The organism is Meiothermus rufus DSM 22234 (assembly GCF_000423425.1).
Classification (GTDB): Bacteria; Deinococcota; Deinococci; order Deinococcales; family Thermaceae; genus Meiothermus; species Meiothermus rufus.
In genome coordinates this window covers 1-44,057 of the sequence record NZ_AUHY01000021.1, presented here as the reverse complement: position 1 = coordinate 44,057, position 44,057 = coordinate 1, and the positions used below count along the sequence as shown (strand labels likewise).

Sequence of the window (44,057 nt, the reverse complement as noted above, 5' to 3'; positions counted from 1 at the left end):
TGCTCTGGGGATTGCCTTGTTTGTGCTGCCGCCGAGGAGTCCTAAACTCAATGGTCACGTGGAGCGGGTGCAACGGACCTTTAGGGAGGAGCTCTATACCCGGCCTCTGCCCCCCCGGCTCAGCGAGCTACAGGCAGAGCTGGATGCCTACCTGGACCACTACAACCGCCGAAGGCCTCACATGGCCCTGGGGGGTCTTGCTCCCTTGGAGTATTTAGCTAAGATGCAGGAGGAGTCGGTTCCCCAGTCTCACATGTGTTGACCGATTACAACCACTGGCGTTTAGCCCTCAGCCTGTTGTACACTAGCGCTGTCTGAGGCAGGGCGCACCCGCCCAGAGCAGGAAACCAGCCCCACAATCCGAGTGGTTCACCCGTTCTTGTAAACTGTTAAGAACGGACACCAACCCAGCGAGGCCCCGCCGGGTGGGGGCTGGCCTTACAGCGTAGAAGGAGGAATTATGGCCTACAGAGACGATTTCAAAACCCGCAAAAGCCTGTCGACCCAGATGGGCGAGGTGTTCTACTACGACATCCTGGAACTCGAGCGCCAGGGCATTGCCCCAGTCTCCCGCTTGCCCTTCAGCATCCGGGTTATGCTGGAGAGCCTACTGCGCAACCACGATGAGTACAAAGTGACCCGCGATGACGTAGTGGCGCTGGCCAACTGGCAGCCCGACCCTGGCGAGGTGAACGTACCGCTGATGCTGGCCCGGGTCATTTTGCAAGATTTTACCGGGGTACCAGCGGTGGTGGATCTGGCGGCCATGCGCGACGCCGTGGCCAAGCTAGGGGGCGACCCCGAGATGATCAACCCCACGGTGCCGGTGGATCTGGTCATCGACCACTCCGTGCAGGTGGATTTCTTCGGCACCAGCTACGCCTTTGCCCAAAACGTGGAGCTGGAGTACAAGCGCAACGAGGAACGTTACCGCCTCATCAAGTGGGGGCAGAACGCCCTCAAGAACTTCCGGGCCGTGCCCCCCGGTACAGGCATTGTGCACCAGGTCAACCTGGAGTACCTAGCCCAGGTGGTCATGACCCAAAAAGGGGAAGATGGGCGAGTGTATGCCTTCCCCGACTCCCTGGTAGGCACCGACAGCCACACCACCATGATCAACGGCCTGGGCGTGCTGGGCTGGGGGGTGGGCGGCATCGAGGCCGAGGCGGTGATGCTGGGCCAACCCTACTACATGCTGGCCCCCAAGGTCATCGGCTTCAAGCTCTATGGCGAGCTGCCTGAGGGAGCTACCGCCACCGACTTGGTGCTGCGGGTAACCGAGATGATCCGCAAGCATGGGGCGGTGGGCAAGTTCGTAGAGTTCTACGGCCCCGGCGTCTCCAAGCTGCCCCTGGCCGACCGGGCCACCATCGCCAACATGAGCCCGGAGTATGGGGCAACCATGGGCTTCTTCCCCATCGACGAGGAGACCCTGGCCTACTTGCGCCTCACCGGGCGGCCCGATGAACTCCTAGACCTGGTAGAGCGCTACGCCAAGGCTACCGGACTGTGGCGCACCGACGAGGATGCCCCCCTCTATTCGGAGTACCTCGAGCTCGACCTCTCCACCGTGGAGCCCAGCCTGGCCGGCCCTAAGCGGCCACAAGACCGCGTGGCCCTGGCCCAGGTCAAGACCAGCTTCCTAGAACACCTCACTAAAGACCCCAAGGAACGGGGCTTTGGCCTCAAGCCCGAGCAGCTGGATAAAAAGGTCACGGTCAAGCGGGGCCTGGAAGAGTTCGACCTGCGCCACGGTTCGGTGGTCATTGCCGCCATCACCTCCTGCACCAACACCTCCAACCCCTCGGTGATGCTGGGGGCGGGCCTGTTGGCCAAAAAAGCGGTAGAGGCTGGCCTAGACACCCAGCCCTGGGTCAAGTCGAGCCTGGCCCCCGGCTCCAAGGTGGTCACCGAGTATCTCGATGCCGCCGGACTCACACCCTTCCTCGAGGCTTTGCGCTTCCACACCGTGGGCTATGGCTGTACCACCTGTATCGGTAACTCCGGCCCGCTACCCGAGGACATTGCCAAAGCGGTGCGGGAGGGCGACCTGGTGGTGGCCGCAGTGCTCTCGGGTAACCGCAACTTCGAAGGGCGTATTAACCCTGATGTGAAGGCCAACTACCTGGCCTCTCCCATGCTGGTGGTGGCCTATGCCATTGCCGGGCGCATCGACATCGACTTCACCACCGAGCCCATCGGCTACGACCCCAACGGTAAGGCCATCTTCCTCAGAGACATCTGGCCTAGCCAGGAAGAAATCCGCCAGATCGTGCACCAGACCCTCGACGCCGAGATGTTCCGCCGCCAGTACGCCACCGTCTTCGAGGGCGACGAGCGCTGGAAAGCCCTACCCGCCCCCACCGGCCAGCTCTACCAATTCGATCCCGCAAGCACCTACATCCAGAACCCTCCCTTCTTCGAGAACCTGGGCCAATCCCGCGAAATCTCCGACATCAAGAGCGCTCGCGTGCTGCTGCTGCTAGGCGACTCCATCACCACCGACCACATCTCGCCCGCCGGCAACATCGCCAAGAACTCCCCCGCCGCGCGCTACCTCATGGGCCACGGCGTCGAGCCCGCCGACTTCAACTCCTATGGCAGCCGGCGCGGCAACCACGAGGTGATGATGCGTGGCACCTTTGCCAACATCCGCATCCGCAACCTGATGCTCGAGGGGGTGGAGGGCGGCTACACCAAGAAGCTGCCCAAGAGCGAGTTGGGCAGCGAGCCCGGCAGCGGCGAGCAGATGTTCGTCTACGACGCGGCCATGCAGTACAAGGCCGAGGGCGTGCCCCTGATCGTGATCGGCGGGATCGAGTATGGCAACGGCTCGAGCCGCGACTGGGCGGCCAAGGGCACCTACCTCCTGGGGGTGAAGGCGGTCATCGCCCAGTCCTTCGAGCGTATCCACCGCAGCAACCTGGTGGGTATGGGCGTACTGCCACTGGTCTTCCTCGAGGGCCAGAGCGCCCAGAGCCTGGGCCTTACCGGCTTTGAGACCTACGATATCCTGGGCCTCAAAGACCTTACCCCGGGCAAAATCCTCACAGTGGTGGCCACCCGCCCCGATGGCTCCAAGCTGGAGTTCCAGGTCAAGGCCCGTATCGATACCCCGGTCGAGCTGGACTACTACAAAAATGGCGGGATTTTGCAAACGGTGCTGAAGAACATGCTAGCGGAGAAGACCCAAGCCTAAGTGAAGGCAAGTCTGCCGTGGTCCGTATAGGGCCACGGTTTTCCTTAAGCAACAACTTTGTAACACCCGCCGGGTAACATGAGATGTTCGTTGAAAGGAGCATGGCTATGGCCTCCATACCCCCTTTACCCGGCCTCGAGTCCAAGTTGGTCCAGACCCCCCGCCTCAACCAGCACATCCTGCTCCGGGGCCCTTCCGACGGCGTGCCGGTGCTTTTGATTCATGGCAACGCCAGCAGCAACACCTTCTGGGAAGAGACCCTGCTGGCTCTACCAGAGGGGTACTGCGGCATTGCTCCCGACCTGCGCGGCTACGGTGACACCGAGGACAAGCTGATAGACGCCACCCGGGGCTGCATGGACTGGGTGGACGACCTGCTTTGCCTGATGGACACCTTGGGCCATCCCCGGTTTCACGTGGCCGGCCACTCCCTGGGGGGCAGCGTGGTCTGGGCCCTGCTGGCCACTGCCCCTGAGCGGGTATTGAGCGCAACGGTTATCTGCCCCGGCTCGCCCTTTGGCTTTGGCGGGACCAAGGACCTCGAGGGCACCCCCTGCACCCCGGATTTCGCCGGCTCGGGGGCCGGCATTGTCAACCCCGAGTTCGCCCGGCTCATCGGCGAGGGCTACCGGGCAAGCGAGCATCCCGCCGCCCCCCGCACAGTGATGAACCACTTTTACTGGAAGCCCCCCTTCCACCATCCCCGCGAGGAAGCCTTGCTTTCCGGAGTGCTATCGCAGAAGATAGGGCCACAAAAATACCCCGGCGATTTCATCCCTTCCCCTCACTGGCCGGGGGTGGCCCCAGGGCGGTGGGGCCCTGCCAACGCCCTTTCGCCCAAGTACGTGGGCCAAAGCGTGCAGCAGATGATTTCCGCCCTGGTCAAACCCCCCATCCTCTGGGTGCGCGGGGCCGAGGACCAGATTGTGAGCGATGCCAGTCTGTTCGATATGGGCACCCTGGGCCGGCTGGGGCTGGTACCGGGCTGGCCGGGTGAGGCGGCGTTTCCTTCCCAGCCCATGGTGGGGCAGACCCGCCAGGTGCTCCGGCGCTACGCTACCGCGGGGGGCTTCTTCCGCGAAGAGGTGCTCACCGACTGCGGACACTCCCCCCATCTGGAAAAGCCGGAGGTTTTCCACCCTCTGTTCCACGCACACCTCAGCTCGGCGAGGCCAGCCTGATGAGGGTTCGCCTCTCCAAGTAGCGCTCCAGCAGGAAAAGCCCTATGGCCAGCGCAAGCAGAACCCAGCGCAGGCCAAGCGGTTTGCGGGCCTCGAGGCTTTGTAACTCGGCAACGTCGGCCAGAAGCCGACCCCCACTGGCCTCGGCCAATCGGCGTAGGTTTTCCTCTCCGTCCTCAAGGCGCCACTCCGGCAAGGAAGGAAGCCCCAAGCGCAACAGGGGTTGCCCGTTTTCTAAAATCACCGCCTGGCCCACCGTATCCTTGGGCAGGCGGGCCTCGTAGCGCAACGGCCCGATGGGGGCTAAAGGCCATTGCTGCCCCCCCGTCTGCAGGCTAGGCCGCTCGAACTGCCCCTCCAGCAGCACCCGCACAACCCCAGCTTCCCGCACTGCCTGGACCCGAGGACGGGCCGGGGTCTGGGCCAGCCAGCGCACCAGTTCAGCCAAAAAGGCCGGGGCCTGAGGCCAGTCCTGCCAGGAGCGGGAAAGATCGGTGGCCAAGGCCGCCACCCGACCTCGAGCGCTCTCCCCTACCGCCAACACCACCTGCTCCCCCGAGCTGAGCAAGCTCTGGGCCCAAGGCTTGCTCCGGGCCGGCAGCAACACCGCCAGGGGAGGGGGGCGGGTGTCGCGGGTGATGGGGTGGGCCCCTACTGAGAGGGGAAAACGACCCTCCAAGGCCTCGCGCTGGAAAGCTCGCTGGGCCTCTTCTAAGAAAAAGCGGGGCAGGTCTTGCGGGCGAGGAACATCCCAGAAACTCCCCCCACCGGCTTGCGCCAGCTCGCGCAAAAACTGCCGGTCGGCATCGCTACCCAGGGCCACGGTGCTGGTTTTGATGGCGGGTGCAGCATCGCGGGCCTGGTCAAAGAGGCTGGGGGTCACATCGGCGGCCAGTCCGTCGGAGAGCACGATGACCTGCTTGCTTGTGACCGGCAGGCCCTCTAAAGCCTCCAGGGCCTCGAGGTAGGCCCGCTGTATCCGGGTCCCCCCACCCGCCGTAGTGGAAAGCAGCAGGCTTTCCGCCTCACGCCGGCCCTGCTCGGTCATGGGACGGGGTCGGAACAGCCAGCGCGGGCGGTCGGAGAAGACCACCACCCCGATGTAGTCCTGTGGCCGGGCCGAGCGGATGAGCTCGAGCGAACCCACCACCGCCAGACCCAGCTTGTCGGCCTCGAGCATGCTGCCCGAGACATCCAGCACCAACACTATGCCCACCCCCCCTGGCTCCTCTATCGGCTCCAAGGGCAGGTGGTCGGCCAGGCTGCTCCGCTCCCAGCCACCGAAGAATAGCCCCTGCGGGGTAGCGGTCCAGAGTAGGCTTCCTCCCTGGTTCAGAAAGCTCTGCAAGGCGTCTAGGTCGGGGGCCGACAAGTCCCGCACCCCCACCCCCAGAACCACCACCTCAGCCCGGATGGGCTGGCCCAGGGTCTGCCGCTCCTCCACCCAGAAGCCCTGGGTCTGCAGGTAGCGGGCTAAAGCGGCATCACCCAGCACCCAGACCCGAATCGCATCCGCAGGGGCCAGCTCGAGGCGGGCCTGCTCGCGACCCAAAGCGCTTTCCACCTGGGCGACCACCACACTGGGCCCCTCCAGGCGGAAACGGTAGCCTAGGCTGCTGCGGCCTGGTTGAAGGGATAGCTCGCGCTCGAGCACCCCCGCTGGGCCGGAAAAGCGCAGCCGCGCCACAACCGGCGCCGTGGCCTCCAGCACCGCCCGTACCTCCACGGTCTCGTCCTTAGGTGGGAGAGCCGGGCCAACCAGCGATAGGGAGAGATTCGGGCTAGGCGGCTGGTAGAGGGCATATATGGAAATCCCGATGGGCTCCGGCTGATCCTGAAACAAGCCGTCCGAAAGCAACACAATCCGGTCTGGACGCAGTTCCAGCGCTTTTTGTAGGGCCTCGCGCAAACGGGTACCCTCGCCCAGGTCGAGGCGACGGGCTGTAGGGGCAGCCACCTCCACAGCCGCGCTGGCAAAGGCCACATAACGGGCTCCCTGTAGCTGGAGCTGGGGAGCTACCTGCCAGACGGCCTCCCGAACTGAAGGACTCTGGTCCAGCAATACCACCGTGCGCAGAGGGGCCAACGGCACCGCCGGCCCCCAGTAGGCCAGCAGAAGCAAGCCGATGACCAGAACCCGCAGCCAAACCAGCACAGGTGTATTATCGCTGCTGCGCCGGGTAGCAAGTGCAAGGAACACCGCAGAGAAAACCCCCTGGAGGCTTCCAGGGGGTTCTTGTTGGTGGAGGCGGCGGGAGTCGAACCCGCGTCCAAAGACCCATCCAGCAGACTTCTACGTGTGTAGTTGGTGCTTGTTCGTCGTCCAGGCTTACGCCACCAACAGCGGGCCTGAACCGAGCTCCGTGAGGTTTCGCCCCTGGCTACGGAGCCTGGCCAGAAACTAGCCGACTTTGGGGTCGTTCATTCAGTACGCCATCGGCTGGGCTTCTGAAGAACGTCGCTGGCTTAAGCAGCGAGGGCGTAGCTGTTGCTACGAACGTTGCCAGTTATGGCTTTGCCCATTTTTACGAGGCCATGGGCTACCTCGACACGCCGTACTGCCTTCAGGAGTCCCTGTCGAAACCAAAACGCCCCCAGGCAAACCAAGATTATAGCAGATACCGCGCCGTCTTGAAAGGCCCAAGGCGGCCTCTTAGGCTATGGGCATGGGCAAGATTAACCCGCTTCTCCCCGAGCGCGAAACCCTGGTTCAGACCCTGGGCATTAAGCTGTTGGAGGCTAGCCCGCAAAAGGTGGTGGCCGAGATGGAGGTCACCCCCCGGGTGCACCAGCCTTTCGGCTTTTTGCATGGGGGGGCCTCGGTGGCCCTGGCCGAGACTGTGGCCAGCATCGGGGCCTACCTGGCCGCCCCCGAGGGCTATACCAGCTTTGGCATGGAAATCAATGCCAACCACCTGCGTTCGATGCAGTCCGGCAAGGTCATTGCTACGGCCACCCCACTGCACAACGGGCGAACCAGCGCGGTCTGGAGCATCGAAATTCGCGATGAACAGGGGCGGTTGGTCTGCATCTCCCGCTGCACCTTGGCCATCACGCCCATACGCCAAGGTTAGGCCGGTTGACAAGCCCACCGGCGGGCCGATAGACTCACAGCATATGCCGACCTCGAGGGAAACCCTCCGCCAAGAAGCCCTCTTTTTGGGGTACTTTTATTGGCCCGGGGTCCCCGTGAGGTCGGCGTAGTCGTGTAAAGGCGTAGCAAGGCTTCCGGGGAAATCCAAATCCCCGGAAGTTTTCTTTACGCCGGAAGGAGCAGCCATGCTGATCATTCTCAAACGCGGTTCGGGCAACAAAGAGATCGAGCAGGTGGTGCAGGAAGTGCAGGCTGTAGGCTACCGCGCCCACGTTTCCGAAGGGGAGCACACCACCTTAGTGGGGGCCATCGGCAAGGGGCCTACCCCGGAGTTGATCGAGCATTTCCGCGCTTTGGAGTCAGTACAGGACGTGATTCCCATATCCAAGCCCTACAAGCTGGCCTCCCTCGAGGTCTGCCCCAAGCCCACCGTGCTGCGTTTCCCCACCGGGGCCACCGGCGGAGGCGAGGTGATGGTTGCTGCGGGGCCCTGCGGGGTGGAAAGTCTGGAGCAAACCCTCAGCGCCGCCCACTATGTGCGCCGACACGGAGCCCAGATGCTACGGGGCGGAGCCTTCAAACCCCGCACCTCGCCTTACAGCTTCCAGGGGCTGGGCCAGGCTGGGCTGGAAATTCTAGCGCAGGCCCGCCAGGAAACCGGCCTGCCCATCGTGACCGAGGTGGTCGCTCCCGAGCAGGTAGACCTAGTGGCAGCCTACGCCGATGTGCTACAGATTGGAGCGCGCAACGCACAAAACTTCGCTTTGTTGCAGGCTGCGGGGCAGTCCGGACGAGCGGTGATGCTCAAGCGGGGAATGAGCATGACCTTGGAGGAATTCCTGATGTCCGCCGAGTACGTGCTGGCCCAGGGCAATATGAAGGTCATCCTGGTAGAGCGCGGCATCCGCACCTTTGAGAAATCCACCCGCTTCACCTTAGACGTCTCAGCAGTGCCGGTGCTCAAAAGCCTGACCCACCTGCCGGTCTGGATCGACCCTTCCCACGCCGCAGGCCGGCGTGACTGGGTCAGCGCCCTGGCTTTGGCCGGGCTGGCCGCCGGGGCCGATGGCCTCATCGTGGAAACCCACCCCGAGCCGGAAAAAGCCCTTTCTGACGCAGCCCAGCAGCTCACCGAGGCGCAGTTCGCCGAGCTGATGCAGCGCATCCGGGCCCTGCTGCCTGCCTTGGGCCGCCAGCTCACCCGCGAGCTAGAACCCGTCTAGCCCCACCGCACTTCCAGGTGATACGAGCGCTTATGAAGCCACTTTTTAGCAAGGTGGGTATCTTTGGCATCGGGCTTCTGGGAGGAAGCTTAGCCCTGGGGCTGCGCGAGCGCTTTCTGGCCGAGGAAGTGCATGCCTATGACCCCGACCCCAAGGCCCTCGAGGACGCCTTGGCCCTGCAGGTGGTGGATCGGGTGCACGCCAGCCTGGGGCCCTGGGTGGGGGAGCTCGAGCTGGGGGTGTTGGCTGCCCCGGTGGGGGTGCTGGTCGAAGAGGGCCGCCGGCTGGCCCCCCTATCCAGCCCGCAAGCGATCTGGATGGATGTGGGCAGTGTCAAGGGAGCGGTGGTGCAGGGCCTCACCGAGGTTCTGCCCAACTTCGTGGGCTCACACCCTATGGCCGGCAGTGAGAAAGCTGGGGTAGAGGCCGCCCACGCCGGGCTTTTGCAAAACGCGGTCTGGGTTCTAACCCCTAGCCCAAAAACCAACCCCACCGCTCTGAGCACGGTACGGACTTTGGTGGAAAACCTAGGGGCCTACCCTTTGGAGATGCCCCCCGAGCTACATGACCGGCTGGTGGCCCGCATCTCCCATCTGCCCTACCTACTGGCCGTGGGGCTCAACCGGTTGGTAGCCCAGGACCCTCACCAGGAGCTTTTGATGTTCCTGGCTGCGGGCGGCTTCCGCGACCTGACCCGGGTAGCCTCGGGCTCACCGCGCATGAGCCGCGATATGGTGGTGGCCAACAAAGAGGCCCTGCGGGGAGCTGTAGAGGACCTACGAGCAGTGCTCCTGGAGCTGGAAAATCTGCTCGAGCGCCCCGAAGAACTGCTGCAAGCCGCCCAGGAAGCCAAGCGTACCCGCGATGCGTTGCCCATCGTGAAGCGCAGCTTGCTGCCCAGCATGCACGAGCTGGTGGTACAGGTGCCGGATAAGCCGGGGCAGATCGCCACGGTCTCCACTGCCTTGGGCAACGCCGGGATCAACATCAAAAACTTCGAGGTGCTGGCCATCCGCGACGAAGGAGGGGCCATCCGCATGGGCTTTGCCACCCTCGAGGAGCGCGAGCAGGCCAGGGGCATCCTCGAGGGCATCGGCTACCGCGTGCGCTAGGCTCCCTGGGGCCAAAACTCGTGGATGACCAGCTCTGCCGGGCAGGCCACCCGCAGCGGCAGGGTAGAGACCCCCAGGCCACGGGAGATATAAGCTGGGGCAGGGTCGTCCACCCAGCCCCCGGCAAACTTCTGGCCGTAGCGGGAGGAGGTAAAGGTCGGGCCGTACCAGGGCAGCACCACCTGCCCGCCGTGGGTATGGCCACACAGGGTCAGGTCAACCGTAGGGGGCACCTGGTAGAGAAAATCGGGGTTGTGGCAAAGCAGCAAACAGGCCGGCCCCTCCAGACGGCCCTGCAGGGCCTGAGCAATATCAGGCTGGCCATGCCACAGATCCTCCACCCCGGCCAGGTAGAGATCGGGCCGGAGCTGCTGCCCTGCGTTGTGCAAAAAGCGAAGGCCCAGCTTTTCCAGGCGCTGCTCTAGCTCTAGTGGGGGGCGCATGGGCACCCTAGGGGGGTTAAAAGGGGAAGCCGCAGGGCCGGGCTGTAGGGGCTGGTAACCGGAATAACGGTAGTCGTGGTTGCCCCAAACCACCCAAACCCCTAAGGGCGCTTGAAGCCGCCCCAACCCGCTCAAAAAAGGCTGCACCCATTCGGGCCCACCATCGGTCAGGTCGCCGGTAATGACCACCAGGTCGGGGCGCTCGGCCAGGGTAGCCTCCACCCAGCGCCTAAGCGAGCCCCCCCGGATGAAAAACCCAATGTGTAGGTCGGAGAGGTGGGCCACCCGCAAAGGAAGCTGCAAACCCCGCAGAAAGCGCTGGAAGCGCCGTACAACGAAGGTATAGCCAAAAATCACCCCGTTATCCTACCCTGGTTGGAAGTCGAAGACCACCAACTCAGCGGGAGCGTTGAGGCGCAAAGGTAGGCCCGTTGGGCCTAAGCCTCGCGAGACGAACCCAGCCACCGGCGAGGCGGGCGGCGTGAACCACCCCCCCAGGTACTTTTGGCCATAGTACGAGGGTGTCCAGGGCGCCCCCAGACCCGGCAGGTACACCTGGCCCCCGTGGGTATGGCCGCTCAGCACCAGGGAAACCGGCAAGCCCCGGTAAAAGTCCCAAAAATCAGGGTTGTGGGCTAAGGCCAGGCTAGCCCTATCGGGGCGGAAGCCCCGCAAGGAAGCCTGGGGGTTGGCCTCTCCCTCCCAGTAGTCGTCTACCCCGCTCAGAAATAGGTCGTCCCGTACCCAAAGCCCCTGGTTGGTCAGCACCTCGATGCCCCGGGCCGCTAGGCGGTGTCTTAGGTAGCGTTTGGCCTGAGGCAGACCATTGTCGTGGTTACCCCAGATGGCGTAGACCCCCAGAGGAGCCCGTAGCCGCCCCAGTTCGCTAACCAGGGTCTCCAGGTCGGGGCTGGCCATCCGGTAAGCCTCCTTCAGCCAGCGCAGACGCAGGCCCGACTCGATCAGGTCGCCGGTAATGACCACCAGGTCGGGCCGCTCTTGATTGGCCGCTTGAACCCAGGCCCTGACCGAGGCCCCGTGCACCCAAGGGCCATAATGCAGGTCACTTAGCTGCACCACCCGCAAAGGCTGCCTTAGCCCAGGCAAAACCCGCCGATAGCGGCTGAGGCCAAAGCGGTAAGCCTCCCCCGCGGCCCACCCCCCTAGGCCTACAACGCCCAGGCCGAGCAGGAATAGAAAGCGGCGCCGGGTAAGCATGTTGAAGCGCCCCCTGGGCCGCCGGCATTTACCCCTTGTTTTTCTTGCGCTCCTCGCGCTCCAGCCTGCGGCGCTCGGCCCGACTTAGACCCCCATAGGCTGAGGCCGCCTTCTGCTGGCGCCGTACCGTGAAGGGATCGCGGCTGGGAGAAGGGGGAGCCGCACTGGTTGGGCTTTCCTGGGCCTGCGGCGCAGGCTGGGGGCTCACCTCCACTTGCAGGCGGAAAAGGAACTTGGTTACCTCGCTTTTGATGCTGGCGATCATCTCGTTGAAAAAGCGGGTGCCCTCGAGCTTGTACTCCTGGAAGGGGTCGCGCTGACCGTAGCCCCTAAGGAAGATACCCTGCTTGAGCACATCCATGTTGTGCAGGTGCTCCTTCCAGGCGTTGTCCACCACCTGCAAGGTCACAAAACGCTCCACTGCCCGCATCAAGCCCGGCCCCTGGGCATCGAGTTGGGCCTCGCGGGCCTGGTAGGCCGCGCGGGCCGCCTCTATAAGCCGCTCCACCCCCTCCTCGGCTTTGAGGCGGCGCAGACCTTCAAAGTCGAAGTCTTTGAGCGAGGGAATGTAGTCCACCAGGCTGCTTTTGAGGGCCTCGAGGTCCCAGTCATCGGGGTGCTGCTGGGGGTTGAGGTAGTTAGAGGCCACCCCATCCACGGTGTCCTCCATCATGGCCAAAGCCCCTTCACGCACCGCCTCATCGCTACCCAAGAGCACCGTGCGCCGCTGGGCATAGACCACTTCGCGCTGCCGGGCCATCACCTCGTCCAGGCGCAAAAGCTGCTTGCGAATATCGAAGTTACGATCCTCCACCCGCTTCTGGGCCCGTTCGATGGAGCGGGTAACCATCTGGTTTTCGATGGGCTCGGAATCATCGAAGCCCATCCGATCCAGCATGGCGATGACCCGTTCGGAGGCGAACAGGCGCATCAGGTCGTCGTCGAAGGAGACGTAAAAGCGCGAGGAACCGGGGTCACCCTGGCGGCCCGAGCGACCCCTAAGCTGGTTATCGATGCGGCGCGACTCATGCCGCTCGGTACCGATGATGTGCAAACCGCCCAGCTCTTTGACCCGCACCTCATCGGCAGCGCAGGTGTCCCGCAGGCGGCGAATCTCGTCGATGATGGCCGGGCGCACCCCAATTTCGGCGGCCAGCTTGAGGGCCTCTTCCTCGGCCCCCTGCACCAGCTTTTTAATGAAGAGCTCGATTTTCCATTCTGAGCGGGGCTCCAGACCCTCCTTACGCAAAAGATCGGCAGCTAGGTACTCGGCGTTACCCCCCAGCTTGATGTCGGTGCCGCGCCCGGCCATGTTGGTCGAGATAGTCACGGTCTTGCTGCGGCCCGCCTGGGCCACAATCTCTGACTCTTTCTCGTGGTACTTGGCATTCAAAACCTGGTGGGGAATGCCCTTTCGGATGAGCTCGAGGGTGTGCACCGCCCGCTTGAGATACTCCCAGGCTGTGCGGATACTACCCTTGGCAGGAATGGTGGCTTCGTACGGCTCCAGGTCGCTGTCGCGCAAGGCCCCTGGCCGCTCCAAGGCCTTGCGCAGCCGATCCCACTCGGGGCCGCTCTGCTTCTCGATAGCCTTGGCCAGAAGCTGGGCCCGGGCTTCGAGGCGGGGCAGGAAGTGGCGCGGGTCTTTGAGCATGGCAGAAAGCCGCTCAGACTTCTCCACCGAGATGGTACCCACCAGCACTGGCTGACCTTTCTCGTACTTTTCGGCAATCTCTTCCACCACGGCAAAGAACTTGCCTTTCTCCGTACGGTAGACCACGTCGGGAGCATCCTGGCGGATCACCGGGCGGTGGGTGGGAATACTCACCACATCCATGCCGTAGATTTCCTGAAACTCCTTCTCCTCGGTCTTGGCTGTGCCGGTCATGCCCGCGGTCTTCTCGAAGAGGCGGAAGAAGTTCTGGTAGGTTACGGTGGCCAGGGTCTGGTTTTCCCGCTCAATCTTGACGCCCTCTTTCGCCTCGATGGCCTGGTGCAGCCCCTCGCCGAAGCGACGGCCTGGCTGCAAGCGCCCAGTGAACTCATCTACAATGATGACCTGCCCATCCTGCACGATGTACTCTCGGTCGCGGAAGTAGAGTTCCTTGGCCCGGATGGCCTGGGTCAGCATGTGGGCCAGCTCCATATTCTCGGTATTGAAGAGGCCCTCCACACCCAGCAGCTTCTCCGCCTTGGCAATGCCCCGCAGGGTCAGGTGCACCGCCTTCTGCTTCTCCTCGATGGTATAGTCGCCCGTAGGCTCTTCCTTGCTGCCCACCGGAGGCTTCTCGCCGCGCTCGAGCTTCTTGGCGATCTCGGCCATGCGGTAGTACATATCGGTAGCCCGCTCCGCCGGCCCACTGATGATCAGGGGGGTGCGGGCCTCATCGATCAGGATGGAGTCCACCTCGTCGATGATGGCGTAGTGCAGCGGGGTATCGTGGCGCAGTACCAGCTGCTCGGGAGCCACCGCCATGTTGTCGCGCAGGTAGTCGAAGCCCAGCTCGCTATTGGTCACATAGGTCACATCGCACAGGTAAGCCTGCCGACGCTCCTCGGGGGTGGAGTGGTTCTGCACCACCCCCACCGTGAGGCCCAGGCCCCGGTAGATAGGCCCCATCCACTCGGCGTCGCGCCGGGCCAGGTAGTCGTTGACCGTAACCAGGTGCACCCCCTTACCGGAAAGGGCGTTGAGGGTCACCGCTAAGGTAGCCACCAGGGTCTTACCCTCACCGGTCTTCATCTCGGCGATCTTGCCCTCGTGCAAGACCGCCCCCCCGATGAGCTGCACATCGTAATGGCGCAGACCCAAAAAGCGCTTGGAGGCTTCGCGGGTCAGGGCAAAGGCTCTGGGCAGCAAAGAATCCAGGTCGGCCCCATCTTGGTGGGCTTGGCGCAGCTTGGCATACTCCGCGGCCAGGTCTTCGATACGGGCAACTTCATCCTCGAGGGCATTAACCGGGGCCACCACCTCTTTCCAGTAGCGGGCCACCTTGCGCTCGTTGTTATCCAAAAGCTTATTAATCCATGCCAGCATAACCAAACGCGATTGTACCCCTTCTGCATGAGAATGGGGGTTAGAAGGCTAGATGTGTAACGCCTCTTTACCTTTCCACCTGGAGTCCGGCATACACTTGGGTTATGCCCCTTGCCTTTCTGGCCCTGTTTCTTTTGGGCAGCCCCGCCCTAGCCCAGTTTTGCGACCAGCCCTTCGCTCCGGCCCGTCCGGGCTGGGAGTGGCAGTACCGCACCAGCGGCGAACGCAGCGGGGCCTATACCATCCGCAAAACCCAGATCACCGAGACCAGCTTTGTGCAGATTCGCCAGAGCAATAGCGGCCAGGAAACCTCCCGCTACCGTTGCTCGGCAGAAGGCCTCGCACCGGTGGACTTTGGCCCGGGCAACAACCGGGCCGAGCTGGGCGGGCAGCCGGTGAGCTACAGCCTGGAGGTGGTGCGGGTAAGCGGGGTGGCTATCCCCGACTACGACCGCTGGGCGGTGGGGAATAGCTGGAAGCTGGTGATGAGGTGCGGGGCAGCGGACAGCAGGGGCCGTTGCGCCTCCAGATTAGCGGTAGCCTCGAGAATCTCTACCAGGTGGTGGCCCAGGAAACCGTGGTCACCCCGGCAGGGCGCCTTACCGCCTATCGGCTCGAGACCAGCCTCGCTACCCGGCTAAAAGCCAGCGCCGGCCCCATCCAAATTCCCTTCAACTTCGAAAGCCGCGGCACCTCCTGGTATGCCGAAGGGGTGGGCCTGGTCAAGAGCATCCAGAAAACCCGCAACGGCGAGAGCATCACCGAGCTGGTCGCCCTGCGGAAGTAGAGGGGTCTTCCAAAGGCAAATAGGCTGCCGCCGGAACCAGCAGGGCCTCCGGCGGCGCCTTTTGGATATGCCAGGCAGCTAAAGCGATCATGGCCCCGTTGTCGGTGGCCAAGCCCTTTGGAGGAAACAACAGGCGCAACCCGGCCTCCTGCAAACGGGCCCGCAGCGCGGCGTTCTGGGCCACGCCCCCGGTGACCAAAAGGGTGCTAAGGCCGGTGTACCGGGCCGCCCGAACCACCACCTGGGCCAGGTGTTCGACCACCACCTGCTGGAAGCGCGCGGCGATATCGGCGGGGGCATAGCCCTGTTCCAGAGCCCGGGCCACCGCCGTTTTTAGGCCAGAAAAGCTGAAGTTAAAACCCTCCTGCCCCTGCAACGGCAGGGCCAGGGGAACCCTAGGGGCCTCCCCCTGGCGGGCCAGTTCTTCGATCGCAGGCCCTCCAGGATACCCCAGGCCCAGCAGGCGGGCTACCTTGTCGAAAGCTTCTCCTGCCGCGTCATCTAGGGTGGCGCCCAGCTGCCGGTACTGGCCCCAGCAGGGCACCTCGAACAGGTGGGTGTGGCCCCCCGAGGCCACCAGGGCCAGGAAGGGCGGGGTTACCTCGGGGTGTTCGGCCAGGGCCGCGTAGATGTGGCCCTCGAGGTGGTGCACCGGCACAAAGGGTTTCTCCAGGGCAAAGGCCAACCCCTTGGCATAGGTGAAGCCCACCAGTAAAGCCCCAATCAACCCCGGGCCCCGTGTAGCTGCCACCCTATCCAGCTTGGCTGGCACCAAACCCGCCTCGGCTAGGACAGCCTCCACTAGCCCGTCGATCACCTGGACATGCTCCCTCGAGGCTAACTCCGGCACCACCCCCCCGTAGACCTGGTGCAGCAGGGTCTGGGAGGCCACCCGGTTGACCACCACCCGGCCATCCTGCACCAGACCCACCCCGGTATCGTCGCAGGAGGTGTCGATGCCCAAAATCCACACAACCCGATTGTACCGCCCCACGCTGGGGGCAAGGGCAATTGCTCACCAACCCCACTTGGCCTAGGTGAAAAGCCGGTTAGTATGGGTTCGTGAACGATCCTCGAGCGGCGCTTTCCGCTTTGCAAAAAGAGCTTTCCCAGGTGCTCTTCGGGCAGGAACAGGTCATTCGCGAGCTGCTGGCCACCGCTGTAGCCGGCGGTCACGCCCTGCTGGAGGGGCTACCCGGGCTGGGCAAAACCCTCCTGGCCAAAGCCTTTGCCCAAGCCAGCGGGCTTTCCTACCGCCGCATCCAGTTTACCCCCGACCTCTTGCCTGCCGACATCACCGGAACCGAGATTTTGGAGGATGGGCAGTTCGTCTTCCGGCCAGGCCCCCTGTTCGCTCAGGTGGTGCTGGCCGATGAGATCAACCGGGCCACCCCCAAGACCCAGTCGGCGCTGCTCGAGGCCATGCAGGAGCAAAGCGTCACCGTAAGCGGCCTGCGCCACCCCCTGCCCGAGCCCTTTTTGGTGCTGGCCACCCAGAACCCCTTAGAGCTGGAGGGCACCTACCCCCTACCCGAGGCCCAGCTCGACCGCTTCATGGCTAAGATCAGCGTGCAGGCCCCACCCCGCGCGACCTGGGTGCGCATCCTTTCCGAGGAGCCTACCCCACCTTCGGCGGTGGAAGGGTTGGACTTGCTGGCGGCTCGAGCGGAAAGCCGCCAGGTGGTGGCGAGCCAGCCAGCGCTGGAGGCCATCGCCGACACCGCTCAGCTTTCCAGCGAGGAAAAGCACCTACGCATGCCCCTCTCCCCCCGAGGGGCTAAGGCCTGGCTGGCCTTGGCCAAAGCCCTGGCCTACCTCTCGGGCCGGGCCCACCTGGAGTGGGACGACTTGCGCAACGCTGCCCTGCCCGCCTTGGCCCACCGCCTGCTCCTGACCGAGGAGGCCCAGTTCGAGGGCCTCCAAGTAGCCCAGGTTATCCAAGACCTGCTGCGCCGCACCATGCCCAAGTAGCCCCTTGGGGTAACATGGCCCTATGTCGCAGCGCTACGTTGGCCAACCCATGAAACGCCTCGAGGACGGCAAGCTGATCCGGGGCCAGGGGGTCTATCTGGACGACCTCCGGCTGGACAACACCCTCTACCTGGCCCTACTGCGTAGCCCCTATGCCCATGCCCGGCTGAGCACCATCCAGACCGAGGAGGCCCGGGCCATCCCTGGGGTGGTCGGGGTGTACACCGCTCAAGATCTGCCCGAACTCCACGCCCCAGCCTCGGCCCCGCGCGATGCCAAAGCGGTGCCCCACCCGCTTTTAGCTCAGGGCCAGGTGCACTACCAGGGCCAGGCTGTAGCCGCGGTGCTGGCCACTTCACCGGAAGCCGCTATAGAAGCGGTACAGAACATTTTCGTGGACTACCAGCCTCAGCCCGCCTACCCCGAACCGCTGGCCGCCCTAACGGCCCCCCCCATCCACCCCAGACTGGAAAGCAATCTGGCGCTACAGCGCAAGGTCGGCGCAGGGGACGTAGCCACAGCTTTTGCCCAGGCCCACCAGGTGGTGAGTGGGCGCTTCGTGCAGCAGCGGGTAGCCCCCACCCCACTGGAGCCCAGGGGGGTTCTGGCCAGTTGGGACGGTATCCGCCAGGCCCTTACCGTCTGGTCGAGCACCCAGATGCCCCATAGCCTGCGCAGCGCCTTGGCCCAAGGCCTGGGCCTGGCCGAAAATCAAGTACGGGTGATTGTGCCCGATGTGGGCGGGGCTTTCGGGGCCAAGATTAACGTCTACCCCGAGGAGATGCTGGCCGCCTATTTGGCTAAGCACCTAGGCCGTAACATCAAGTGGGTGGAGGGACGCAGCGAAGCCTTCAACGCCACCATCCACGGGCGGGCCCAGGTCGCCGAGCTGGAGATGGCCTTCGACGCGGAGGGCCGGATTCTGGGCCTGCGGGGCCGGGTGGTGGCCGACCTGGGAGCCTACGCCCTCGAGACCACCCTGGGCAACGCTCCCGGCACTCTCCTGATGCTGCAGGGCCCCTACGAGATTCCTGCCCTCGAGCTAGAGCTGCTGGCGGTCTACACCAATGCCACCCCCACCGGGGCCTACCGCGGGGCCGGACGGCCCGAGGCCACCTACTACCTAGAGCGGCTCATGGACATGGGGGCCCGGGCGCTGGGCCTCGACCCGGCGGAGATCCGCCGCAGGAATTTCATTCGAGGGCCCTTCCCCTACAAAACCCACACCGGGGCCCGCTACGACTCCGGGGCCTACGCCCAGGCCCTGGAAAGGCTGCTCGAGGCCAGCGACTACCCAAAGCTCCGCGCGGAACAGGCCCAGGCCCAGCGCCAGGGCCGGCGGATCGGCATTGGGCTATGCAGCTACGTGGAGATCACCGGCTACGGCTGGGACACCGGCGGGGTGCGGGTCAACCCCGACGGCAGCGTGACCCTCTTCACCGGTACCTCGCCCCACGGGCAGGGCACCCAGAACGCCTTTGTACAGATTGTGGCCGACCAGCTCGGCATCCCCCCCGAGCGCTTCCAGGTGGTGCAGGGCGACACCCTGGTCATCCCCTACGGCATGGGCACCGCCGGCAGCCGCACCCTCTCGGTGGGGGGCTCGGCCATCCAGAAAGCCGGGGCCATGGTGCGCGACAAGATGGCCCGCATCGCCGCGTACCTGCTCGAGGCCGCCCCCGAGGACATCGAGCTGGGCCCCCAAGGCTGGGGGGTGCGCGGCACCGATAAGGCGGTCAGCCTGGAGCAGATACTGGCCGTGGCCTTCAACCCCCGCAAACTGCCCCCAGGGATGGAGCCGGGGCTGGAGGGGCAGGCTAGCTTCGTCTTGAAGGAGGCCAACTACCCCTTTGGCGCCCACCTGGCGGTGGTTGAGGTGGATCCCGAGACCGGAGCGGTAAAAATTCTGCGCTACGTGGCGGTGGACGACTGCGGCACGGTGGTCAACCCCCTGCTTTTTGAGGGCCAGCAGCACGGGGGCATTGCCCAGGGCATCGGGCAGGCCCTTTACGAGGGCATCCTCTACGACCCCGAGGGCCAGAACCGAACCGCCAGCCTGCTGGAGTACGCCCTGCCCAAGGCCGACCAGATGCCCCCCATGGAGCCTCATCACCTGCAAACCCCCTCCCCCACCAACCCCCTGGGGGCCAAAGGGGTGGGCGAGGCCGGGGCCATCGCCGCTACCCCGGCAGTGGTGAATGCGGTGCTGGATGCCCTGGGTGTAGCCCACCTGGACATGCCCCTCACCCCGGAAAAGGTCTGGCGCCACATTCCGCGCTAAAAACCCCACTTGCGACAGGCCTTTATTTGTGAAGCTGACCCAAGGTTTCTTCCCCTTCGACCCGCTAAATTAAGGGCCATGACCCCAGAGTTCATGACCACCTTCTCCCCCGAGGCCAGGGCCGAAGCCGAGCGGGTATTCCGTAGTTTTACCGCACGGCGCGGTAGCTACGTGTGCTACCCCGAAGACGAGGCTAAGACCCTGTATTTTGTGGTCGACGGCTGGGTACGTCTTTTTCAGCTTGGCCCGCAGGAGGAGGAAATCACCCTAACGGTGGTGGGGGCTGGGGAGATATTCGGCGAAGGCGCGCTATTGCCAAACGAGCGCTATGGGGTGTTCGCCGAGCCCCTCACCGACTGCGAGCTGCTAGCTGCCTCGAGGGAAGACCTTCTACGGCTCACCACCCGCTTCCCCGAGGCCCAGGCCGCTTTTGTGCTGTTGCTCTCACGGCGGCTGCGTAAGGCCGAAGAACGTTTGCGCGACCTGCGCTTTAAGGAGGTGCTGCCCCGGCTAGCCAAAGCCCTACTGACCGCCATGCGCCAGGGTGAGGAGGGCCTCGAGGTCACCCTCTCCCACCAGGATCTGGCCCACCTGGCCGGCTCAACCCGGGAGACCATTACCAAGGTGCTGGGCGAACTAGCCATGCAGGATGCCATCGAGCTGGGCTACCGGAGAATTCTGATTCTCAAGCCAGGGGTTTTGCAGCAAATCTCGCTCTAAACCCACCGGGGGTTTATGCCACACCTTACGCTGTGGTCTAGCCGCACCCAGTAAAATCCCCTAGCCATGTCTGATGCCCTGCGCCCCTTTCTGCCCTATGGTCTGGCCGACCTGCCCGCTTTGCTGGAAAAGCCCAGGGCTGCCCCCCGGGAAACCCTTAGCGCCAGGCTGGTGGCCTATTTACAGCGCTTGGGCGCCCCTCCCGCCAGCCTCGAGGCGGCCCGCCGGCTGGCCCATCCCCAAAGCCGGGCCTTGGTTACCGGTCAACAGGCTGGCCTGCTCTCTGGCCCAGCCTACACTTTCTACAAAGCCCACGCTGCCCTTCGGCTGGCTCAAAGCCACGACCAGCCGGAGCAGCCCGTGGTACCGGTGTTTTGGGTGGCCTCACAGGATCACGACACCGCGGAGATCAGCGGGGTCGAACTTCTCGACTTCGAGGAACGGGTACACCCTCTGCGGCTGGCCCTGCCCCCAGCCCGCCCCGCCGGGCGTATCCGTTTTGAACCCTATTTTCCCCAGGTCTGCGCTTTACTCCAGCGGTTTGGCGGGCAGCCAGAGGTGAGCGAGCGCATCTGCCGGGCCCTGCGGGGCCCTTGGAGCTACAGCGAGGCCTTTGCCCGCTTGATGCTGGAGTGGCTAGGCCCCCAGGGGTTGGTGCTGTTCGACCCCATGGCCCCCGAGCTGGCCCCGCTGTTTGTGCCGGCTCTGGAACGGGAGCTGGACGACCCGTTGGCCTCTGCCGAGGCCATCAACCGCGCCGCCTCGGCCATGAAGAAGGCTGGCCTCGAGCCTGCCCTGGGCCGGGGAAAAGCCGCTACCAACCTGTTTCTAGAAGGGCCCGATGGGGTGCGGCGGCTGCTGCGCTTCCGCCAGGGCCACTTCGAAGACGGCCAGCGAAGCTACACCCCTGCCGACCTGCGCGCCCTTCTGGCCCAGGACCCCGCCCGCCTCACCCCGGCGGCAGGCCTGCGCCCTGTACTGCAGGACACCGTACTGCCCACCGTGGGCCTGGTGGTGGGGCCTGGGGAGCTGAAATACGTGGCCGAGCTGGGCGGGGTGTATGCCCTGCACGGCCTAAAGCCCCCTGCGGTGATCCGGCGTTTGAGCGTTGTGGTGCTCGAGCCCCCCATCCAGCGCATCCTGCAGAAGTACGGCCTCGAGGCCTGGGTTTTCCAGGCCGACCCAGAAGGCGCCTTCAAAACCGCTCTGGCCCGGCAGGAAGCTCGCGTACAAGCCCTGCAAACCCACCTGGAGCGCATTAACGCCGAGCTCGAGGCTCTCGCAGCCCTCCTCCCCGACCCCACCTTAGCCCGCCCCCGCCAGCGAGCCCAGGTGCGCATCCAACACGAGCTAAGACGGCTGCAAAACAAAATCCTGAGCCAAGCTTTGCGCCAGGAAAACACCATCGGTGCTCAGTTCGCCCGGTTACAGCGCCACCTGGCCCCTCCCGACCCTCAGGGTCACCCCATCCCCCAGGAACGGGCCTATCCTTTCCCCATGTACCTGCTCAAGCATGGTGGGCATGTACTGCAAGCCCTTCAGAAGCTACCTGCCACCGGACAGCATACCCTGCCCTTGGAATAGGCAAATGCACAAGAGAGTTCCCCAGGCCTGGGTATACTTGGCAAAGGTTTTGGGCATGGCTCGCCTCTGGGTGCTGCTCTTCTTTTGGCTGGGAGCCGCTTGGGCCCAGCCCGACCTACTCCTGCGGGTACTGCTTAGCGAGGCTCCTGCTCAGGGGGTGCAGGTTGGCCCCCATCTGCGCAACAACGCCCTGGGCAGCCGGGACTTCCCCGCAGGCAGCCTGCGGGTGTGGGCTGGGGCGGGCGAGGTGGTGCTGGAAGGACAAGGCCAGGGGCCTTGGGTGGAGCTGGCCTCACCCGAAGGCTTTACCCTGGAAGGGCGGCCCTACCGGGGCAACCTGCTGGCGGTCTGGCAGGGGGGGCGCCTTCTCTTCATCAACCGGGTCTGGCTCGAGGACTACCTGCTGGGGGTGATGCCGGGTGAGGTTCCGGCCTCCTTCCCGGAAGCGGTCTTGCAGGCCCAGGCCATTCTGGCCCGCACCTTTGCCCTCTATCGCCTGAACCCCCAGGGCCTTTACGACCTCTGCGCCACCGAGCGCTGCCAGGTCTACCGGGGCCGCCAAGTCGAAACCCCCCGCCACACCGCAGCAGTCCAGGCCACCCGAGGCTTAATTGTGAGCTACCGGCAAAAACCCATCACCGCGGTCTACCACGCCGACTCCGGCGGTCACACCGCCGCTTCAGCCGAGGTCTGGGGCAACAGCCTGCCCTATCTGGTGGCCCGCCCCGATCCCTTTGCCCAAAGCCCTCACAGCGCCTGGAGCCGCAGCCTCTCCCCCGAGGCGGTGGCCCAGGGTCTGGCCGCTTTGGGCCTTCAAGTGGGCAGCGTGCAAACCGTGCAGCCGGTTCTACTGAGCGAGAGTGGGCGGCCCCTTCGCCTGCGCATCAGCGGCAGCGGGGGAAGCTTAGAACTCGAGGCCCCCCTGGCCACCCGCCTTCTGCGCAGCCTGGGCCTGCCCTCTACCCGGGTGCGCTTTGAGGGCTGGCAGGTCTATGGCCAGGGCCTGGGCCATGGTGTGGGCATGAGCCAGTGGGGCGCCCGGGGGCTGGCCCTGCAAGGCTGGGACTTTCGCCAAATCCTGGGCTACTACTACCCCGGCACCTTCCTGAGCAGCTTCGAGGTGGTACAGGGGCTGCCCAGCCCCTCTTGGGCCCAGGCCTGGGGCTGGTCTAGGCCCTAGGCCCCCTCGGTCGGGGAACGGGGGAGCGTGCGCCCCTTCGGTAGCCTGCCCGGCTTGACAGGGCCTCGAGGCTACGCTAATATTTAGGAATCCTAAATATAGGAGGTGCGCCATGCGTAAGTCCCTCTGGTTAGGCTTGTTTCTGGTCTTCCTAGCCCTGGGCCAAGGCAGCTCTTCTTATCCGGAAGGATATCGCTTCTGGACGCACATCAAGAGCATGGAAATCGGGCCAGGCCACCCTCTTTATGAGGCTTTTGGCGGTCTGCACCACATTTACGCCAATCCCCAAGCCCTTGCCGGCTATCTCTCGGATCGCCGTAGCTTCCCCGATGGCTCGGTGATCGCCTTCGACCTGCTCGAGGTGCGCAAGGAGCAAGGGGCCACCCTGGAAGGTCCGCGCAAGCTGGTAGGGGTGATGGTCAAGAACAGCAGCCGCTATGCCCGCACGGGCGGCTGGGGCTTCCTGGCCTTTGGGCCGAATAAGGCACCGCTCAGCATCGACGCCCAAGCCTGCTTCACCTGCCATCAAGGTGCTGCCAGCAGCGATTATGTGTTCAGCACCTACCGCCCCTAGCGAAGGCTCTACAATGAACGCGTGAACCTCGAGGACAAACTCAGCGCGGCCCTGGAACGTCTGGCCCAGGGTCAACGTGCCTTGTTGTGGGCCCAGGCCTATCCTCTAGGCCTTACGCCTACCCAGGCCCTACTCCTGCTCCATCTGGCCCGCAAACCCCAAGGGGTTGCCGCCCTGGCCGAAGGCCTGGCCCTGAGCCCACCCACCGTGAGCGAGGCTTTGCAAAGCCTCGAGGCCAAAGGCTGCCTACTGCGGGAAAAAGACCCTACCGATCAAAGGCGCCGGGTCTTGCGGATTAGCCCTCAAGGTCAAGCGCTAGCCCAGCACCTCAGCCATTGGGATGCCCCGCTGCGCAAAGCCTGGCAAACCCTGGAGGCCCCCGAACGCCTGTTGCAAGACCTGCTTTTTATCCTGGCCCACCTGGTGCAAGAGGGCCTGATGGGCGAAAGTGGTATGTGCCTGACCTGTTGTCACTATAGCTACACCCACGGCCAGGCCTACTGCCGCCTGCTGGAGCAACCTCTCCCCCCTGCCGAGCTACGCCTCTTCTGCCCCGACCACGCCCCACAAAGTGCCCCTTTACCACCTGTTTAATCCGCCAGGGGGTATATTTGAGCTATGACCCTACGAAAAACCCTGCTGAGCTGCTTGATATGGGGGCTCACCAGCCCAGTTTTGGCCTCCCCCGCCCAGGATTTGTTCGACCAGGCCACCTTCCTCATCGGTTTTTACTACAACGGCCCGGCCAAGGTGGCTCCCTTCCGCGAGCTCAGGCGGCAATACCAGCCCCAGCTCGACCAGCTCTGCGCTGCTGAAGGGGAAAAGTGTGGCTTCGACAAGGCCCGGCAGGTCATCGCCCGTATCGTGCAGGAGATCGCCGACCCCTTCACCATGCTGATGACCCGCGAGCAGCTCATCGACGAGCAACGCTATGGGGCCGGGCTGGGGCCAGCCACCGCCCGAATTGGGGTATGGGTGCGCGAAACCCCCCGGGGCTTGGTGGTGAGCGAGGCCTTTCCCGGCGAGCCCGCCTTTGAGGCAGGCTTGCGGCGGGGCGACCTGATCACCCAGATCAACGGCCAGCCCGCCCGCCTGGCTAACCTGCAAGCCGCCGAAGCCGCCGGCAACCCTATCCGCCTCAGCTACAGCCGGCAGAACAGCCCCCGCACGGCCCAGCTCACCCCCCGGGTAGCCGAGGCCACCATGCAGCCCCGGCTCGAGATCAACAACAACATCGCCTACCTGCGCATCTATCATCTCTTTAGCTCGGAGCGCTTCTCCCCTGCCGAGCGCATCCACGCCGCAGCCCGCCGTGCCGAAGAGGCCGGGGCTAGGGGCTTGGTGATTGACCTGCGCGACGCGCTCACCGGCTACGATTCTGAGGCCCTGCTGGCGGCCAGCGCCTTTATCGGAAGGGGGGGCTTCATCTACGACCGCCGCTTCCAAGGGCTAGACGAGACCTACACCGTAGAGAATGGACGGCTATTCGTGCAGCCGGAAGGGGAAGAAAAAGAGGAGCAAAGCGCCCTCGAGCAACCCTACCTGGCCCGGCTACCGGTGGTGGTGCTGGTCAACCGCCACACCTTCAACGCCAGCGAGATGCTCGCCTACTTCCTCCAGGCCGCCGGGCGGGCCAAGGTGGTGGGCGAGCCCACTGCCGGGGCCTTGGGCATGTCTGGTAGCGCAGAGGGCCCCCTGATCAACGGCGAGTTCATCGCGGTCTCCTCTTTGCGCATGCGACACCTCGACGGCACGCCTTTCCCCTTCAAACTCACCCCCGATGTACTGGTGGAAGACGATCTAGAAGCCCTGGTGGCCGGGCGCGATGTGATCCTCGAGCGCGCCTTGCAAATGCTGCGGTAGGTGGTGCTATGGAACGACTGGGTACTTTTTCCACTAAAGCCCGGCAGGCCGTACTGACCCTGGCCTTGCTGCTGGGCTCGTTTTCGCTGGCCTCACCGGCTCAGGATCTCTTTGACCAAGCCAGCTTCTACGTGGAGTTTTACTACTACGGCCCGGCCAACCAGAACCTCAAGGAGCTGACCCGGCGCTACCAGGTGGAGCTCGAGCGCACCTGCGCGCCCCAACCCGAGACCTGCCCCTACGACCAAGCCGTGCCCATCATCCAGCGCATGGTGGGCGAGCTGCAGGACAACCACACCTACTACCTCAGCCCCGAGGCCTTGCGGGGAACCCGGGAAAGCCGCCAGGGCAACGCACCCTCTCGCACTCTGCGCATCGGCATTACCCATGTGCCGGTACCCGGCTCGCGCGACCGGCTGATCGTGGACGTGGTGGAAGGCGGCCCTGCCGACGAGGCCGGGCTGGCCTACGGCGACCGCATCATCGCCATCAACGGGCGCGCTTTGGAAACTTTCACCAGCGATCAGGAAACCACCCAGTTTTTGCTGGAGTCGGTGCAGTCAGGCCGGCCGGTGACCCTCACCATCCTGCGGGGGCCCGAACGCCAGCGCTTGGAGATCACCTTAGTCGGACGTGAGATCAACCTAGCCCGCTTCCCCTCCCTCAGGGTGCGGCCCGACGGGGTGGGCATTTTGCGCATCCCCGACTTCGACGCCCAAGGCCAGGTAGGCCGCCGGGTGCACGAGCTGGTGCGGGAAGCCCAGCAGAAAAACCTGCGGGCTTTGGTGCTGGAACTCAGGGGCAACAGCGGGGGCTTGCTCAACGAGATGATCTACGCCGCGGCGGCCTTCCTCGAGGAACCCTACGTGGCCCTGGTTGACCGCTACCAGACTGAGCGCACCGAGTTCCGCATCCGCGAGGGGCGCCTCTCCATCACCCGCAACGACCAGAGCGATTCGGCCAACCTGCCGGTCTACGCCCGCTGGCAAGGCCCCTTGGTGGTGCTGGTAGACGAAAACACCGCCTCGGGCGGGGAGTACTTGGCCTCGGCCATTCAACGGGCCCGCCGGGCTCCCGTGGTAGGAACGCCCACCCTAGGCATTGGCAACACCACCACCCGCCCCCTCAACCTGATCAATGGCGGGGCCCTCAGCATCTCCTACAACCGGGCCTTCTTCGCCGATGGCACCCCCTACCCTGCCCGAACCACTCCGGACTTCACCGCGGAAAACTCCCTAGAGCAACTCGCCAACACTGGGCGCGACCTGCCGCTGGAAAAGGCCCTCGAGGCCCTGGGCATCAAGCCGCCCAGCCGCTAAAGTAAAAGGAGCGCCTTTTGGCGCTCCCCTCGTACCCCCTTCCCTGACCTTGGTTAGGATAGGGTGGTCTTAGCGCACCAACTCCACCAACGCCAGCTGGGTTCCATCCCCTCGGCGGCGCTCAGCCAGCTTCAGCACACGGGTATAACCACCGGGCCGGTCGGCGTAGCGGGGAGCGATTTCCTCAAACAGCTTTCTCACCAGCTTGGGGTCGTGCAGGTCACGCAGCACCAAGCGGCGCAGATGGTTACGTCGGGCGTAGGCGGCCAGCTCTTCTGGGGTAGCCAGGCGCTCGCCTTCCTGCAAGGGCAATTCCTTGCCGTCCTTGTCGCGGCGCTTAGTGAAACGAACGTTATCGGGCACCGTTAGGGTAGGGGCTTTTTTAGCGGTATTGATGAGGTGATCCACATACCCCGCCAACTCCTTGGCCTTGGGGATGGTGGTGGTAATCCGGCCCTCCTCCGAAAGCAGCAGGCTCTTGGCCAGGTTGCGGAACAGGGCCACCCGATGCGAGGAGCTCCGGTTGAGTTTTCGTCCAGCTTTGCGATGACGCATGGTCGCTTCTCCTATTCCTTCATCGCCAGCCCGTGTTGGGCGAGGCAGTCCTTAATCTCCTGCAGGCTGCGGTCGCCGATTCCCGGTACCTTCTTCAGTTCCTTTTCGGAAAGGGCCAGCAGGCTTTCCACCGTCTCGATGCCCTCCTCCTTGAGGTTATGCAGCACGCGGGTGGTGAGGCCAAGGTCGTCCAGGGTCAGCCCCACCGCCCTGGGCGCCGGGGCCTCTGGAGCCACCGATGGAGCGGGCGGGCTAGCCGGCGGTTGGGCGGGTTTTTGCTCGAGGCGCACTACGGGCGACTGGTCAAAGTAGCCCAGCTGCTCCCGCAAAATAGCCACCGACTTCTGCAACGCCTCCATCGGAGAGACAGCCCCGTTGGTCCAGATGCGCAAGGTCAGCTTGTCCAGGTCGGTGCGCTGGCCTAAGCGGGTATCCTCGACCTGGTAGGCCACTCGGCGCACCGGGGAGTAGAGGGCATCTACCGGAATGGAGGAGATGCGGTCTTTGATGCCGTGTTTCTCCGCCGGCACATACCCCACCCCCTCGTCCACCCGAATTTCCATCACCAGCTTACCCTTTTCCTCCAGGGTGGCGATGTACAGGTCGGGATTGACAATCTCGGCGTCGGGTGGGCACTCGAGGTCGCGGGCATACACCACCTTAGGCCCAGTGGCCCGCAAGGTCAAGGTCTTGGGTCCACTGCCCGGTTCGGAAAAGCGCACGACTAGCTCTTTAAGGTTGAGGATGAGCTGAATGGCGTCTTCCTTCACCCCAGGAATGGTGGAAAACTCGTGCAACACATCCTCGATGTAAACGCTGGTAACCGCCGTACCAGGAATCGAGGAAAGCAGAATACGGCGCAGGGGGTTCCCCAGGGTTACGCCGAAACCCCGCTCGAGGGGCTCGAGCACAAACTCGCCGTAGTTCCCATCGATGCGGGCATTGAAAACAGGGGCTTTGGTCTTGGTGGTTTCCAAACTAGAACCTCCTCGGAGGTACCAATAACAGTTGGGCCAATGGCTCTTGGCGGCCTAGCGGGAGTAGAACTCGATTACCAGCTGCTCATTCACCGGCAGTGAGAGCATCTCCCGCTCGGGCAGGCGCAGGAAGCGCCCCGTCATGGTGTCGGCGTTGAACTCGAGCCAAGGGAAGGCTTTACGGTTCTTGAAACGCTCGACGTTTTGCACAATGAAATCCATCTTCTTGGCCCTCTCCGAGACCCTGACCTCATCGCCCGGACGCAACCGGTAGCCAGGCACGGTAATCCGGCGACCATTGACCAGAATGTGGCCATGCCGCACAAACTGGCGTGCCTGGCGGCGGGTCGAGGCAATGCCCATGCGGAAGACCACGTTGTCCAAGCGGCTCTCCAAGAGCTGCAAAAACACCGTACCGGTCACGCCCTTCTTGCGGCTGGCTTCCTCAAAGAGGTTGCGGAACTGGGTCTCGGAAACGTCGTAGATGAAGCGTAGCTTCTGTTTTTCCCGCAGACGCACCGCATAGTCCGACGGACGCCCCTTGCGCTTCTGCCCATGCTGGCCCGGCGCATACGGGCGGCGATCGAGATACTTCTGTACTTTCTCGGTCTCGGCGATGTTCACCCCAAGGTGACGCGCCACTTTTACAATCGGTCCTCTATAACGACCCATATCGTTTCTCCTATCGGGGGAAGGGACTGCTCCTCCGGGTTCCCAAGGTTAGGGGGTGAAGCAGGGAACCAAAGTTTCACCCCAGCAAAAAGGGCTTAGGCGGTTTTACGGAACTTCTTGCGCGGGCGGCAGCCGTTGTGGGGCACTGGCGTGTCATCCACAATCGAACGTACCTGGAGGCCGCTAGCCTGCAGGGCCCGGATGGCTTGCTCGCGACCCGCACCGGTACCACGAACCACCACGTCCACGCTATTCATGCCAAAGGCCTGCGCCTTTTTAGCCGCATCCATGGCAGCTAGCTGGGCGGCGTAGGGGGTGCCTTTGCGGCTGCCCTTGTAACCGATCACCCCACCCGACGACCAGGTCACGGGGTGTCCATCGGGGTCGGTAATGGTCACGATGGTGTTGTTGTAGGAAGCATGGATAAACGCCCGCCCGGTTGGGACCTGGCGCTTAACCTTCTTTTTGCGACTGCTCGTAGCTTTCTTCTCAGCCATACTCTCCTCGCGATATGCCCAGGCAAAAATGGGGGGTGGGCGCTTCCAGGAGTCTCAACTGGCGTGCATCCGATGCGCTATAGCCGCATCCACATTCCAGCTTTGCACTTGGGGTTTACTTCCGGGGGGCCTTCTTCTTACCAGCCACGGTCTTGCGGGGGCCTTTGCGGGTACGGGCGTTGGTACGGGTACGCTGACCGCGCACCGGCAGGCCACGGCGGTGGCGCAGACCACGGTAGCATCCGATATCCATCAAGCGCTTGATGTTGGCCGCTACTTCAGCCCGCAACTCGCCCTCGAGCTTATAGGTGTTCTCGATGAACTCGCGCAGACGGGCTACTTCAGCCTCGGTCAGGTCCTTAACGCGGGTAGCTGGGTTTACGTTGGTGGCCGCCAAAGCTTCCTTGGCCCTGGCCAGGCCCACCCCGTAAATGTAGGTCAGCGCAACATCCACCCGCTTGTTACGGGGAATTTCCACACCAGAGATTCGAGCCATTGTTCACCTCCTTTCAGCCCTGACGCTGTTTGTGGGTCGGGTCCTCGCAGATCACGTACACGCGCCCGTGGCGCCGGATAACCTTGCACTTATCGCACATTTTCTTGACTGAGGTACGTACTTTCATGGGTCGCTCCTCCAACTCTAGAGGCTTCTCTGCCAAACCCGCCCTACCTGCGGTAGACAATCCTCCCCCGGCTGGGGTCATACGGGGTTATCTCCACCACCACTCGGTCTCCGGGCAGAATGCGGATATAGTTCATGCGCATCTTGCCAGAGATATAGCACAGAATCTCGGGCCCATTATCGAGCTGAACCCGAAAAGTGGTGTTGGGCAGGGCCTCGGTGATCACCCCTTCGGCGCGAATTGTATCCTTCTCTTTCGCCAAGCCGCTCCTCCTAGCCGCTCGAATCCTGGTGCTAAGGCCTCGCCGGCACAGATTTCTGGCTCCCCGTCAGGAGGCGAGGGCCAGATTCGGTAATCAGCACCGTGTTTTCGTAGTGGGCTGCCAGGTTGCCTTTACCAACCGTGGCGGTCCAACCATCCGCCAATATTACCATCTTAGCCGGGTATAAAGCAACCATGGGCTCGAAAGCCAGGGTCATTCCCGGGCGCAGCTTGGGGCCTTTGCCAGGCTCGCCATAGTTGGGCACCTGCGGGTCTTCGTGCAGCTCGCGCCCCACCCCATGGCCCACCATCTCGCGAATGCACCACAGCCCGTGCTGCCGCTCCACAAAGTCCTGCACCATAGCGGCCACATCGCCGATGCGCTTACCCGGTTGCAAGAGCTCCAGGCCCACCCAAAAGGCCTCTTCCGTTACCCGCATCAACCTCTCGGCCTCGGGAGAGACCTTACCGATGGCGTAGGTACGGGCCATATCGGTGGTGTAGCCATCGTAGGTAAAAAGGAAATCGATCTTCAAAAGCTGGCCTTCCCGCAGGGGACGCTTGGAGGGGAAACCATGCACCACCACATCATCCACCGACATGCATGTCGCACTGGGGTAGGGCACCTGTCCCCCAGCCCGGTAGCCGATCTGCGGCGCCTTGCCCCCCACCTGGTGGATGGCCTCGAGGATCATCTGGTCAAGCTCATAGGTACTCACCCCAGGGCGAATGTGGGGCTCTATCTGGGCAAAAATCTGGCTGTGAAGTTGGCCGGTTTTGGCCATCTTCTCGATTTCCCAGGGCGACTTGATGTAAATGGCCATGGGTTATGCGCGAACCCCCAGGGCTTCCTGGATGGCTTGGTAGACCTGGTCCACCGAGCCCAGCCCGTTGATCGCCCTCAGGCTGCCGGTGCGGGCGTAGTAGTCCACTAGCGGCTGGGTTTTCTGCTGGTATTCCACCATGCGGGCCCGGATGGTTTCCTCGTTGTCGTCCGAGCGGCCTTCCTGCTGGGCCCGTCCCAACAAGCGGCGCACCAGTTCCTCTTGTGGGGCGGTCACCAGCAGCACGCCCAGCAGGCGGATGCCCCGCTCCTGCAAAAGCCTATCCAGGGCCTCGGCCTGGGCCAAGGTGCGGGGAAAACCATCAAAAATCACCTTGGGGTCGGGCATGGCAACCAGCTCCTCTCCAATTAATCCCAAAATGATTTCGTCGGGAACCAGTTTACCCGCATCCATAAGGGGCTTAGCCAGCCGGCCCAGCTCGGTGCCCCGGGCTACATGACTACGCAGAATATCGCCGGTAGAAAGCTGCTTAAAGCCCAGCTCGGAAGCCAGGCGCTTGGCCTGGGTACCCTTACCCGCCCCCGGTGGGCCCAGGAAGATTACCGCCTCTGCCATATGACGCCTCCTTCTTTCTAGCGGGTACGACCCCGCAAGCGGCCCTTGGTCAGGAAGCCCTCGTAATTGCGCATCTGTAGCTGGGCCTCAATCTGCCGCAGGGTATCCAGGGAGACCCCCACCACGATCAAGAGGCTGATGCCGGAGAAGTGGAAGGCCAGGGTGGTCACCCCGGTTAGGTTTTGCATGATGGTGGGCAGCGCGGCCACAATCCCCAGGAAGATAGCCCCCCACAGGGTCAGGCGGGAGACGATGTGCTCGAGGAACTTAACCGTGGGATCACCTGGGCGGATACCCGGAATAAATCCACCATACTCACGCAGATTCTCCGAGATGCGCCGCGGGTCGAACTGCACTGCAGTGTAGACGTAGGTAAAGCCAATGATCAGCAATACCTCGATAAGCAGACCAGGAAAGCGGTTGGGCGTAAAGAAGTTGGCGACCCCCTGAGCCACCGGCGAGTCGGGGAAAACCCCGGTAATAAAGAGCGGAAGCTGCAACAGTGCCGCGGCAAAGATGATGGGAATAACCCCCGCGGCGTTTAGCTTGATGGGAATATAGGTGGCCTGTCCCCCGAACATCTTGCGCCCTACCTGCTTACGGGCGTACTGCACCGGAATGCGCCGCTCTGCTTGCTGTACCGCGGCCATAAAGGCAAAGGAGAGCACGATAAAGACCAGGAAGAGAATCAAGGCGATCAGGTTGACCTCGCCGGTACGCACCAGGCCAAAGGTGCGGCCCAACTGGGGCAACCAAGAGGCCACTATGCCAGCAAAAATCACCATACTGGTACCGTTGCCGATACCGTATTCAGTGATGCGCTCAGCCATCCACAACAACAAGGCGATGCCAGCGACCTGGGTCACCACCACCACGAAGTAAAAAAAGAAGCCCGGCTCCCATCCCGGCAGCAGGAAGGCCCCATTGTTGGAACCCAGAAAAGCGGTGGCTAGGAACAACCCCTGCACCGCCCCCAAGGCGATACCGGCAATACGGGTGTACTGGGTGATGATGCGGCGGCCTTCTTCCCCTTCTTTTTGCAGCTTCTCCAGAGCCGGAATAACCGTTACCAGAAGCTGCATGATGATGGCAGCGGTGATGTAGGGCATGATGCCCAGAGCAAAAATCGAAAACTGCTCGAAATTGCCCCCGGAAAACAGGTTGACCAAGCCCAGGGCACTGCCCGCCTGGGTACCCAAAAACTCACGAATCTTGCTGATGTCCACCCCAGGGGTGGGAATGAAGGTACCCAGGCGGTACAACGCCAGCACCAAGAGCGTAAACAGGATGCGCTTACGCAGCTCGGGGATGGTGATGGCGGAACGGAAGGCCGCGAGCACCTTAGGCCTCCTCGAGCACAACCGCTTCGCCGCCCGCCGCCTTGAGTTTCTCGATGGCTGCCTGGGAGAACTTATGGGCGTGGATTTTCAAACCCGCAGCCTGCCCCATGGCCAGCACCTTAACCGGATACCCCGGGCGCACCAAACCGGCTTGAGCCAGGGCCTCAGGCCCCACCTCACCCGAGGTGAAGTGCTTGGCGATGGCCCCCAGATTCACCACCTGGTACTCCACCCGCTTAAGCTCGCCGTGGGACTGGCCTTTCATACCCCGCTTGGGCAGGCGCATCAACAGGGTAGAGCGCCCCCCTTCAAAGCGGGCCGGGTTCTTCACTCCACCCGAGCGGGATTTCTGCCCTTTGTGCCCCCGCCCGGCGGTTTTACCATGGCCCGAACCAGGGCCACGGCCCACCCGCTTATGGCGCTTATTAGCCCCTAGATTAGGACGAATATCACTCAGTTTCATTCCAGCACCTCCACCAGGTGGGCCACCTTGCGAATCTGGCCCCGCATGGCCGGGTTGTCCTGCACCTCGCGCACACGGTGCATCTTGGTCAGCCCCAGAACCTTGAGCGCGGCTTTTTGGTCTTTAGGGTAGCCGATGGGGCTTTTGACCAGCCGAACCTTGATGGTCGCCATTAGGCCACCTCCTCACCTTTGCGTAAGCGCTTGACATCGTCCCAGGTCTGGAGTTGGCGCAAGGCTTCCATGGTGGCATAGGCGATATTGACCGGGTTGCGCGAGCCCAACTCCTTGGTCAGGATGTCGGTGATGCCGGCCAGCTCGAGGATAGCCCGGGGCACCTTCCCCGCGATTACCCCGGTTCCCGGGGCCGCAGGCCGCAACAGAATGGTGGAGGAACCCCAGGTCACGCTGATCTCGTGAGGAATGGTGCCATTGTGCAAGGGCACCTCGATCATGTCGCGCCGAGCGTAGTTGTTGGCTTTCTGCACCGCCATGGGAACCTCTTTGGCCTTTCCCAGGCCCAGGCCCACCCGGCCCTGCCGGTCACCCACAGCCACTAAGGCCCCAAAGCGGAAGCGGCGGCCTCCTTGGTAGGTTTTGGAGGTGCGGCGCACGAAGATCATCTTCTCTTCAAAATCGGTCTCAGGCATGTTGGCTCCTTAGGCTAGAACTCCAGTCCCCCTTCACGGGCTCCCTCGGCCAGGGCCTTCACCCGCCCGTGGTACTTAAAGGGGCCCCGGTCGAAAACCACCTGGGTAATCCCCTTGGCTTTGGCCACCTCGGCAATGGCCAGCCCCACCTTTTTGGCTATCTCGGTTTTGTTCCCCGAGAGCTTGAGGGATTTGCTCGAGACAGCCGCCAGGGTATGGCCTTTGCTATCGTCGATGATTTGCGCGTAGATATGCTGCAAGCTGCGGTGAACGCTAAGACGCAGGCGCCCCGAGGCCTTGACGGCATTGCGTACCCGGAACTTGCGGCGGTCTTTGGTGGACAAACGTGCCACAACTTCTCCTTCCTAAACAAACCCCATACCGACGGGGCTACACTTACTTACCGGCAGCCTTGCCTGGCTTGGTCTTGACCACCTCGTTGGCGTAGCGGATGCCCTTAGCGTGGTAGGCATCGGGCGGACGCACAGCCCGCACATTGGCGGCTACCTGCCCTACCAACTGCTTATCAATCCCAATCACCCGTATCTTGGTAGGCTCAGGCACCTCAAAGGTGATACCGGGAGGAGGGGTGACGATATCCTTGTGGCTATGGCCCACGGTGAGCTCGAGGTTCTTACCCTGCAAGGCTGCACGGTAACCGGTGCCGCTGATGATCATTTCTTTTACATACCCCGCCGAGACGCCCTGAATCGCATTGGCAATCAGGGTACGGGTAAGGCCGTGCAGGCTCTTGTGGGTGCGGCTGTCAGAAGGGCGGCTCACCACGATGCTGCCGTTCTCGTTCTTCACGGTAAAGTCAGCAGGCAGCGGTACGGTCAGCTCGCCCTTGGCGCCCTTGACCTTGACGTATCCCGCAGCTACATCCACGGTCACGCCTTTGGGCAAAGGAATGGGTTGTCTTCCAATTCGGGACATGGCTTTCTCCTTACCTAGGCACGAGGGGCTACCACACCTCGCAGATTACCTCACCGCCTACGCCCAGTTTGCGGGCCTCGCGGTCGGGCATGAGCCCCTTAGAGGTCGAGATGATGGCTAGGCCCAAACCCCGGCGCACATTGGGGAGGTTCTCGGCCGTCACATAGACCCGACGGCCGGGGCGGCTCACCCGTTGGATATGCTGAATGACCTGCTCGCGGCGAGGGCCATACTTGAGGAACAGGCGCAAAAAGGGCTTGCCATCCACTTCTACCTGCTCCACTCCCTTCAGAAAACCTTCCTTGACAAGGATGGCGGCAATTTGCTGCTTGAACTTGGAAGCAGGCACATCCACGCTCTCCTTGTAGACCTGGACCCCGTTACGAATCCGGGTCAGCATGTCAGCAATTGGATCACTAAGCATTGCGGAATCTCCTTCTTTTCAAGCGGCTCTGTTTTGCCTTGGAGGTTTGCGGAGCCCGGTCTTGGTCAAACCGACCAACCTGCCAGCCCAGAACATCCACCAGAGCGCGCTCGAGAACTGGCGCCGCGGTATCGGTAAAAACTTACCGACCTACAGCACCCCTCACCAGCTGGCCTTCTTAACCCCAGGCAGTTGCCCCTTGTGAGCCATCTCGCGGAACTGCAAACGCGACAGACCAAAGTAGCGAATGTACGCCCGGGCTCGTCCCGTCACCGCACAACGGTTTTTGTGGCGGGTAGGGCTGGCATCGCGAGGCAGCTCTGCCAAAGCCGCGTAATCGCCAGCGGCCTTAAGCGCCGCCCGCTTAGCCGCGTACTTGGCCATGGTCTTGAGTTTGCGCTTCATTTTCTCCACCTGTGACTTCTTAGCCATGCGTTCACCTCCTTTCTAGCTCTACTTGCGGAAGGGAAAACCCAATAGCTCCAAAAGCGCCTTGGCTTCTTCGTCGGTCTTAGCCGTGGTAACTACCGCGATATCCATCCCTCGCACCGCGTCCACCATGTCGTAGGTGATCTCGGGAAAGATGGCTTGCTCGCGTAGACCCAGGTTGTAGTTGCCGCGGCCATCGAAGGAATTGGGGTTAAGCCCGCGGAAATCGCGGATGCGCGGGAGAGCGATGTGAATGAGTTTCTCAGCAAAAATCCACATGCGATCTCCCCGCAAGGTCACCCGTAGCCCAATGGGCATTCCCTGGCGCAACTTGAAGTTAGAGATAGACTTTTTGGCCCGGGTGATGGCCGGCTGCTGACCGGTGATCACCGCGAGCTCCTTGCCGGCTTTCTCCAGAATCCGGCTGTCGTCTTTGGCCTCACCCAACCCCTGGTTGACTACAATCTTGACCAGGCGGGGCACCGCCATAACGTTGTCGTAGCCAAAACGCTTCATCAACTCGGGGCGGATTTCCTCGAGGTAGCGTCTTTTGAGGGCAACTTCCAGTGGCATCTTCAACCCCCTTACTTGGTATCCAGAACGCCGCCGCACTTGGCACAGGCACGCACCTTAGTGCCATCGGGCAGCAACTTCTTGCGAATACGGGTCGGCTTTTCGCAGCTTGGGCAGATGGGCATAACCTTCGAGGCGTGAATCGGTGCCTCGCTCTCGATGAAGCCCCCCTGGGGGTTGCGGGGGTTGGGCCGCACCGCTCGCTTGATCATGTTCAGCCCTTCGACCACCACCAGGCCCTCCTTGGGCATCACTGCTTTAATCTTTCCGGTCGCGCCACGCAAGCCTTCCTTCCCGGAAAGAACCACTACCGTATCCCCTTTTTTGACGTGTACTTTAGGCATCACTCCTCCGATTTTGCCTTTTGGGGCCGAAATAGCCCATCCCAAGACACCAAATGAAAAGTGTAGCAGAATCCGCCCCAAAAAGCATCCGCTTGTTTGAGTCTTGCCGGCCATAGCCGCCAAGCTGGGTGCGGGACAAAAGACCCCAGGAGGCCTTTTGTGCATCGGAGCACTTGCCTACGGCAAGAACCCGCACCCTGTTTTCCCACCCTGCCCTGCTGGAACTTGGTCTGCCGGGCAAGGGCCATCTCGATCCCTCCAAGGCTGCTTTAGGGCCGTCAGAGCACCTCAGGCGCCAGCGAGACGATCTTCATAAAACCGCGCTCGCGCAGCTCACGGGCTACCGGGCCGAAAACACGGGTGCCCCTGGGCTCGTTCTGGGGGTTGATGATCACTGCGGCGTTGCTGTCGAAGCGGATAGAGGAGCCATCTGGCCGGCGAATTTCCTTGGCTGTACGCACCACCACTGCCTTGACCACATCCCCTTCCTTAACCATTCCCCGGGGAATGGCTTCCTTCACCGAGGCCACAATCACATCGCCCACGCTGGCATACTTGCGGTAGTGCCCCCCCAGTACGCGGATGCAGGCTATCTTACGCGCCCCGGTGTTGTCGGCGACATCCAGCACGGTTTCTTGCTGAATCACGCTTTACCACGCTCCTTGCGCAGCAGGTAGCGCTCGACCAGGTCCATGCGACCTTCCTCGAGCCGCCCCACTACCACAAACTTTTTTCTCTTGGATACTGGCCTTGCCTCGCGAATCTCCACCACATCCCCCAGCTTGTACTGGTCGTTCTCGTCGTGGGCAAGGTACTTCTTAGACCGCTTGATGACCTTTCCGTACAGGGGATGGCGCATCTGGCGCTCGACCAGCACCGTTACGGTTTTCTGGGCCTTGTCGCTTACCACCACCCCGGTCAAAACCTTTTTAGGCATGGCCACTCCTTTCCCGGGTTTTCTCGCCCAGAATGGTCAGCATACGGGCAATCTCGCGCCGAAGTTCGGTCAGCCGATGGTTTTTGTCCAACTTGCCGATGCTGGCCTGAAAGCGCAGTTCCATGAGCTGCTTTTTGCTTTCCTGAACGCGCTTTTGCAGCTCCTGCACCGTTAGCTTGCGCAGCTCACTGGGCTTCGTCGTAGGCATCGCGTCTCACCACCTTGGTCTGAATAGGCAGCTTGTGTCCAGCCAGGCGCAACGCCTCGCGGGCTTGCTCCTCGGTTACCCCCGAGACCTCAAACATAACCCGGCCCGGCTTCACCACCGCCACGTAGCCTTCTACATTTCCCTTACCCTTACCCATCCGCACCTCGAGGGGCTTCTTGGTGTAGGGCTTGTCGGGGAAGATGCGGATGAAAATCTTGCCCCCACGGCGGAAGTGGCGCACCATGGCCACACGGGCCGCCTCGATCTGCTGGCTGGTAATCCAGCTTGGTTCCATGGCCACCAGGCCCCATTCGCCGAAGGCCAGGTAATCGCCCCCTTTGGTGGTGCCCCGCATCCGACCCCGATGGGCCTTGCGGTATTTCATACGCTTGGGCATCAACATGGCTTACTCGCCCCCCTCCTTGGCCGCAGCCCCAGCCTTGCGCACCGCCGAGCGACGGCGGGGCTTGCCCTCTTCACGCTCGCGCTTAGGTGCTGCCGGGCGGGCTGCAGGTGCCGCACCGGGCACCACCTTCTTCCCTCCGATGACCTCGCCCATAAAGATGTAGGCCTTGACCCCCAACGAGCCATAGGTGGTCTCGGCTCGAGCGGTACCGTAGTCGATGTTGGCCCGCAGGGTATGCAGGGGCACCCGGCCCTCCGCCGCCCATTCCACCCGGGCCTGCTCCGCCCCACCGATGCGACCGGAGACCACAATCTTGGCCCCCTGGGCCCCAGACTCGCGCACCCGCTGTACAGCCTGCTTGATGCTGCGGCGCACCGCAAAGCGACGCTCGATCTGCTCGGCCACGCGCTGGGCCACCAGAGGCGCGGAAAGATTGGGATTGCCCACCTCCTGCACGTTCAAGGCCACGGTCTTTCCGGGAAACTTACTTTGCAAGGTCTCGCGCAGACGTTTGATGGTCTCGCCCCCACGCCCAATCACCACCCCGGGCTTGGCTGCATAGACCGTGATGGCGATGTTGTCAGCAGCCCGTTCAATATCGATGCGGGCTAGGCCAGCCGGCCGCAGCTCCTGCTCGATGAGCTCGCGAATTTGCAGGTCCTCCTGCAAGGCCTTGGCGTAGGTCTTCTTGCCCGCGTACCAGCGCGACTCAAACTCGCGGGTGATACCCAGGCGCAATCCGATGGGATGGATCTTGTTACCCATTCTTCTCCCCCACGATGATGGTGATGTGGCTGGTACGCTTCTTGATCAGGTTGGCACTTCCCCGGGCTCGAGGCAGCATCCGCTTGAGGGCTGGCCCTTCGTCTACATAAGCCGCCTTGACGTAAATTTGATCCTCGATCATGTTCTTGCGGTCGTCGTTGATACCGTTGGCCGCCGCCGATTCCAGCACCTTGGCCACCACCTCGGCAGCGCGGTGCGAGGTGTACTTGAGGATGGCCCGGGCCTCCTCGAGCTTCTTGCCCCGGATCAAGTCAACCACCCGACGCACCTTGCGCGGCGACATACGAACGTAGCGCGCAGTGGCACGGGCATAGGTATGGGGCACCTCATCCTTAACCGCTTTTTCCCTCTGGCGCAACGAGAGCCTGGCGTAGCGAATCAGCCCCGCCGAGCCAGGGTAGTGCACATCCCGCACATCCCGGCGAATATCGCTGCGCTCTCCTTTTTTCAAACGCTTCTTAGCTTCCACCGTTCACCCCTTACTTCTTGGCGGTCTTGGCCTCGCGGCTGTGACCCTTGTAGGTGCGGGTGGGCGAGAATTCACCCAGCTTGTGGCCCACCATCTGCTCGGTAATGTAGACCGGCACATGCTGTTTGCCGTTGTAAACCGCCAGGGTGTGGCCAATCATCTCCGGCACGATGGTGGAGCGGCGGCTCCAGGTCTTGATCACCCGCTTTTCGCCTTTGGCGTTCATCGCCTCGACTTTTTCCAGCAGGTGGCTTTCCACAAAAACTCCTTTTTTCAAACTACGTGGCATAGTTCACCTCTATTTGCGACGAGACACGATGAGCGCACTCGAGGGCTTCTTCTTCTTGCGGGTCTTGAGACCCTTGGCCTGCTGCCCCCAGGGCGAGACCGGCGGACGACCACGCGGCGCGCGCCCCTCACCCCCACCGTGCGGGTGGTCGACCGGGTTCATGGCCGTACCGCGCACATGGCCCTTGCGGCCCAACCAACGGGTACGCCCCGCCTTACCCAGAACGATGTTCTTGTGGTCGGCGTTGGAAACCACGCCCACGGTGGCGTAGCATTCCCCATGCACTTTGCGCAGCTCGCCCGAGGGCAGCCGCAACACCACGTAATCGCCCTCGCGCCCTTGCACCTGGGTGCTGGTGCCCGCACTACGGGCCATCTTGGCCCCCTTGCCGGGCTCGAGTTCCACGGCATGGATCACCGTACCCACTGGGATAAAGCGCAGGGGCAAAGCGTTGCCCACCGCAATGGGCGCCTCGGGCCCACTCACCACGGTGCTGCCCACACTCAAGCCATCCGGGGCCAGGATGTAGCGCTTCTCCCCGTCGCGGTAGAACAACAGGGCGATGCGGGCGGTACGGTTGGGGTCGTACTCAATGGCGGCGACCCGGGCAGGGATGCCCACCTTATCGCGGCGGCGGAAATCGATGATGCGGTACAGCCGCTTATGCCCACCGGAAATGAAGCGGCTGGTGGTGCGGCCTTGATTGTTGCGCCCCCCCGTCTTCTTCAAGGGTACGGTAAGGCTCTTCTCCGGACGCTTCTTGGTTAGGTCGGAGAAGTCCGCTACCGTCATAAAACGGCGCGATGGGGTGTAGGGTTTGAACTTTTTGACTGCCATTTTTCTTTCCTCTCACCTGATACGGGCCGACCGAGCTGCCCTGGTTCCAAGTGAATGTTGCCCTTTGCCTCGGTCTTTTAGGAGGGCGCAGGAGAACCTCTAGATCAGACCCTCCAGGGCTTCGATCTTCTGGCCGGGAGCCACTTTCACGATGGCCTTCTTGCGGTCGGGGCGCTTACCGGCAAAGCGGCCCAGGCGCTTGTCCTTACCTCGTACGTTCTGGGTATTGACCTGCACCACCTTAACCTTAAAGGCGGCCTCTACCGCACCGGCAATCTCGGTTTTGCTGGCCTCGGGGTGCACCCAAAAGGTATAGACACCTTCGGCGAAACGACCATAGGCCTTCTCCGACAAAACCGGTTGAATGATGATGTCATGGGGCGTTTTCATCTCTCCTCACCCCCCGTCATAGCGACCCGGGCCTGCACACCCTCCCAGGCACTGGCCTCCATCACCAGCGCTTCCTGGCGCAAAATGTCGTAGACATTGAGCCCTTCGGGAGGCAACACCCGCACCTTAGGCAGGTTGCGGGCCGCACGGGCCACCTTCTCGTCGCGGGTGACCAGCAAAATGGAAGAACCCTCGAGGTTGTGGGCTTTGAGCCAGGCCACAAACTCCTTGGTTTTGCCGTTTACCCCCTGAAACTCTTCCACCAGAAAGAGCTTGCCCTCCCGGGCCCGATCGGCCAGGGCCATACCCAGGCCCAGCTTGCGTACCTTTTTGGGCAGGGTGTAGCTGTAGTCACGGGGCTGGGGACCAAAGACCGTACCCCCCCCCACAAAAATCGGGGCCCCGTAATCGCCGTGGCGGGCCCGACCGGTATGTTTCTGGGCATACATCTTCTTGGTGGTAAAGCTCACCATACCCCGGGTCTTGGTAGCGGCAGCACCCCGGCGACGCGAGGCCAGTTGCCAGCGCACCACCTCATAAAGCACGTGACCATTCACCTTTTCGGGGAGATGAGCTTCCACAGTCTTATTGCTTCCAATGACCGGAAGGCTATACATCACTTACCTCCCTTTGCCGCCTTGATGGCCGGCACTTTGCGGGTCTGCCGCACCACCACCAGGCTGCCGTTGGCCCCGGGCACCGAACCTTTGACCAGAATCAGGTTCTCGCCCTCGAGCACATCCACCACCTCGAGGCCCTGGATGGTCACGCGCTCATTGCCCCAGCGGCCCGCCATCTTCTTTCCTTTGAACACCCGGCCCGGCGTCTTGCGGTTACCGATGGAGCCAGGATGACGGTGAACCTTGTGCGCGCCGTGAGAGTCGTAACCCCCGGCGAAATTCCACTTCTTCATCACCCCGGTAAAGCCGTGCCCTTTAGAGGTTCCGGTTACATCCACCATCTCTCCAGGGCTAAAGATACCCACCGTCACGGTATCGCCCTCCGGGTTGAAATCGCGCAATTCCCGCAGATAGCGCATGGGCTCTACCCCAGCCTTTGCGAAGTGCCCTTTGGTAGGCTTGTTAACCCGCTGGGGTTTCTGGGGTAGGAAGCCCAGCTGAACCGCTTGGTAGCCGTCTTTCTCCACGGTCTTGCGCTGCACCACCGGGCAAGGACCCGCCAGGATTACCGTAACCGGTACGGCCTTGTCCCCCTTCCATATCTGGGTCATGCCCACCTTGGTTCCCAGAATGCCCTTCATCAGCGGCCTCCTACCATCTTCAGCTCGATCTCAACCCCGGTGGGCAGGTCGAGGTTGCGCAACCCATCAATGGTCTTGGGCGTGGGATCAGAGATGTCCACCAGACGGTTATGGGTACGCAGCTCGAAGTGTTCCCGGCTGTCCTTGTGCTTGAAAGGGCCCCGCAGCACGGTGAAGCGACGGATGCGGGTCGGCAGTGGCACCGGGCCGGCCACCTGGGCCCCGCTTTTACGGGCGGTTTCCACAATCTTGGCCGCCGAGGCGTCCAAGGTCTTGTGGTCGAAACCCCGAAGTTTGATGCGAATCTTTGGCATTCAGGGCCTCCTCTTACTCGATGATCTTGGACACCACGCCAGCCCCTACGGTGCGGCCTCCTTCGCGAATGGCGAAGCGCAGACCTTCCTCCATGGCGATGGGCTTGATGAGCTCCACCGTAAAGGTCACGTTATCCCCCGGCATCACCATCTCCACGCCCTCCGGGAGCTGCACCACCCCGGTCACGTCGGTGGTGCGGAAGTAGAACTGCGGCCGGTAGTTGGTGAAAAACCCGGTGTGCCGACCCCCCTCTTCCTTCTTCAGCACGTACACCGAGGCCTCGAACTTGGTGTGCGGCGTCACGCTACCGGGCTTGGCCAGCACCTGGCCCCGCTCCACATCCTCCCGGCCAATCCCCCGCAGCAACAGCCCTACGTTGTCCCCAGCAATCCCCTCGGTCAGGGTCTTGCGGTGCATCTCCACCCCGGTCACCACCGTCTTCTGGGTCTCGCGCAGGCCTACGATCTCCACCTCGTCCCCGGTCTTGATCTTGCCCCGCTCGATCCGCCCGGTGGCCACCGTACCCCGTCCGGTGATGGTAAATACGTCCTCCACCGGCATCAAAAAGGGCTTATCCACATCCCGTTGGGGCGTGGGAATGTACGAGTCAATGGCGTCCAAAAGCTCCCAGATCCGATCCACCCACTCGTTCTCCCCACGCTGGGTCTTGGGGTTGGCCATCATGTGTTCCAGCGCCTTCAGCCCAGAGCCCCGGATGATGGGGGTCTCATCCCCGGGAAACTCGTACTGGTTCAGAAGGTCGCGAATCTCCATCTCCACCAGGTCCAACAGCTCCGGGTCATCCACCATGTCCACCTTGTTCAGGAAGACCACAATGTAGGGCACCCCCACCTGCCGCGACAGCAGAATGTGCTCCCGGGTCTGGGGCATGGGACCGTCGGTCCCCGAAACCACCAGAATGGCCCCGTCCATCTGGGCCGCCCCAGTGATCATGTTCTTCACGTAGTCCGCGTGCCCCGGGCAGTCCACGTGGGAGTAGTGCCGTTTCTCCGTCTCGTACTCCACGTGGGCCGTGTTGATGGTGATCCCCCGGGCCTTCTCCTCCGGCGCCTTATCGATCTGGTCGTAGGCCTGTACCTCCACGTTAGGGTTGGCCGCCGCCGCTACGTAGGTAATCGCCGCCGTCAGGGTGGTCTTCCCGTGGTCTACGTGTCCGATGGTCCCCACGTTCACGTGGGGTTTGGTGCGCTCAAATACGCCTTTCGCCAT

53 protein-coding genes, 1 other RNA gene and 1 pseudogene are annotated in these 44,057 nt (G+C 62.9%); 17 read left to right on the top strand and 38 right to left on the bottom strand.

Annotated elements, in window-relative coordinates; translation table 11 throughout:
- The 3 genes and pseudogenes from G552_RS15985 to G552_RS0105415 form a co-directional block, all read left to right on the top strand.
- A pseudogene (locus G552_RS15985) lies at positions 1-318 on the top strand (integrase core domain-containing protein); the annotation flags it as partial.
- 142 nt (positions 319-460) lie between these two features.
- Entirely contained in the window at positions 461-3,199 is a 2,739-nt protein-coding gene (gene acnA / locus G552_RS0105420; protein ID WP_027882114.1) for an aconitate hydratase AcnA, read from the top strand.
- A 107-nt stretch (positions 3,200-3,306) separates the two neighbouring features.
- Positions 3,307-4,380 (top strand): alpha/beta fold hydrolase, encoded by a 1,074-nt coding sequence (locus G552_RS0105415; protein WP_027882113.1) that lies wholly within the window; start codon positions 3,307-3,309, stop codon positions 4,378-4,380.
- On the opposite strand, the gene G552_RS0105410 is transcribed toward G552_RS0105415, so the two are convergent.
- Together G552_RS0105410 and ssrA are read right to left on the bottom strand one after the other, a co-directional pair.
- Entirely contained in the window at positions 4,358-6,535 is a 2,178-nt protein-coding gene (locus G552_RS0105410) for a VWA domain-containing protein (RefSeq protein ID WP_156890676.1), read from the bottom strand. The two genes, G552_RS0105415 and G552_RS0105410, sit on opposite strands and share 23 nt — an antisense overlap.
- 85 nt (positions 6,536-6,620) lie before the next feature.
- Positions 6,621-6,976, bottom strand: a transfer-messenger RNA (tmRNA) gene (gene ssrA, locus G552_RS15980).
- Positions 6,977-7,046: 70 nt separating this feature from the next.
- Between ssrA and G552_RS0105405 the strand changes: the two genes are divergently transcribed.
- From G552_RS0105405 to G552_RS0105395, 3 genes are all read left to right on the top strand, one after another.
- The gene (locus G552_RS0105405) at positions 7,047-7,454 is read left to right on the top strand and encodes a hotdog fold thioesterase (protein WP_027882111.1); all 408 of its coding nucleotides are present in this window, start codon (positions 7,047-7,049) and stop codon (positions 7,452-7,454) included.
- A 205-nt stretch (positions 7,455-7,659) separates the two neighbouring features.
- Positions 7,660-8,697 (top strand): 3-deoxy-7-phosphoheptulonate synthase, encoded by a 1,038-nt coding sequence (gene aroF, locus G552_RS0105400; RefSeq protein WP_027882110.1) that lies wholly within the window; start codon positions 7,660-7,662, stop codon positions 8,695-8,697.
- A 32-nt stretch (positions 8,698-8,729) separates the two neighbouring features.
- Complete coding sequence (locus tag G552_RS0105395) at positions 8,730-9,809, top strand: prephenate dehydrogenase/arogenate dehydrogenase family protein (RefSeq protein ID WP_027882109.1); 1,080 nt, start codon at positions 8,730-8,732, stop codon at positions 9,807-9,809.
- Here the strand turns inward: G552_RS0105395 and G552_RS0105390 are convergent.
- From G552_RS0105390 to secA, 3 genes are read right to left on the bottom strand one after another with little or no spacing between them, the layout of a single operon-like run.
- Positions 9,806-10,609, bottom strand: coding sequence for a metallophosphoesterase (locus tag G552_RS0105390; protein WP_027882108.1), 804 nt, complete (start codon positions 10,607-10,609; stop codon positions 9,806-9,808). The genes G552_RS0105395 and G552_RS0105390 overlap by 4 nt on opposite strands.
- A 9-nt stretch (positions 10,610-10,618) precedes the next feature.
- Positions 10,619-11,470, bottom strand: coding sequence for a metallophosphoesterase (locus tag G552_RS0105385; RefSeq protein ID WP_027882107.1), 852 nt, complete (start codon positions 11,468-11,470; stop codon positions 10,619-10,621).
- 28 nt (positions 11,471-11,498) lie between these two features.
- On the bottom strand, positions 11,499-14,507 hold the full coding sequence (gene secA, locus G552_RS0105380) for a preprotein translocase subunit SecA (RefSeq protein WP_027882106.1): 3,009 nt from the start codon (positions 14,505-14,507) through the stop codon (positions 11,499-11,501).
- 104 nt (positions 14,508-14,611) lie between these two features.
- On the opposite strand from secA, the gene G552_RS14795 reads away from it, so the two are divergent.
- Together G552_RS14795 and G552_RS16725 are read left to right on the top strand one after the other, a co-directional pair.
- Positions 14,612-15,148 carry a hypothetical protein gene (locus G552_RS14795; RefSeq protein WP_245575122.1) on the top strand — a complete coding sequence of 179 codons (537 nt, stop codon included), beginning with the start codon at positions 14,612-14,614 and terminating at the stop codon, positions 15,146-15,148.
- Entirely contained in the window at positions 15,085-15,294 is a 210-nt protein-coding gene (locus G552_RS16725) for a hypothetical protein (RefSeq protein ID WP_245575121.1), read from the top strand. Before G552_RS14795 ends, G552_RS16725 begins: the two co-directional genes overlap by 64 nt.
- Here G552_RS16725 and tsaD read toward each other — a convergent pair.
- Complete coding sequence (gene tsaD, locus G552_RS0105370; RefSeq protein WP_027882105.1) at positions 15,266-16,267, bottom strand: tRNA (adenosine(37)-N6)-threonylcarbamoyltransferase complex transferase subunit TsaD; 1,002 nt, start codon at positions 16,265-16,267, stop codon at positions 15,266-15,268. The genes G552_RS16725 and tsaD overlap by 29 nt on opposite strands.
- 89 nt (positions 16,268-16,356) lie before the next feature.
- Between tsaD and G552_RS0105365 the strand changes: the two genes are divergently transcribed.
- The 9 genes from G552_RS0105365 (at position 16,357) to G552_RS0105325 (ending at position 26,786) form a co-directional block, all read left to right on the top strand.
- Positions 16,357-17,265: an AAA family ATPase gene (locus tag G552_RS0105365; protein WP_245575120.1), complete on the top strand. Its 909-nt coding sequence runs from the start codon at positions 16,357-16,359 to the stop codon at positions 17,263-17,265.
- A 22-nt stretch (positions 17,266-17,287) separates the two neighbouring features.
- Entirely contained in the window at positions 17,288-19,546 is a 2,259-nt protein-coding gene (locus G552_RS0105360; RefSeq protein WP_027882103.1) for a xanthine dehydrogenase family protein molybdopterin-binding subunit, read from the top strand.
- A gap of 78 nt (positions 19,547-19,624) precedes the next feature.
- On the top strand, positions 19,625-20,266 hold the full coding sequence (locus G552_RS0105355) for a Crp/Fnr family transcriptional regulator (RefSeq protein WP_027882102.1): 642 nt from the start codon (positions 19,625-19,627) through the stop codon (positions 20,264-20,266).
- Positions 20,267-20,332: 66 nt separating this feature from the next.
- A complete protein-coding gene (gene bshC, locus G552_RS0105350) occupies positions 20,333-21,850 on the top strand; it encodes a bacillithiol biosynthesis cysteine-adding enzyme BshC (RefSeq protein ID WP_027882101.1) in 1,518 nt (505 codons plus the stop codon).
- A gap of 55 nt (positions 21,851-21,905) precedes the next feature.
- Entirely contained in the window at positions 21,906-23,030 is a 1,125-nt protein-coding gene (locus tag G552_RS0105345) for a SpoIID/LytB domain-containing protein (protein ID WP_027882100.1), read from the top strand.
- Positions 23,031-23,142: 112 nt separating this feature from the next.
- Positions 23,143-23,604 (top strand): cytochrome P460 family protein, encoded by a 462-nt coding sequence (locus G552_RS0105340; RefSeq protein WP_027882099.1) that lies wholly within the window; start codon positions 23,143-23,145, stop codon positions 23,602-23,604.
- 21 nt (positions 23,605-23,625) lie between these two features.
- Complete coding sequence (locus tag G552_RS0105335; RefSeq protein WP_027882098.1) at positions 23,626-24,198, top strand: MarR family winged helix-turn-helix transcriptional regulator; 573 nt, start codon at positions 23,626-23,628, stop codon at positions 24,196-24,198.
- A gap of 24 nt (positions 24,199-24,222) precedes the next feature.
- Entirely contained in the window at positions 24,223-25,467 is a 1,245-nt protein-coding gene (locus G552_RS0105330) for a S41 family peptidase (protein ID WP_051195686.1), read from the top strand.
- Between the two features lie 8 nt (positions 25,468-25,475).
- On the top strand, positions 25,476-26,786 hold the full coding sequence (locus G552_RS0105325) for a S41 family peptidase (RefSeq protein ID WP_027882096.1): 1,311 nt from the start codon (positions 25,476-25,478) through the stop codon (positions 26,784-26,786).
- Between the two features lie 69 nt (positions 26,787-26,855).
- Here the strand turns inward: G552_RS0105325 and G552_RS0105320 are convergent, their stop codons facing one another.
- The 32 genes from G552_RS0105320 to tuf form a co-directional block, all read right to left on the bottom strand.
- The gene (locus G552_RS0105320) at positions 26,856-27,341 is read right to left on the bottom strand and encodes a bL17 family ribosomal protein (protein ID WP_027882095.1); all 486 of its coding nucleotides are present in this window, start codon (positions 27,339-27,341) and stop codon (positions 26,856-26,858) included.
- A gap of 11 nt (positions 27,342-27,352) precedes the next feature.
- Positions 27,353-28,318 carry a DNA-directed RNA polymerase subunit alpha gene (locus G552_RS0105315; RefSeq protein WP_027882094.1) on the bottom strand — a complete coding sequence of 322 codons (966 nt, stop codon included), beginning with the start codon at positions 28,316-28,318 and terminating at the stop codon, positions 27,353-27,355.
- Positions 28,319-28,372: 54 nt separating this feature from the next.
- Complete coding sequence (gene rpsD / locus G552_RS0105310) at positions 28,373-28,990, bottom strand: 30S ribosomal protein S4 (protein WP_027882093.1); 618 nt, start codon at positions 28,988-28,990, stop codon at positions 28,373-28,375.
- A gap of 95 nt (positions 28,991-29,085) precedes the next feature.
- Entirely contained in the window at positions 29,086-29,487 is a 402-nt protein-coding gene (gene rpsK / locus G552_RS0105305; RefSeq protein WP_027882092.1) for a 30S ribosomal protein S11, read from the bottom strand.
- A gap of 115 nt (positions 29,488-29,602) precedes the next feature.
- Positions 29,603-29,983, bottom strand: coding sequence for a 30S ribosomal protein S13 (rpsM, locus tag G552_RS0105300; RefSeq protein WP_027882091.1), 381 nt, complete (start codon positions 29,981-29,983; stop codon positions 29,603-29,605).
- Positions 29,984-29,996: 13 nt separating this feature from the next.
- The gene (rpmJ, locus tag G552_RS15975) at positions 29,997-30,110 is read right to left on the bottom strand and encodes a 50S ribosomal protein L36 (protein ID WP_082827245.1); all 114 of its coding nucleotides are present in this window, start codon (positions 30,108-30,110) and stop codon (positions 29,997-29,999) included.
- 43 nt (positions 30,111-30,153) lie between these two features.
- A complete protein-coding gene (infA, locus tag G552_RS0105295) occupies positions 30,154-30,372 on the bottom strand; it encodes a translation initiation factor IF-1 (protein WP_027882090.1) in 219 nt (72 codons plus the stop codon).
- Between the two features lie 31 nt (positions 30,373-30,403).
- Positions 30,404-31,195: a type I methionyl aminopeptidase gene (gene map / locus G552_RS0105290; RefSeq protein ID WP_027882089.1), complete on the bottom strand. Its 792-nt coding sequence runs from the start codon at positions 31,193-31,195 to the stop codon at positions 30,404-30,406.
- Between the two features lie 3 nt (positions 31,196-31,198).
- Complete coding sequence (locus G552_RS0105285; RefSeq protein WP_027882088.1) at positions 31,199-31,771, bottom strand: adenylate kinase; 573 nt, start codon at positions 31,769-31,771, stop codon at positions 31,199-31,201.
- 17 nt (positions 31,772-31,788) lie between these two features.
- The gene (gene secY / locus G552_RS0105280; protein WP_027882087.1) at positions 31,789-33,111 is read right to left on the bottom strand and encodes a preprotein translocase subunit SecY; all 1,323 of its coding nucleotides are present in this window, start codon (positions 33,109-33,111) and stop codon (positions 31,789-31,791) included.
- A gap of 1 nt (position 33,112) precedes the next feature.
- Positions 33,113-33,574 (bottom strand): 50S ribosomal protein L15, encoded by a 462-nt coding sequence (gene rplO / locus G552_RS0105275; protein WP_027882086.1) that lies wholly within the window; start codon positions 33,572-33,574, stop codon positions 33,113-33,115.
- Positions 33,571-33,747, bottom strand: coding sequence for a 50S ribosomal protein L30 (gene rpmD / locus G552_RS0105270; RefSeq protein ID WP_027882085.1), 177 nt, complete (start codon positions 33,745-33,747; stop codon positions 33,571-33,573). Before rpmD ends, rplO begins: the two co-directional genes overlap by 4 nt.
- Positions 33,747-34,223 carry a 30S ribosomal protein S5 gene (gene rpsE, locus G552_RS0105265; RefSeq protein WP_027882084.1) on the bottom strand — a complete coding sequence of 159 codons (477 nt, stop codon included), beginning with the start codon at positions 34,221-34,223 and terminating at the stop codon, positions 33,747-33,749. Before rpsE ends, rpmD begins: the two co-directional genes overlap by 1 nt.
- Before the next feature lie 14 nt (positions 34,224-34,237).
- A complete protein-coding gene (gene rplR / locus G552_RS0105260) occupies positions 34,238-34,576 on the bottom strand; it encodes a 50S ribosomal protein L18 (protein ID WP_027882083.1) in 339 nt (112 codons plus the stop codon).
- A 43-nt stretch (positions 34,577-34,619) separates the two neighbouring features.
- Positions 34,620-35,159 (bottom strand): 50S ribosomal protein L6, encoded by a 540-nt coding sequence (gene rplF / locus G552_RS0105255; protein WP_027882082.1) that lies wholly within the window; start codon positions 35,157-35,159, stop codon positions 34,620-34,622.
- A 28-nt stretch (positions 35,160-35,187) separates the two neighbouring features.
- Complete coding sequence (gene rpsH, locus G552_RS0105250; RefSeq protein ID WP_027882081.1) at positions 35,188-35,583, bottom strand: 30S ribosomal protein S8; 396 nt, start codon at positions 35,581-35,583, stop codon at positions 35,188-35,190.
- A gap of 162 nt (positions 35,584-35,745) precedes the next feature.
- A complete protein-coding gene (gene rpsN / locus G552_RS0105245) occupies positions 35,746-36,015 on the bottom strand; it encodes a 30S ribosomal protein S14 (RefSeq protein ID WP_027882080.1) in 270 nt (89 codons plus the stop codon).
- 21 nt (positions 36,016-36,036) lie between these two features.
- Positions 36,037-36,585 carry a 50S ribosomal protein L5 gene (gene rplE, locus G552_RS0105240; protein ID WP_027882079.1) on the bottom strand — a complete coding sequence of 183 codons (549 nt, stop codon included), beginning with the start codon at positions 36,583-36,585 and terminating at the stop codon, positions 36,037-36,039.
- 11 nt (positions 36,586-36,596) lie between these two features.
- Positions 36,597-36,932, bottom strand: coding sequence for a 50S ribosomal protein L24 (gene rplX / locus G552_RS0105235; RefSeq protein ID WP_027882078.1), 336 nt, complete (start codon positions 36,930-36,932; stop codon positions 36,597-36,599).
- A 275-nt stretch (positions 36,933-37,207) separates the two neighbouring features.
- The gene (gene rplN, locus G552_RS0105230; RefSeq protein WP_027882077.1) at positions 37,208-37,576 is read right to left on the bottom strand and encodes a 50S ribosomal protein L14; all 369 of its coding nucleotides are present in this window, start codon (positions 37,574-37,576) and stop codon (positions 37,208-37,210) included.
- Complete coding sequence (gene rpsQ, locus G552_RS0105225; RefSeq protein ID WP_027882076.1) at positions 37,573-37,866, bottom strand: 30S ribosomal protein S17; 294 nt, start codon at positions 37,864-37,866, stop codon at positions 37,573-37,575. Before rpsQ ends, rplN begins: the two co-directional genes overlap by 4 nt.
- Positions 37,859-38,074, bottom strand: coding sequence for a 50S ribosomal protein L29 (rpmC, locus tag G552_RS0105220; protein ID WP_027882075.1), 216 nt, complete (start codon positions 38,072-38,074; stop codon positions 37,859-37,861). The genes rpsQ and rpmC overlap by 8 nt, the downstream gene beginning before the upstream one ends.
- Positions 38,052-38,477, bottom strand: a complete 426-nt coding sequence (rplP, locus tag G552_RS0105215) for a 50S ribosomal protein L16 (RefSeq protein ID WP_027882074.1) — start codon at positions 38,475-38,477, stop codon at positions 38,052-38,054. The genes rpmC and rplP overlap by 23 nt, the downstream gene beginning before the upstream one ends.
- A gap of 3 nt (positions 38,478-38,480) precedes the next feature.
- Entirely contained in the window at positions 38,481-39,245 is a 765-nt protein-coding gene (gene rpsC / locus G552_RS0105210; protein WP_027882073.1) for a 30S ribosomal protein S3, read from the bottom strand.
- Positions 39,238-39,591, bottom strand: a complete 354-nt coding sequence (rplV, locus tag G552_RS16720) for a 50S ribosomal protein L22 (RefSeq protein ID WP_027882072.1) — start codon at positions 39,589-39,591, stop codon at positions 39,238-39,240. The genes rpsC and rplV overlap by 8 nt, the downstream gene beginning before the upstream one ends.
- Before the next feature lie 154 nt (positions 39,592-39,745).
- The gene (rpsS, locus tag G552_RS0105200; protein ID WP_027882071.1) at positions 39,746-40,024 is read right to left on the bottom strand and encodes a 30S ribosomal protein S19; all 279 of its coding nucleotides are present in this window, start codon (positions 40,022-40,024) and stop codon (positions 39,746-39,748) included.
- A 9-nt stretch (positions 40,025-40,033) separates the two neighbouring features.
- On the bottom strand, positions 40,034-40,861 hold the full coding sequence (gene rplB / locus G552_RS0105195) for a 50S ribosomal protein L2 (RefSeq protein WP_027882070.1): 828 nt from the start codon (positions 40,859-40,861) through the stop codon (positions 40,034-40,036).
- 99 nt (positions 40,862-40,960) lie between these two features.
- Entirely contained in the window at positions 40,961-41,251 is a 291-nt protein-coding gene (locus G552_RS0105190; protein WP_027882069.1) for a 50S ribosomal protein L23, read from the bottom strand.
- Positions 41,248-41,868 (bottom strand): 50S ribosomal protein L4, encoded by a 621-nt coding sequence (gene rplD, locus G552_RS0105185; protein WP_027882068.1) that lies wholly within the window; start codon positions 41,866-41,868, stop codon positions 41,248-41,250. Before rplD ends, G552_RS0105190 begins: the two co-directional genes overlap by 4 nt.
- A complete protein-coding gene (gene rplC / locus G552_RS0105180) occupies positions 41,868-42,512 on the bottom strand; it encodes a 50S ribosomal protein L3 (RefSeq protein ID WP_027882067.1) in 645 nt (214 codons plus the stop codon). Before rplC ends, rplD begins: the two co-directional genes overlap by 1 nt.
- A complete protein-coding gene (rpsJ, locus tag G552_RS0105175; protein ID WP_027882066.1) occupies positions 42,512-42,826 on the bottom strand; it encodes a 30S ribosomal protein S10 in 315 nt (104 codons plus the stop codon). Before rpsJ ends, rplC begins: the two co-directional genes overlap by 1 nt.
- Before the next feature lie 13 nt (positions 42,827-42,839).
- The gene (tuf, locus tag G552_RS0105170; RefSeq protein WP_027881937.1) at positions 42,840-44,057 is read right to left on the bottom strand and encodes an elongation factor Tu; all 1,218 of its coding nucleotides are present in this window, start codon (positions 44,055-44,057) and stop codon (positions 42,840-42,842) included.

Excerpts from the sequence above, each read along its gene's own strand:
- acnA (WP_027882114.1), top strand. The coding sequence starts at position 461 with ATGGCCTACAGAGACGATTTCAAAACCCGCAAAAGCCTGTCGACCCAG.
- G552_RS0105415 (WP_027882113.1), top strand. The coding sequence starts at position 3,307 with ATGGCCTCCATACCCCCTTTACCCGGCCTCGAGTCCAAGTTGGTCCAG.
- G552_RS0105405 (WP_027882111.1), top strand. The coding sequence starts at position 7,047 with ATGGGCAAGATTAACCCGCTTCTCCCCGAGCGCGAAACCCTGGTTCAG.
- aroF (WP_027882110.1), top strand. The coding sequence starts at position 7,660 with ATGCTGATCATTCTCAAACGCGGTTCGGGCAACAAAGAGATCGAGCAG.
- G552_RS0105395 (WP_027882109.1), top strand. The coding sequence starts at position 8,730 with ATGAAGCCACTTTTTAGCAAGGTGGGTATCTTTGGCATCGGGCTTCTG.
- G552_RS0105385 (WP_027882107.1), bottom strand. The coding sequence starts at position 11,470 with ATGCTTACCCGGCGCCGCTTTCTATTCCTGCTCGGCCTGGGCGTTGTA.
- secA (WP_027882106.1), bottom strand. The coding sequence starts at position 14,507 with ATGCTGGCATGGATTAATAAGCTTTTGGATAACAACGAGCGCAAGGTG.
- G552_RS14795 (WP_245575122.1), top strand. The coding sequence starts at position 14,612 with ATGCCCCTTGCCTTTCTGGCCCTGTTTCTTTTGGGCAGCCCCGCCCTA.
- G552_RS0105360 (WP_027882103.1), top strand. The coding sequence starts at position 17,288 with ATGTCGCAGCGCTACGTTGGCCAACCCATGAAACGCCTCGAGGACGGC.
- G552_RS0105355 (WP_027882102.1), top strand. The coding sequence starts at position 19,625 with ATGACCCCAGAGTTCATGACCACCTTCTCCCCCGAGGCCAGGGCCGAA.
- bshC (WP_027882101.1), top strand. The coding sequence starts at position 20,333 with ATGTCTGATGCCCTGCGCCCCTTTCTGCCCTATGGTCTGGCCGACCTG.
- G552_RS0105345 (WP_027882100.1), top strand. The coding sequence starts at position 21,906 with ATGGCTCGCCTCTGGGTGCTGCTCTTCTTTTGGCTGGGAGCCGCTTGG.
- G552_RS0105340 (WP_027882099.1), top strand. The coding sequence starts at position 23,143 with ATGCGTAAGTCCCTCTGGTTAGGCTTGTTTCTGGTCTTCCTAGCCCTG.
- G552_RS0105330 (WP_051195686.1), top strand. The coding sequence starts at position 24,223 with ATGACCCTACGAAAAACCCTGCTGAGCTGCTTGATATGGGGGCTCACC.
- G552_RS0105325 (WP_027882096.1), top strand. The coding sequence starts at position 25,476 with ATGGAACGACTGGGTACTTTTTCCACTAAAGCCCGGCAGGCCGTACTG.
- G552_RS0105320 (WP_027882095.1), bottom strand. The coding sequence starts at position 27,341 with ATGCGTCATCGCAAAGCTGGACGAAAACTCAACCGGAGCTCCTCGCAT.
- rpsD (WP_027882093.1), bottom strand. The coding sequence starts at position 28,990 with ATGGGTCGTTATAGAGGACCGATTGTAAAAGTGGCGCGTCACCTTGGG.
- rpsK (WP_027882092.1), bottom strand. The coding sequence starts at position 29,487 with ATGGCTGAGAAGAAAGCTACGAGCAGTCGCAAAAAGAAGGTTAAGCGC.
- rpsM (WP_027882091.1), bottom strand. The coding sequence starts at position 29,983 with ATGGCTCGAATCTCTGGTGTGGAAATTCCCCGTAACAAGCGGGTGGAT.
- rpmJ (WP_082827245.1), bottom strand. The coding sequence starts at position 30,110 with ATGAAAGTACGTACCTCAGTCAAGAAAATGTGCGATAAGTGCAAGGTT.
- map (WP_027882089.1), bottom strand. The coding sequence starts at position 31,195 with ATGGCCATTTACATCAAGTCGCCCTGGGAAATCGAGAAGATGGCCAAA.
- G552_RS0105285 (WP_027882088.1), bottom strand. The coding sequence starts at position 31,771 with ATGGCAGAGGCGGTAATCTTCCTGGGCCCACCGGGGGCGGGTAAGGGT.
- rplO (WP_027882086.1), bottom strand. The coding sequence starts at position 33,574 with ATGAAACTGAGTGATATTCGTCCTAATCTAGGGGCTAATAAGCGCCAT.
- rpmD (WP_027882085.1), bottom strand. The coding sequence starts at position 33,747 with ATGGCGACCATCAAGGTTCGGCTGGTCAAAAGCCCCATCGGCTACCCT.
- rpsE (WP_027882084.1), bottom strand. The coding sequence starts at position 34,223 with ATGCCTGAGACCGATTTTGAAGAGAAGATGATCTTCGTGCGCCGCACC.
- rplF (WP_027882082.1), bottom strand. The coding sequence starts at position 35,159 with ATGTCCCGAATTGGAAGACAACCCATTCCTTTGCCCAAAGGCGTGACC.
- rpsH (WP_027882081.1), bottom strand. The coding sequence starts at position 35,583 with ATGCTTAGTGATCCAATTGCTGACATGCTGACCCGGATTCGTAACGGG.
- rpsN (WP_027882080.1), bottom strand. The coding sequence starts at position 36,015 with ATGGCTAAGAAGTCACAGGTGGAGAAAATGAAGCGCAAACTCAAGACC.
- rplE (WP_027882079.1), bottom strand. The coding sequence starts at position 36,585 with ATGCCACTGGAAGTTGCCCTCAAAAGACGCTACCTCGAGGAAATCCGC.
- rpsQ (WP_027882076.1), bottom strand. The coding sequence starts at position 37,866 with ATGCCTAAAAAGGTTTTGACCGGGGTGGTGGTAAGCGACAAGGCCCAG.
- rpmC (WP_027882075.1), bottom strand. The coding sequence starts at position 38,074 with ATGCCTACGACGAAGCCCAGTGAGCTGCGCAAGCTAACGGTGCAGGAG.
- rplP (WP_027882074.1), bottom strand. The coding sequence starts at position 38,477 with ATGTTGATGCCCAAGCGTATGAAATACCGCAAGGCCCATCGGGGTCGG.
- rpsC (WP_027882073.1), bottom strand. The coding sequence starts at position 39,245 with ATGGGTAACAAGATCCATCCCATCGGATTGCGCCTGGGTATCACCCGC.
- rpsS (WP_027882071.1), bottom strand. The coding sequence starts at position 40,024 with ATGCCACGTAGTTTGAAAAAAGGAGTTTTTGTGGAAAGCCACCTGCTG.
- rplB (WP_027882070.1), bottom strand. The coding sequence starts at position 40,861 with ATGGCAGTCAAAAAGTTCAAACCCTACACCCCATCGCGCCGTTTTATG.
- G552_RS0105190 (WP_027882069.1), bottom strand. The coding sequence starts at position 41,251 with ATGAAAACGCCCCATGACATCATCATTCAACCGGTTTTGTCGGAGAAG.
- rplD (WP_027882068.1), bottom strand. The coding sequence starts at position 41,868 with ATGTATAGCCTTCCGGTCATTGGAAGCAATAAGACTGTGGAAGCTCAT.
- rplC (WP_027882067.1), bottom strand. The coding sequence starts at position 42,512 with ATGAAGGGCATTCTGGGAACCAAGGTGGGCATGACCCAGATATGGAAG.
- rpsJ (WP_027882066.1), bottom strand. The coding sequence starts at position 42,826 with ATGCCAAAGATTCGCATCAAACTTCGGGGTTTCGACCACAAGACCTTG.
- tuf (WP_027881937.1), bottom strand. The coding sequence starts at position 44,057 with ATGGCGAAAGGCGTATTTGAGCGCACCAAACCCCACGTGAACGTGGGG.